Origin of the sequence: Rhodococcus gannanensis, from assembly GCF_042681175.1 — a bacterium.
GTDB classification, from domain to species: Bacteria; Actinomycetota; Actinomycetes; order Mycobacteriales; family Mycobacteriaceae; genus Rhodococcus_G; species Rhodococcus_G gannanensis.
Map to the genome: position 1 here is coordinate 167,394 of NZ_JBHUFB010000001.1, position 55,583 is coordinate 222,976.

At 69.5% G+C, this 55,583-nt stretch carries 51 protein-coding genes and 1 tRNA gene (1 of these 52 only partly in view); 27 read left to right on the forward strand and 25 right to left on the reverse strand.

What is annotated here, in order from left to right; all coding sequences use genetic code 11:
* On the forward strand, positions 1 to 914 hold the 3' portion of the coding sequence (locus tag ACFSJG_RS00885) for a Dyp-type peroxidase (RefSeq protein WP_378483310.1). 268 nt of this gene lie to the left of the window's left edge; 914 of the gene's 1,182 nt are visible here — the last part of the coding sequence; its start codon lies beyond the left edge, outside the window; its stop codon occupies positions 912 to 914.
* 69 nt (positions 915 to 983) lie between these two features.
* Here the strand turns inward: ACFSJG_RS00885 and ACFSJG_RS00890 are convergent, their stop codons facing one another.
* Positions 984 to 2,624 carry an ABC-F family ATP-binding cassette domain-containing protein gene (locus ACFSJG_RS00890; RefSeq protein ID WP_378483311.1) on the reverse strand — a complete coding sequence of 547 codons (1,641 nt, stop codon included), beginning with the start codon at positions 2,622 to 2,624 and terminating at the stop codon, positions 984 to 986.
* Between the two features lie 76 nt (positions 2,625 to 2,700).
* On the opposite strand from ACFSJG_RS00890, the gene ACFSJG_RS00895 reads away from it, so the two are divergent.
* Positions 2,701 to 3,552 carry an aldo/keto reductase gene (locus tag ACFSJG_RS00895; RefSeq protein WP_378483366.1) on the forward strand — a complete coding sequence of 284 codons (852 nt, stop codon included), beginning with the start codon at positions 2,701 to 2,703 and terminating at the stop codon, positions 3,550 to 3,552.
* Between the two features lie 61 nt (positions 3,553 to 3,613).
* Here ACFSJG_RS00895 and ACFSJG_RS00900 read toward each other — a convergent pair whose 3' ends face one another.
* The 3 genes from ACFSJG_RS00900 to ACFSJG_RS00910 all read right to left on the reverse strand — a co-directional run bounded on the left by ACFSJG_RS00900 (position 3,614) and on the right by ACFSJG_RS00910 (position 9,749).
* Positions 3,614 to 4,231: a maleylpyruvate isomerase family mycothiol-dependent enzyme gene (locus ACFSJG_RS00900; RefSeq protein ID WP_378483312.1), complete on the reverse strand. Its 618-nt coding sequence runs from the start codon at positions 4,229 to 4,231 to the stop codon at positions 3,614 to 3,616.
* Between the two features lie 83 nt (positions 4,232 to 4,314).
* On the reverse strand, positions 4,315 to 6,414 hold the full coding sequence (locus tag ACFSJG_RS00905; protein ID WP_378483313.1) for an MMPL family transporter: 2,100 nt from the start codon (positions 6,412 to 6,414) through the stop codon (positions 4,315 to 4,317).
* A 35-nt stretch (positions 6,415 to 6,449) separates the two neighbouring features.
* A complete protein-coding gene (locus ACFSJG_RS00910; protein WP_378483314.1) occupies positions 6,450 to 9,749 on the reverse strand; it encodes a BTAD domain-containing putative transcriptional regulator in 3,300 nt (1,099 codons plus the stop codon).
* A 129-nt stretch (positions 9,750 to 9,878) separates the two neighbouring features.
* On the opposite strand from ACFSJG_RS00910, the gene ACFSJG_RS00915 reads away from it, so the two are divergent.
* The gene (locus ACFSJG_RS00915; RefSeq protein WP_378483315.1) at positions 9,879 to 10,547 is read left to right on the forward strand and encodes a hemerythrin domain-containing protein; all 669 of its coding nucleotides are present in this window, start codon (positions 9,879 to 9,881) and stop codon (positions 10,545 to 10,547) included.
* 20 nt (positions 10,548 to 10,567) lie between these two features.
* Here ACFSJG_RS00915 and ACFSJG_RS00920 read toward each other — a convergent pair whose 3' ends face one another.
* The gene (locus ACFSJG_RS00920; RefSeq protein ID WP_378483316.1) at positions 10,568 to 11,650 is read right to left on the reverse strand and encodes an NAD(P)-binding domain-containing protein; all 1,083 of its coding nucleotides are present in this window, start codon (positions 11,648 to 11,650) and stop codon (positions 10,568 to 10,570) included.
* 39 nt (positions 11,651 to 11,689) lie between these two features.
* On the opposite strand from ACFSJG_RS00920, the gene ACFSJG_RS00925 reads away from it, so the two are divergent.
* From ACFSJG_RS00925 to ACFSJG_RS00960, 8 genes are all read left to right on the forward strand, one after another.
* Positions 11,690 to 12,421: an enoyl-CoA hydratase gene (locus ACFSJG_RS00925; RefSeq protein ID WP_378483317.1), complete on the forward strand. Its 732-nt coding sequence runs from the start codon at positions 11,690 to 11,692 to the stop codon at positions 12,419 to 12,421.
* Position 12,422: 1 nt separating this feature from the next.
* Complete coding sequence (locus ACFSJG_RS00930) at positions 12,423 to 13,538, forward strand: MBL fold metallo-hydrolase (protein WP_378483318.1); 1,116 nt, start codon at positions 12,423 to 12,425, stop codon at positions 13,536 to 13,538.
* A 118-nt stretch (positions 13,539 to 13,656) separates the two neighbouring features.
* Positions 13,657 to 14,946 (forward strand): hypothetical protein, encoded by a 1,290-nt coding sequence (locus ACFSJG_RS00935; protein WP_378483319.1) that lies wholly within the window; start codon positions 13,657 to 13,659, stop codon positions 14,944 to 14,946.
* Positions 14,943 to 15,821: a hypothetical protein gene (locus ACFSJG_RS00940; protein ID WP_378483320.1), complete on the forward strand. Its 879-nt coding sequence runs from the start codon at positions 14,943 to 14,945 to the stop codon at positions 15,819 to 15,821. Before ACFSJG_RS00935 ends, ACFSJG_RS00940 begins: the two co-directional genes overlap by 4 nt.
* Before the next feature lie 84 nt (positions 15,822 to 15,905).
* Complete coding sequence (locus ACFSJG_RS00945; protein WP_378483321.1) at positions 15,906 to 18,392, forward strand: cation-translocating P-type ATPase; 2,487 nt, start codon at positions 15,906 to 15,908, stop codon at positions 18,390 to 18,392.
* Between the two features lie 91 nt (positions 18,393 to 18,483).
* Complete coding sequence (locus ACFSJG_RS00950) at positions 18,484 to 18,696, forward strand: antitoxin (RefSeq protein WP_378483322.1); 213 nt, start codon at positions 18,484 to 18,486, stop codon at positions 18,694 to 18,696.
* 28 nt (positions 18,697 to 18,724) lie between these two features.
* Complete coding sequence (locus ACFSJG_RS00955; protein ID WP_378483323.1) at positions 18,725 to 19,114, forward strand: thiol-disulfide oxidoreductase DCC family protein; 390 nt, start codon at positions 18,725 to 18,727, stop codon at positions 19,112 to 19,114.
* Between the two features lies 1 nt (position 19,115).
* Positions 19,116 to 20,744 (forward strand): Na+/H+ antiporter, encoded by a 1,629-nt coding sequence (locus tag ACFSJG_RS00960; RefSeq protein WP_378483324.1) that lies wholly within the window; start codon positions 19,116 to 19,118, stop codon positions 20,742 to 20,744.
* A gap of 35 nt (positions 20,745 to 20,779) precedes the next feature.
* Here ACFSJG_RS00960 and ACFSJG_RS00965 read toward each other — a convergent pair whose 3' ends face one another.
* On the reverse strand, positions 20,780 to 23,212 hold the full coding sequence (locus tag ACFSJG_RS00965; protein ID WP_378483325.1) for an ATP-dependent Clp protease ATP-binding subunit: 2,433 nt from the start codon (positions 23,210 to 23,212) through the stop codon (positions 20,780 to 20,782).
* Positions 23,213 to 23,513: 301 nt separating this feature from the next.
* On the opposite strand from ACFSJG_RS00965, the gene ACFSJG_RS00970 reads away from it, so the two are divergent.
* The 8 genes from ACFSJG_RS00970 to ACFSJG_RS01005 all read left to right on the forward strand — a co-directional run bounded on the left by ACFSJG_RS00970 (position 23,514) and on the right by ACFSJG_RS01005 (position 30,836).
* Positions 23,514 to 23,906 (forward strand): MmcQ/YjbR family DNA-binding protein, encoded by a 393-nt coding sequence (locus ACFSJG_RS00970; protein ID WP_378483326.1) that lies wholly within the window; start codon positions 23,514 to 23,516, stop codon positions 23,904 to 23,906.
* The gene (locus ACFSJG_RS00975; RefSeq protein WP_378483327.1) at positions 23,903 to 25,090 is read left to right on the forward strand and encodes a sensor histidine kinase; all 1,188 of its coding nucleotides are present in this window, start codon (positions 23,903 to 23,905) and stop codon (positions 25,088 to 25,090) included. The genes ACFSJG_RS00970 and ACFSJG_RS00975 overlap by 4 nt, the downstream gene beginning before the upstream one ends.
* Before the next feature lie 29 nt (positions 25,091 to 25,119).
* The gene (locus ACFSJG_RS00980) at positions 25,120 to 25,938 is read left to right on the forward strand and encodes a LytR/AlgR family response regulator transcription factor (RefSeq protein ID WP_378483328.1); all 819 of its coding nucleotides are present in this window, start codon (positions 25,120 to 25,122) and stop codon (positions 25,936 to 25,938) included.
* Positions 25,935 to 26,303 (forward strand): hypothetical protein, encoded by a 369-nt coding sequence (locus ACFSJG_RS00985; RefSeq protein ID WP_378483329.1) that lies wholly within the window; start codon positions 25,935 to 25,937, stop codon positions 26,301 to 26,303. The genes ACFSJG_RS00980 and ACFSJG_RS00985 overlap by 4 nt, the downstream gene beginning before the upstream one ends.
* 35 nt (positions 26,304 to 26,338) lie before the next feature.
* The gene (locus tag ACFSJG_RS00990; RefSeq protein WP_378483330.1) at positions 26,339 to 28,084 is read left to right on the forward strand and encodes a sodium/solute symporter; all 1,746 of its coding nucleotides are present in this window, start codon (positions 26,339 to 26,341) and stop codon (positions 28,082 to 28,084) included.
* 216 nt (positions 28,085 to 28,300) lie between these two features.
* On the forward strand, positions 28,301 to 28,663 hold the full coding sequence (locus ACFSJG_RS00995) for a DUF485 domain-containing protein (protein ID WP_378483331.1): 363 nt from the start codon (positions 28,301 to 28,303) through the stop codon (positions 28,661 to 28,663).
* Positions 28,660 to 30,297 carry a solute symporter family protein gene (locus ACFSJG_RS01000; protein WP_378483332.1) on the forward strand — a complete coding sequence of 546 codons (1,638 nt, stop codon included), beginning with the start codon at positions 28,660 to 28,662 and terminating at the stop codon, positions 30,295 to 30,297. Before ACFSJG_RS00995 ends, ACFSJG_RS01000 begins: the two co-directional genes overlap by 4 nt.
* A 107-nt stretch (positions 30,298 to 30,404) precedes the next feature.
* Positions 30,405 to 30,836, forward strand: a complete 432-nt coding sequence (locus tag ACFSJG_RS01005) for a type II toxin-antitoxin system Rv0910 family toxin (RefSeq protein WP_378483333.1) — start codon at positions 30,405 to 30,407, stop codon at positions 30,834 to 30,836.
* On the opposite strand, the gene ACFSJG_RS01010 is transcribed toward ACFSJG_RS01005, so the two are convergent.
* Together ACFSJG_RS01010 and ACFSJG_RS01015 are read right to left on the reverse strand one after the other, a co-directional pair.
* A complete protein-coding gene (locus tag ACFSJG_RS01010; RefSeq protein ID WP_378483334.1) occupies positions 30,827 to 31,699 on the reverse strand; it encodes a universal stress protein in 873 nt (290 codons plus the stop codon). The two genes, ACFSJG_RS01005 and ACFSJG_RS01010, sit on opposite strands and share 10 nt — an antisense overlap.
* Positions 31,700 to 31,870: 171 nt before the next feature.
* Positions 31,871 to 32,731, reverse strand: coding sequence for an ABC transporter substrate-binding protein (locus ACFSJG_RS01015; protein WP_378483367.1), 861 nt, complete (start codon positions 32,729 to 32,731; stop codon positions 31,871 to 31,873).
* A gap of 205 nt (positions 32,732 to 32,936) precedes the next feature.
* Here ACFSJG_RS01015 and ACFSJG_RS01020 point away from each other — a divergent pair, with 205 nt between their 5' ends.
* Positions 32,937 to 33,812, forward strand: coding sequence for a hypothetical protein (locus tag ACFSJG_RS01020; RefSeq protein WP_378483335.1), 876 nt, complete (start codon positions 32,937 to 32,939; stop codon positions 33,810 to 33,812).
* Between the two features lie 24 nt (positions 33,813 to 33,836).
* On the opposite strand, the gene ACFSJG_RS01025 is transcribed toward ACFSJG_RS01020, so the two are convergent.
* Positions 33,837 to 33,909: transfer RNA gene (locus tag ACFSJG_RS01025), tRNA-Arg, on the reverse strand.
* A gap of 258 nt (positions 33,910 to 34,167) precedes the next feature.
* On the opposite strand from ACFSJG_RS01025, the gene ACFSJG_RS01030 reads away from it, so the two are divergent.
* Positions 34,168 to 35,085, forward strand: a complete 918-nt coding sequence (locus tag ACFSJG_RS01030; protein WP_378483336.1) for an oxygenase MpaB family protein — start codon at positions 34,168 to 34,170, stop codon at positions 35,083 to 35,085.
* A complete protein-coding gene (locus ACFSJG_RS01035; RefSeq protein WP_378483337.1) occupies positions 35,085 to 35,873 on the forward strand; it encodes an oxygenase MpaB family protein in 789 nt (262 codons plus the stop codon). Before ACFSJG_RS01030 ends, ACFSJG_RS01035 begins: the two co-directional genes overlap by 1 nt.
* 20 nt (positions 35,874 to 35,893) lie before the next feature.
* Here the strand turns inward: ACFSJG_RS01035 and ehuA are convergent, their stop codons facing one another.
* From ehuA to ehuB, 4 genes are read right to left on the reverse strand one after another with little or no spacing between them, the layout of a single operon-like run.
* Complete coding sequence (ehuA, locus tag ACFSJG_RS01040; RefSeq protein ID WP_378483338.1) at positions 35,894 to 36,682, reverse strand: ectoine/hydroxyectoine ABC transporter ATP-binding protein EhuA; 789 nt, start codon at positions 36,680 to 36,682, stop codon at positions 35,894 to 35,896.
* A 25-nt stretch (positions 36,683 to 36,707) separates the two neighbouring features.
* A complete protein-coding gene (gene ehuD / locus ACFSJG_RS01045) occupies positions 36,708 to 37,349 on the reverse strand; it encodes an ectoine/hydroxyectoine ABC transporter permease subunit EhuD (protein WP_378483339.1) in 642 nt (213 codons plus the stop codon).
* Entirely contained in the window at positions 37,346 to 38,092 is a 747-nt protein-coding gene (gene ehuC / locus ACFSJG_RS01050) for an ectoine/hydroxyectoine ABC transporter permease subunit EhuC (protein WP_378483340.1), read from the reverse strand. Before ehuC ends, ehuD begins: the two co-directional genes overlap by 4 nt.
* A gap of 4 nt (positions 38,093 to 38,096) precedes the next feature.
* On the reverse strand, positions 38,097 to 39,014 hold the full coding sequence (ehuB, locus tag ACFSJG_RS01055) for an ectoine/hydroxyectoine ABC transporter substrate-binding protein EhuB (protein ID WP_378483341.1): 918 nt from the start codon (positions 39,012 to 39,014) through the stop codon (positions 38,097 to 38,099).
* A 273-nt stretch (positions 39,015 to 39,287) separates the two neighbouring features.
* Here ehuB and ACFSJG_RS01060 point away from each other — a divergent pair, with 273 nt between their 5' ends.
* A complete protein-coding gene (locus ACFSJG_RS01060; protein WP_378483342.1) occupies positions 39,288 to 40,049 on the forward strand; it encodes a GntR family transcriptional regulator in 762 nt (253 codons plus the stop codon).
* Between the two features lie 78 nt (positions 40,050 to 40,127).
* Here the strand turns inward: ACFSJG_RS01060 and ACFSJG_RS01065 are convergent, their stop codons facing one another.
* The 4 genes from ACFSJG_RS01065 to ACFSJG_RS01080 form a co-directional block, all read right to left on the reverse strand.
* Positions 40,128 to 41,432: a YhgE/Pip domain-containing protein gene (locus tag ACFSJG_RS01065; protein WP_378483343.1), complete on the reverse strand. Its 1,305-nt coding sequence runs from the start codon at positions 41,430 to 41,432 to the stop codon at positions 40,128 to 40,130.
* The gene (locus ACFSJG_RS01070; protein WP_378483344.1) at positions 41,429 to 42,235 is read right to left on the reverse strand and encodes a VOC family protein; all 807 of its coding nucleotides are present in this window, start codon (positions 42,233 to 42,235) and stop codon (positions 41,429 to 41,431) included. Before ACFSJG_RS01070 ends, ACFSJG_RS01065 begins: the two co-directional genes overlap by 4 nt.
* A 119-nt stretch (positions 42,236 to 42,354) precedes the next feature.
* Positions 42,355 to 44,706: an MMPL family transporter gene (locus ACFSJG_RS01075; RefSeq protein ID WP_378483345.1), complete on the reverse strand. Its 2,352-nt coding sequence runs from the start codon at positions 44,704 to 44,706 to the stop codon at positions 42,355 to 42,357.
* A gap of 27 nt (positions 44,707 to 44,733) precedes the next feature.
* Positions 44,734 to 45,372, reverse strand: a complete 639-nt coding sequence (locus ACFSJG_RS01080; protein ID WP_378483346.1) for a TetR/AcrR family transcriptional regulator — start codon at positions 45,370 to 45,372, stop codon at positions 44,734 to 44,736.
* A 170-nt stretch (positions 45,373 to 45,542) separates the two neighbouring features.
* Here ACFSJG_RS01080 and ACFSJG_RS01085 point away from each other — a divergent pair, with 170 nt between their 5' ends.
* Complete coding sequence (locus ACFSJG_RS01085) at positions 45,543 to 46,628, forward strand: LLM class F420-dependent oxidoreductase (protein WP_378483347.1); 1,086 nt, start codon at positions 45,543 to 45,545, stop codon at positions 46,626 to 46,628.
* Positions 46,629 to 46,721: 93 nt separating this feature from the next.
* Here ACFSJG_RS01085 and ACFSJG_RS01090 read toward each other — a convergent pair whose 3' ends face one another.
* On the reverse strand, positions 46,722 to 46,955 hold the full coding sequence (locus ACFSJG_RS01090; protein WP_378483348.1) for a LapA family protein: 234 nt from the start codon (positions 46,953 to 46,955) through the stop codon (positions 46,722 to 46,724).
* A gap of 204 nt (positions 46,956 to 47,159) precedes the next feature.
* On the opposite strand from ACFSJG_RS01090, the gene ACFSJG_RS01095 reads away from it, so the two are divergent.
* Positions 47,160 to 48,059, forward strand: coding sequence for a universal stress protein (locus tag ACFSJG_RS01095; protein WP_378483349.1), 900 nt, complete (start codon positions 47,160 to 47,162; stop codon positions 48,057 to 48,059).
* A 65-nt stretch (positions 48,060 to 48,124) separates the two neighbouring features.
* On the opposite strand, the gene ACFSJG_RS01100 is transcribed toward ACFSJG_RS01095, so the two are convergent.
* Positions 48,125 to 48,400, reverse strand: a complete 276-nt coding sequence (locus ACFSJG_RS01100; RefSeq protein WP_378483350.1) for a hypothetical protein — start codon at positions 48,398 to 48,400, stop codon at positions 48,125 to 48,127.
* Complete coding sequence (locus ACFSJG_RS01105; RefSeq protein ID WP_378483351.1) at positions 48,397 to 49,347, reverse strand: acyl-ACP desaturase; 951 nt, start codon at positions 49,345 to 49,347, stop codon at positions 48,397 to 48,399. The genes ACFSJG_RS01100 and ACFSJG_RS01105 overlap by 4 nt, the downstream gene beginning before the upstream one ends.
* A 119-nt stretch (positions 49,348 to 49,466) precedes the next feature.
* Between ACFSJG_RS01105 and ACFSJG_RS01110 the strand changes: the two genes are divergently transcribed.
* Positions 49,467 to 50,117: a response regulator gene (locus ACFSJG_RS01110; RefSeq protein WP_378483352.1), complete on the forward strand. Its 651-nt coding sequence runs from the start codon at positions 49,467 to 49,469 to the stop codon at positions 50,115 to 50,117.
* 7 nt (positions 50,118 to 50,124) lie between these two features.
* Here the strand turns inward: ACFSJG_RS01110 and ACFSJG_RS01115 are convergent, their stop codons facing one another.
* Complete coding sequence (locus tag ACFSJG_RS01115) at positions 50,125 to 50,712, reverse strand: TetR/AcrR family transcriptional regulator (RefSeq protein WP_378483353.1); 588 nt, start codon at positions 50,710 to 50,712, stop codon at positions 50,125 to 50,127.
* Between the two features lie 105 nt (positions 50,713 to 50,817).
* Here ACFSJG_RS01115 and ACFSJG_RS01120 point away from each other — a divergent pair, with 105 nt between their 5' ends.
* Positions 50,818 to 51,855 (forward strand): beta-ketoacyl-ACP synthase III, encoded by a 1,038-nt coding sequence (locus ACFSJG_RS01120; RefSeq protein ID WP_378483354.1) that lies wholly within the window; start codon positions 50,818 to 50,820, stop codon positions 51,853 to 51,855.
* A gap of 18 nt (positions 51,856 to 51,873) precedes the next feature.
* Here ACFSJG_RS01120 and ACFSJG_RS01125 read toward each other — a convergent pair whose 3' ends face one another.
* From ACFSJG_RS01125 to ACFSJG_RS01140, 4 genes are all read right to left on the reverse strand, one after another.
* A complete protein-coding gene (locus tag ACFSJG_RS01125; protein ID WP_378483355.1) occupies positions 51,874 to 53,448 on the reverse strand; it encodes a GAF domain-containing sensor histidine kinase in 1,575 nt (524 codons plus the stop codon).
* Between the two features lie 9 nt (positions 53,449 to 53,457).
* Positions 53,458 to 54,354, reverse strand: coding sequence for an ectoine hydroxylase (gene thpD, locus ACFSJG_RS01130; RefSeq protein ID WP_378483356.1), 897 nt, complete (start codon positions 54,352 to 54,354; stop codon positions 53,458 to 53,460).
* Positions 54,347 to 54,784, reverse strand: coding sequence for an ectoine synthase (locus ACFSJG_RS01135; RefSeq protein ID WP_378483357.1), 438 nt, complete (start codon positions 54,782 to 54,784; stop codon positions 54,347 to 54,349). The genes thpD and ACFSJG_RS01135 overlap by 8 nt, the downstream gene beginning before the upstream one ends.
* Positions 54,781 to 55,583 (reverse strand): aminotransferase class III-fold pyridoxal phosphate-dependent enzyme (locus ACFSJG_RS01140; RefSeq protein WP_378483358.1); only part of this gene is annotated, 803 nt, incomplete at its 5' end. The genes ACFSJG_RS01135 and ACFSJG_RS01140, both read right to left, overlap by 4 nt.

A 55,583-nucleotide genomic window follows, 5' to 3' on the forward strand; every position in this document is an offset into this window, starting at 1 on the left:
TCACCGCCGGACGCGGCGCCCTCGCCGACACCGAGCCCGAACTGGCAGTGGTCCCGTCGAGGCTCACCGTCACGATCGGGTTCGGCCCCGGAGTGTTCGCCGCGGCGGAACGGGAGCATCGGCGTCCGGCGTGGCTGGCACCGTTGCCGCCCTTCGGTGTCGACCGCCTCGAAGCACGGTGGAGCGACGGTGACGTGATGCTCCAGGTCGGATCCGACGATCCGGTCGCGGTGGCGCACGCGCTCCGGGTGCTGCTCAAGGGCGCCCGCGGCACCGCGACGGTGCGCTGGTCGCAGGCCGGGTTCCGGCGGGCGCGGGGGAGCGAACCCGAGGGCACCACGATGCGGAACCTGATGGGCCAGGTCGACGGCACCGTGAACCCGGCACCCGGCTCCGCCGACTTCGACTCGCTCGTGTGGGTCGACGACGGCTCCTGGCTCGACGGCGGCACCTCGATCGTGATCCGGCGGATCCGGCTGCACCTGGACGAGTGGGACGAGTTGGACCGGCCCGGGCGTGAGATCGTGATGGGCCGCAGGCTGTCCGACGGTGCGCCGCTCACCGGGGAATCGGAGCACGACGAACCCGACTTCGGTGCCGTCGGGCCGGGCGGCATCACGGTCATCGCGCCGAACTCGCACATCGCCCTCGCCCGATCGCTGGACCAGCGAGAACGGTTCCACCGTCGCTCGTACAACTACGACGACGCGCCGAGCGGGGATGCGGTGTCCGACTCGGGCCTGGTGTTCGTCAGCTACCAGGCCGACCCGGTGCGCCAGTTCGTGCCGGTCCAGCAGCGCCTGTCGGACGCCGACCTCTTCAACACGTGGTCGACGCCGGTCGGGTCGGCGGTGTTCGCGATCCCCGCGGGGTGCAGAGAGGGTGAGTACCTGGGTCAGGCCCTGTTCCAGTAGGCGCGAGGCGCCTGTGCGCCTTTTTGGTAGCTCCCACTACCAAAAAGGCGCACAGGTGCCGGAGGCGCGTCACAGCTCGAGCAGTTGCCCGTCCTCGACCCGCCACCGGCGGGTGCTGCGCACCGTGTCCAGCATCCGCCGGTCGTGGGTGACCAGCAGCAGCGTGCCGGTGTACGACTCCATCGCCTGTTCCAACTGCTCGATCGCGGGCAGGTCGAGGTGGTTGGTCGGCTCGTCGAGGACCAGCAGGTTCACCCCACGCGCCTGGAGGAGTGCAAGTGCGGCGCGCGTGCGTTCCCCGGGGGAGAGCGAGTTCGCCGGGCGCAGCACGTGGTGACCCTTGAGGCCGAACTTCGCGAGCAGGGTGCGGACGTCCGCGTCCGGCCAGTCCGGCACCTGCGCACCGAACGCGACGGCGAGAGGCTCGTCGCCCTCGAACAGTCCGCGGGCCTGATCGACCTCGCCGACAGCGACACCGGAGCCGAGTGACGCGGTGCCCTCGTCGGGTGTCAGGCGGCCGAGCAACAAGGCCAGCAGCGTCGACTTTCCGGCTCCGTTGGGCCCCGTGACGAGAATGCGGTCACCCCAGTCGATCTGGGTGTGGATCGGGCCGAGCCGGAAGGTTTCACGCTGAACAACGGCACCGGTGAGCGTCGCGACGACGGACCCGCTGCGCGGTGCGTCGGCGATCTCCATCCGCAGCTCCCACTCCTTGCGGGGCTCCTCGACCACCTCGAGCCGCTCGATACGGCGTTGTGTCTGACGGGCTTTCGCGGCCTGCTTCTCCGTCGACTCGGCGCGCGCCTTCCGTCCCATCTTGTCCGAGTCGGCGCCCTTTGCCTTGCGCCGGTTGTTGCGTACACCGTGTTCGAGCCAGTTGCGTTGCATCTGCGCGCGCGCCTCGAGGCCGGACAGGGTGCCGGCGTACTCCTCGTACCGTTCCCTGGCGTGCCTGCGCGCCACTGCACGTTCCGCCAGGTACGACTCGTAGCTGCCGTCGTAGACATCGATCTGCTGCTGCGCCAGGTCCAGTTCGACGATGCCGGTCACGGTGCGCGCCAGGAACTCCCGGTCGTGGCTGACGACCACGATGCCGGTGCGCGTCTCGGCGACGAACCGCTCCAGGCGCGCCAGGCCGTCGAGATCGAGGTCGTTGGTCGGCTCGTCCAGCAGTAGCACGTCGTACCGCGAAAGCAGCAGCGCCGCCAGCCCCACCCGGGCGGCCTGCCCGCCGGAGAGTGCCGTCATCTCGGCGTCGAGCCCCGAGGTCAGACCGAGGTCGTCGAGAACCTGCCCGGCGCGCTCGTGCAGATCGGCGCCGCCGAGCGCGAGCCACCGCTCCAGCGCGTGCGAGTAGCGGTCGTCGCCACCCGGCTCCTCGAGCGCGGCGGCCGCCTCGTTCATCTCGGACTCCGCGGCCGTGACGCCGGTGCGCCGGCCGAGGTACTCCTCGACGGTCTCGCCGGGGATCCGCTCGGGTTCCTGCACGAGGTGCCCGACCGTCGCATCGGGGGGACTCAGCGAGACGGTGCCCTCCACGTCGGCGGTGGTGTCGCCGGAAAGGATGGACAGCAGCGTCGACTTGCCCGCTCCGTTGGCGCCGACCAGGCCGATCACATCGCCGGGCGCGACAACGAGGTCGAGTCCGGTGAACAGGGTGCGTTCGCCGCGAGCGGCGGAGACGTCGTCGGCGTGGAGGGTGGCGCTCATGAGGCGATTCTCTCAGTTCGGGCACGGAGCGCCCGCGGCGGGAACAACGGCCGCCTCGATGTGGTTGCAGCGGTTCATGACATCTGTGAACCCGGTCCCGAACGTGACGCTCAGCGACGGCAACACCATTCCCCAGGTGGGGTTCGGGGTCTGGCAGGTTCCCGACGACGAGTCCTTCACCGCGGTCACCAGCGCCCTCAGCATCGGTTACCGCAGCATCGACACCGCCGCCATCTACGGCAACGAGGTCGGCACCGGTCGCGCCATCGCGTCTTCGGGCGTCCCGCGTGACGAGCTCTTCGTCACCACCAAGCTGTGGAACAGCGCCTCCACCCCGTGGACCCGCGACGCCGTCTTCTTCGAGTTCGAGGCGTCACTCGATCGTCTCGATCTCGACTACCTCGACCTCTACCTCATCCACTGGCCCCGCCCGATGCGCGAGGATTACCGCACCATGTGGCGGGCGTTCACCGAGCTGAAGGCAGACGGCCGCGTCCGCTCCATCGGTGTCTCCAACTTCCAGGCCGAGCAGCTGCGCACGATCATCGACGACACCGGCGTCGCCCCGGTGATCAACCAGGTCGAGTTGCACCCGGACTTCGCGCAGTCCGAGCTGAAGGCCGTGCACGCCGAACTCGGCATCGCCACCGAGGCCTGGTCGCCGCTGGGCCAGGGCCAGGGCCTGCTCGACGACCCGGTCCTCGCCCGCATCGCCGAGAAGCACCAGCGTTCCACCGCTCAGGTGGTGCTGCGCTGGCACGTCCAGTCGGGGCACATCGCGATCCCGAAGTCGGTGACCCCGCACCGGATCCGGCAGAACCTCGATGTCTTCGGATTCGAGCTCGACGCCGACGATCTCGCTGCGATTGCCGGCCTGGACGCCGCCAACCGGCTCGGCGGCGACCCCGCCACCTTCGACTGGAACTGATCGAACGGGTGGTTGTCGCGGCGTTCGCCGGGTGCGTGTTCCGACAACCACCCGTTTGCGGTCACGGGTGGAGGTGCGGTGCGCCCGGCCCACTCAGATCGCGCACAGCCTTGCCGCGCCCCGAAACGGCCAGCAGGAGTTCCAGTGCCGGGCCCCTCGCCTCGGGGCCGTCGCCGATCGTCACGTCCACGTCCGTTGCCCGCAGTCGGATGCCAGCGATGAGTTGCTTCGCACCGCCGAACGCCTCGGACGTTCGGGCCTGATACCGCAACCCACGGACGACGGCCTCGGGCAGGTAGGTGTGCTCGATTCCGAGTGGCCGACGGATGTCCTCGCCGTGGACGACCTCCTCGACGAGCCGACTGTCGAGGGGAGCCGGGGGAGTCGCCGTCAGGGGCGCTACCTCACGCAGTCGCTGCAGTGTCTGCGCAGGTGTTGCGCCGCGTTCCCGCGCGACACCCTGCTCGCTCTGGCGGTGGAAGTCGAATCTCGCCCGGACCATGTCGCGCACGAGCCCCAGCCTGGTCGTCCTCGCGTTGGCGACGAGATGCGCGGCGACGTCGTGCACCGTCCAGCCCTCGCACAGCGACGGCGTGTCCCACTGCTCGTCCGTGATTCGGGCGAGGTCGGCGACGAGGGCGACTCTTTCCGTGTGCACAATCTGCCAAACGGGGTCCATGTCGACAGTGTGCCAAGGCGGTCCGTGATTCACACGGCGGGGCAGGTGCCGCCGGACTGTCGACGTCACCTGCGCCGAACGGGTCAGGCCCGCACAGTGTTCGGTTCGCGGGTGCCACCCTCCACGTCGAGGTGCGGCAGCGTGCGGTCCAGCCACGCCGGGGCCCACCAGTTACGACGGCCGAGCAGAGCCATCGTGGCGGGCACCAGCACCATCCGGACGATCGTCACGTCCAGGAACACGGCGACGGCGAGCCCCACGCCGAGCATTTTCACGGTGATGTTCGCGTCCAGGGCAAACCCGGTGAACACCGCGATCATGATGGCGGCGGCGCAGGTGATGACGCGTCCGGTCGCCGCGAGGCCCTGCACCACCGAGCCGTGTGGGTCGCCTGTGCGCAGCCAGTGCTCCCGCACTCGGGACAGCAGGAACACCTCGTAGTCCATCGACAGGCCGAACAGGATCGTGAACATCAGGATCGGCACCCAGCTCGACACCGGCACGGGTCCCGGAAGGCCGAGTAGGTCTGCGCCCCAACCCCACTGGAAGACGGAAACCATCACGCCGTAGGTCGCGGCCACGGACAGCAGGTTCATCGCCGCCGCCTTCACTGCCACCACCGGGGCCCGGAACACCACGGTGAGCAACAGCACCGAGAGCGTGACGACGACGGCGACCACCAGCCACAGGCGGTCGGCGAGACGTTCGGAGATGTCGACGAAGGTGGCCGTCCATCCGGTCACGTGGGTGCCCTCGGGCAGCGCCGCCCGGAGCCGCTGCACCGTCTCGGTGGTGGCCTCGTCGTCGGGTGCGGACGTGGGTTCGGCCTGGATCGCCGCCGCCGTCCCCGCGCGGTTCACCAGCGGCGTGCCGACCAGTGCGACACCGGGATCGGTGCGCACCGCCGCGGCGACCGACTCGGGATCGGTGCCCGCGGCCAGGTCGACCACGACGAGCAGTGGGCCGTTCGCGCCCGGACCGAACTCGTCTGCGATCAGGTCGTGTGCCACCCGAGTCGTGTCCGACGTCGGCTGGCTGCCTGCGTCCTGCGGCCACGTCCGCATCTGCAGCACCGGCGCTGCGAGCAGCAGCAGGACCAGCAGCGCGCCGACCGCCCAGGGCAACGGCCGGCCGCCGACCCGCGCCGCCCAGCGCGCCGTGACGGTGCCGGTGCCGGTGTCGTTCCGGCGCTGCGGCTTTCGTCGTCCGAGGATCCGCCGACCCGCGAGCCCGCACAGGGCCGGGACGAGGGTGACCGACGCCAGCATCACCGCGCCGACCGTCAGGAACGTCGCATAGCCGAACGACGAGTACACCGGCAGCCCGGCGAGCCGCAGCCCGAACAGGGACACCAGCACCGTCGAGCCGGCGAACACCACCGACACCCCGGCGGTGCCGTTCGCGTACCCGGCCGCCTCGACCGGGGTCAGTCCGTCGCGCAGTCCGTCGGCGTAGCGGGTCACCAGCAACAGTGCGTAGTCGATGCCGACGCCGATGCCGACCATGCTGGCGATGGTCGGGGCGGTGGTGCTGACGTCGGTGAAGGCGGCCAACGCCGTGATCAGCGCCCCGCCGACACCGACGCCGGTCAGCGCGACGAGCAGCGGTAGGCCAGCCGCGACGACCGAGCCGAACGCGAACACCAGGATCAGCAACGCCACCCCGATGCCGATCGCCTCCGCAGCGCCACCGGGCGCGGACGTGTTCTCGTGGACCTGGCCGCCGAACTCGACCTGCAGGCCCGCCGCGCGGGCACCTTCGGCCGCGGCTTCCAGGGGGTCGGTGCCCTCGGTGCCGGTGAAGTCGGTGACGGGCACGGTGTAGCGCACGTCGAGGATCGCGGTGTCGCCGTCTGCGGACAGCCGCGGCGGCGCGACGACGCCGACGTCCGGCATCGCGGACAGGTTCGCGCCGAGTTCGGACAGTTCGGCGGAGGGAACGGCACCGTCGGGGGAGTGCACGACGACGCGGGCGTCGGCGCCGGACATTTCGGGGAACCGGTCGGTGAGCAGATGGCTGCCCGTCGTCGAGGCGAGGCCAGGGATGTCGTAGTCGTCGTGGGCCTCGCCGCCCGCGACGACCGCGAATGTCACGGCGGCCGCGAGGACCGCCGCCCAGAGGGACAGGACGCGCCAGGGGTGCGCGGCGCCGGCCGAACCGACGCGGGACAGGAAGGTGTTCATGGCACCGACGGTCGCGCGGTGCACTTGGAGAACACTTACAGCCGACTGCGGGCCGCCTCGATCCACTGCGGGCACCCGCAGCGTTCCGCCAGTTCGAGGGCCGTTTTGGCGTGCGCGGCCGCGTCGTCGGGTCGGCCGCGCAGCAGGGCGAGATCGCCGAGCACGGTGTCGACCGGGCCCATCGTGAACGCCCCGGTGTCGGCGCCGCCGAGTTGTCCGGCGTACTGCGCCAGCTGCGGGTAGAGGCCCTCTGCCTCGTCCCGTGACCCCAGGGCGGCGACCGCGATGCCCCGCTGCGTGAGGAGGAAGCTGTGGAAGAAATCGGATCTGACCGGCCGCAGCCCGACCCGATACGGCTGTACCTCGGCGGCCTTCCCGTTGGCAACGAGCGCGAGCGTGAGTGGGTCGACCAGCACGTCCCGCGCCTCCGTGTCGAGCGCCCGGATCAGATCCTCGTACTCACCGACCCGGCCCCGCGTGACCGCCAGCGAGAACAGGGCGAGCAGGAAGATTCCGTCCGCGTCCAGCTCACCGTGTTCCAGGAACTCCCGGTGTGCCCGGCGGTAGTGGTCCTCGGCGGCGTCGAGATCTCCCGCCGCGTGCGCCTCCATGCCGTGCGTCATCGAGTTCGACGCCTGGGCTTGCTTCCATCCGTACCGCTTCGCGAGCGTCTCGTTGTGCTGGAGGTGTCGTCGGCCCGTGGCGAAATCGCCACGCGCGAACGCCATCTGGAGTGCCGAGTAGTTCGCGATCAACGCGAACACCGCACGGTCCTCGTCGGCGCCGAGGGTGAGCATCTCGTCCGCGATGCCCGCACGGGCCGCGGCAGGAAGCGCCCCGTGTCGCAGCGCGAGGCGCGAGTTCAGTGCCAGGCCGAGGAGGTGCGGATCGCCGAGGCGCCGGGCCAGCGACTCGGCCTCCACACCTGCGGCCTCGGTGCGCGCGTCGTCCTCGCCGTAGACCTCGTCGACGAGGATCACCAGCAGCCGGCAGCGCTGGTCGTCGGTGAGGCCCGGCAGGGTCAGGGTTCGTTCGATCGCCGCGACGACCGGTGCGTCGATCACGCCGTACGGCCGGTTGATCCACGGCGTCGGAATGTCCCACGCCGTCAGCGATCGCACCACCAGGTCGTCACGGCCGGCGGTCTCGGCCACCGACAGTGCACGGATGCGTGTCTCCCGGGCGGGCCCCGCGGCACCGCTCACCAAGTGGCTTCGGCTGAGCCGGGCCAGGATGTCGACCCGTTCGTCGACATCGCCGCCGCCGGGCAGGCGGTCCATTGCTGTCAGCGCCTGCTCGTAGTGCACCGCCGCCGCATCGTGCGCGAACCGGGACTCCGCCTGCCGCGCCGCGTCGAGGGCGTGGTCGGCGGCGCGCCGGGCGGTCGACGACGACAGCGCGGCCCCGAAGTGGTGGGCAAGTGCCGCCGAGTCCTGGGGGCGCACCCGCTCGATCGCCTCCGCGACGCGGCGATGCCAGCGGGAACGCCGAGCCTGGGACAGGTCACCGAGCAGCGTGTCGCGCACGAGTGCATGCGTGAAGCGCACCGTGCTCGCATCCGGTTCGACGAGCAGTCCGGCGACCACTCCGGCGTCAACGGCGTCGAGCGTCTCGTCCTCGTCGAGTTCCGCGGACCGCACCAGCACCTCCACGTCGGCCTGCCTACCGATCACCGCGAGCAGTCGCAGTACCGACACCGTCACCTCGGGCAGGCGGGCGAAGCGGCGCCGCAGCACGTCGCGGACCCCCGCGGGCACCTCGGACGTCGCGACGAGTTCGCCCTCGCTGCCGAGTAGCCGCGCACTTTCCCGCAGGTAGAAAGGGTTTCCTCCGGTACGTTCGGTCAGTACTGCGACGGTCGCGCCGTCCGGATCGGCTCCGGTCACCTCGCGGACCAGAGCCGCGGCGTCGTCGCCCGTCAGTCCGCCCAGTCGGACACGTTCCGGAGCGAGCGGGGCCAGGGCCGCCAGAGCCGCGTCGAGGTCGGCGGTCGTCTCGTCCGGCCGGTACGCCACGACCAGCAGCAGCGGCACCTCTTCCGCGACCCGGGTCAGGAGGGCCAGCGTTTCGACGTCGGCGCGGTGCACGTCGTCGAGGAAGACGGCCAGTGGCCGGTCCCGGGCGGCGCCTGCGAGCCAGTCGGTGACGGCCCGGTGCAGCAGGAACCGACCGTATGCCGACGACGACGCCTCGGGTGATGCGATGAGGCGGTCGTCGAGCAGGGGTGCCAGGGCTACCGACCGGTCGCCGGGTTCGACTTCGGCGGCGAGTGCGCGCAACACCTCCACCCAGGCCCACGCCGCGGGGGCGCCCTCCGCCTCGGGGCAGCGGCCCACCAGCACCCGATGGGTGTCGAGTTCGACCCGAAGTCGATGCAGCAGTGCGCTTTTCCCGCCTCCAGCTTCCGCGGTCACGAGCACCACCCGGGACCTGTCCGAGAGTGTGGCCGCGGCGCACCGCACGGTGTCGAGCTCCGCGCGACGCCCGACGAACCACCGTTTCCCCTGCTGTTCGGGCGCCGGTGTCGACGGTGAGGTGGGTACGGGCCGCGACGCCGGGCGAGGTGGCGGGATCCGCTGAGCCAGCAGGTCCGACTCCAGTTCCTGCAACGCGGGCCCGGGGTCCAGTCCCAGTTCGTCCAACAGCACGCTGCGGGCGCGACGCAACGCGGCGAGGGCGTCGGCCTGCCTGCCACCGGCGTGCAGCGCCAGCGCGAGCAGCCGCCACGGCTCCTCCCGCAGCGGATGCGTCCGGGTCAGGGCGTCCGCTTCGGCAGTCGCCGATGCGGCATCTCCGGTGTCGAGCAGCGCCGCGGCGAGCCGTTCGCGGGCAACCAGGCGCAGCTCCTCGAGCCGCGCCACCTCGGGGGCGGCCCAGTCGTGGGCCGCGAACTCGGCGAGCGCATCACCCCGCCACAGGTCGAGGGCGTCCTCGAGGATGCGGCGCCGCTCGTGGGCGTCCTCGTGATCGGAGTCCCGGAGCAGCGACTCGAACCGCCACGCGTCGACGTCCCCGTCGCCCAGCACCACGCAATACCCCGGAGCCCGACTGACCAGGATCGTCGCCGGCGCCCGGGGCGGCCGATCGGGTTCGAGGATGCGGCGCAGATTCGACACGTACGCCTGCAGCGCGCCGAGGGCACGGGGAGGTGGTTCGCCCTGCCAGAGGTCCTCTACGAGGCGGTCCACGGACACCACGGCGCCCCTGGCGACCAGCAGCAGTGTCAGCAGGGCGCGCTGGCGGGGTCCGCCCAATTCGAGCTGGCGGGGCCCGCCCAGCTCGAGCTCCCCGTCGCCGGTCTCCGCGTGCATCGAGCCCAGGACCCGTACGTACACCGCACAAGAGTAGGTCGTCGCAGGTCAGCGCGCGGCCCAAGTGCGTTCCAAGAGTTGTCCAAGTGGCGGGGCAGACCCTCGGTTCGACAACCGATCCGGTCCCGGATCACCCCGAGCGAGGAGAACGTCATGAGCACCGCAGTCGCCGAACGCCCCGACACCACCGAGATGCGCCTGATCCACGACATGTTCCGGCGCGGGTTCGGTTCCGTGCCCGACCTGGTGCGCGGTGTTCCCGCCGGGGACACCGCCCGGGCCGCTCGCGTCGTCCGGTTCCAGACCGAGCTGACCACAGGGTTGCACCATCACCACACCACCGAGGACGAGATGATGTGGCCGCTGCTGCTCGACCGCGTTCCCACCGATCACGCCCTGGTCCTGCGGATGGAGGAGCAGCACGAGCGGATCGCGGAGCTGATCGAACGGGCGGAGACGCGGGCGGCGGAGTTCGAGCGGACGGCCGCCGTGCCCGACGGTGAGGCGCTCGCGACGACCGTGACCGCCCTCGGTGTCGCGCTCGACGAGCATCTCGCGGAGGAGGAGGGCAGGATCCTTCCGCTCGTCGAGGAATCGCTCACCGTCGCCGAATGGGAGGCGATGGGGGAGCGCGCCCGCGAGGGCGTGCCTCGGGACCGGCAGTTCATCCTGCTCGGGTACGTGATGGACGGCATGCCGGAGGACGAGCGGGCCGAACTGCTCGCCGCCATGCCGCTGATCGGCAGGCTGATGTGGCGGTTCGTCGGTCGCCGGGCGTTCGTCAGGGAGTACCGGGACATCTTCGGCGCCGACCCGTCGTGACCGTGTCCCCCGGTCCGTGGTCAGGGGACGGGCATCGCGGCGAGGTGCGCGAGCAGCTCCGACGCCGCGGCTCGTCCGCCGCGATTGGCGCCGATGGTGCTGGCGGACGGTCCGTACCCGAGCAGGTGCACGCGGGGGTCGGCCGCGACCTGTGTCGCGAGCCGCCCGGTCATGGTGATGCCGCCGCCGGGGCCGCGGAGCCGTAGCGGTGCCAGGTGGTCGAGGGAACTGCGAAAACCGGTGCACCACAGGATGACATCGACGTGTTGCGTGCGACCGTCGGCCCACCGCACCCCGTCCGGGACGATCTCTGTGAACATCGGCAACCGGTCCAGGACGCCGCGCTCGCGGGCCGCCCGCAGTGCCGGGGTCAGCGGCAGGCCCGTCACCGACACCACCGATCCGGGCGGCAGTCCGCGCCGCACGCGGTCCTCGACGAGCGCGACGGCGGCGCGGCCCTCCTCAGGTGTGAACGGGGTGTCCCGGAACTCCGGCGGCCGTCGGGTGACCCACGTGGTGGTCGTGACCCGGGAGATCTCGTCGAGCAGCTGGACCGCCGAGATGCCGCCGCCGACCACCAGGACGTGCCTGCCGGCGAACTCCTCCGCGGTGCGGTAGTCGCGGGTGTGCAGCATCTCGCCGCGGAAGGACTCGGCGCCCGGATAGCGGGGGACGAACGGGCGCTCCCAGGTGCCGGTCGCGTTGACGATGCCGCGGGCCGTGACGCCGCCCCTGTCGGTCTCGATGCTCAGCGGACCGGAGCCTGCGCCGTGATCGCACACGACCCGGACGTGCACCGGACGTCGAACCGGCAGGTCGAAGCGTTTCTCGTATTCGGCGTAGTAGCGCGGGACGACCTCCGACGCGGGCACCTCGTCGGGCGGAGACCCGTCCAGGACGTCGGTCATCGGCATCCCGGGCAGGTCGTGGACGCGGTTGACCGTCGTCAGGGTCAGGGTCGGCCATCGGAACTGCCACGCGCCGCCGGGCCCGGGGGCATGGTCGAGCATGACGAAGTCGGCACCGGCCCGGTGCAGGTGATAGCCGGCGGACAACCCGGCCTGGCCGCAGCCGATCACGGCGACGTCGACAATTTGCTGCACAGTGGCAACCCCTCCGGTCGAAACGGTACGGTCACCATCATGATCGGGACCAGCCGTGACGGCGATGTGGTGACCATCGAGTTGCAGCGCGAGGATCGACGGAACGCGCTGAACACCGAACTGTGCGTCCTGTTGCGCGACGCCGTCGACGAGGCGGTCGCGGACGGGGCCCGCGCGATCGTGCTCACCGGGCAGGGCCGGGCCTTCTGCGCGGGGGCCGATCTGTCGGGTGACGTCTACGCGGACGGATTCACCGACACCCTGTTGGAGATGGTGCACAGTATCGACGCGGCGCCCGTTCCCGTGATCGCCGCGATCAACGGCCCCGCGATCGGTGCGGGGACGCAGCTGGCGATCGCGTCGGACCTGCGTGTCGTCACCCCGGACGCCTTCTTCGCCATCCCCGCGGTGAAGCTCGGGATCTCCGTGGACTCGTGGACGGTCAAGCGCCTCGCATCGCTGGTCGGTGGCGGACCGGCCCGCACGATCCTGCTCGGCGCGGAGCAGATCTCGGCGGCCGACGCCTACACCTTCGGGCTCGCGAACAAGATCGGCGATCTCGCCACGGCGCAGGAGTGGGCCAAGCGGATCGCCGCGCTGGCACCGCTGTCGCTCCGCCACCTCAAGATGGTCTTCAACGACGACGGAACGCAGGACGAGCCGCCGCAGGACCAGCTCGACGCACTGCACGCCGCATGGTCCAGCGAGGACATGCTGGAGGCGTCGCGTGCGCGGCAGGAGAAGCGCACGCCCACCTTCCGGGGTCGCTGACATGGGAACGCGGGGAGTGATTGCGGCCGCGGTGACTGTGGCCGCCGCCGCGGCCGTGGGCCGCGCTGCATGGGGTGTGCCGGGGCAGATCGGTGCCTCCGCGGCGGCGATCGCGGGAGCTGTCACCGGCTCGGACGGCTACCGGGACAAGCAGTTTCACAACACCGACCCGAGCAGCCCGGTCGTACGCGCCGAGGGCTCGAGCATGCTCTCGTCGGTCCTGACGAAGCGCCGTCTCGGCCGGCCCCGGCAGCCCATCCCGCTGGCGACGCCCCTCGCCCCCGCGAAGGCCGGTGACCTGGCCGTCACCTGGTACGGACATGCGAGCGCTCTCGTCGAGATCGACGGTGCGCGCGTGCTCACCGACCCGGTGTGGAGTCACCGTGTGTCGCCGTCGGGCGTGATCGGACCGGCACGACTGCATCCCACCCCGGTGGACATCGACGCGCTGCCGGCAGTCGACGTGGTGCTGATCTCGCACGACCACTACGACCACCTCGACAAGGCGACGATCACCGCCCTGGCACGGACGCAGAGTGCAGTGTTCGTGGTGCCCAAGGGAATCGGCGCGCACCTGCGGCACTGGCGGGTGCCCGCGGACCGGATCGTCGAGCTCGGCTGGGAGGAGTCGACCACCGTCGCCGGGCTCGAGATCACCTGTACCGAGGCGCGGCACTTCTCCGGTCGCGGACTGCGCCGAAACACGACGCTGTGGTCGTCGTGGTCGGTACGCGGACCGAACCACCGCTTCTACTTCGGCGGCGACACGGGGTACACGCCACGCTTCGTGGAGATCGGGGAGCGGCATGGTCCGTTCGATCTGACGCTGCTGCCGGTCGGCGCCTACGACGAGCACTGGCCGGACATCCACATGAACCCCGAGGAAGCGGTGCGCATGCACACCGACCTCGGCAGGGGGGACGCGACCGCCGGCGTGCTGGTGCCGATCCACTGGGCAACCTTCAACCTCGCCTTCCATCCGTGGGCCGAGCCGATCGTCCGGCTCCTCGCCGCATCCGATCCCGCCGGTACCCGGGTTCGGGTCCCGATGCCGGGGCAGCGCATCGACGCGTTGCGCCCGGGCGTCCAGGAACAGTGGTGGCTTCGCCCGGCTTAGTGGCCGTATTTCCGGACATCGGGCCCGACCGCCCAGTGCAGCGCTGGGTGACGACAAGTCCAGCTCGAACCATCCTCGGACGTGCTACACATACCGCAAACGGCTGGAGGGGGCGGTTGTGTCGGGTCCGTATCGGATTGTCGTCTGGGGGCCAGGCGACATGGGTGGCAGGGCGCTGCAGACGGCGCTGCGATCGCCCGACTTCGAGGTCGTCGGGGTGAAGGTCTTCAGCCCGCACAAGCACGGCCGGGACATCGGCGAACTGGTCGGCCTGCCGCCGGTCGGGGTGCTGGCGACCACCTCGAAGGAGGAGATTCTCGCGCTCGACGCGGACTGCGTGGTGCACACGCCGACCACGCCGGCCCTGATCCAGGGCGCCGACGCGGACGTCCTTGACCTGTTGGAGTCCGGCAAGAACGTCGTGTCGGCGGCGTCGTACCACAACCCGTCCATGCCGACCTGGCTGTCGACTTCCCGCTCCCCGTTGGAGGTGCTGCGCACCGTGAGCGCCATGAAGGTCACCGGCCAGGCGTTCGGGGCGGAGCTGTCGCGGGGGCTCGCGGCCCTGCGGGTCGGCATGAAAGTGGTCGATTCGGCGCCGCTTCGACCCCTCCGCCCGCGTCTGGAGCGCCTCGCGGAACCACTGGTGGACAAGGCGATTCCGCGCCGACCGACGGGCGACCGGCTGCAACAGGCATGTCTGAAGGGCGGCGTGTCGCTGCACGGCACCGGATTGCACCCGGGCCTGATGGTGGAACAACTGCTGCTTCGGCTGGCGGGACTGCTCGACAGTGTCGAGACGGTGCGGTTCCTCGAAGTCGGTGACCTGTCCTCGGCGCCCGACGGCATGTGGGGCGGGCTGGAAAGCCTCGGCTTCGGCATGCCGCTGGCGGCGGTGGACTCCAACCACGCCATCGCGCTGATGCAGCACTTCTACTTCGACGCGGTGATCTCGAACGTCGCCCACGCACTGCGCGGGGTGGGACCGGAACGGGTGCGGGTGGAACGGCACGTCTACCCGGTTCCCGCCCGCGTGCGGATCGAGGCGGGGGGCACCGTGATCGAACCGGGCGCCGTGGGCGCGATCCACATGGCCTACCACGGCTATGTGGACGACGAGCTCTTCATGACGAACGAGGAGTGCTGGCATGTCGGGGCGGGGAACGCCCACCTCGGCCCGGACCATCCGCGGAGCCTGGCGGGCGGTCACATCATCGCCCTGGACGGCGATCCCGCGCGCGTGGAGTTGCGCAACGAGATGGACGACGAGTCGTTCAGTGCCGACTGGACCGCTGTCACGGACATCTCGGTCAAGGCCATGCTCGACGTTGTCCCGGCGCTGTGCGCGGCACCGCCCGGGGTGGCGACACCCGACCTGAGCCCGCGGCACCGACTGGAGCACGTATGACCTCCCTGCCCGTCTCGGTCGCCGTGCTCGGCACCGGTGTGCCCGCCGACCGTATCGCCGCCGCCGTCGACGGCCGCGCCGACCTCACCCTGACGGCACACCGTCCCCTGACCGAGGCTCCACCGTCCGGGACGACGCTGGTGGTCGTCGTGCCCTCCCTCGCCGACGACGTGAAAGCGCTGGTGCCGCAACTGCTCCGGGACGCGTTCGACGTGATCTCCACCGCGCCGCCGGAGTCCGAGACCGAGATCAGCGAGGCCTGCGTCGCCGCAGGCCGAACCTTCCACTCCACCGGCGGCTTCCAGTCCGCGGTGGCGGCGCGCATCACCCGTTCGCTCGCCGCGGCCGTTCGCGAGGTCGACCACCTCGAACTCGTCGAGGAGATCGCGCTTCCCGCCGAGGGCCTGCACCCGTGGAGTTCGCCGAGCGAGTCGGGTGTCGGTGGTTCCGCCGACGCGGCCAGGGCTGCAGCGACGGCCGTCGCGGGCTGGTACACGGCCGGGCTGCGGGTACTCGAGGAGGGTGGGTTCGGCACCGTCACCGATGCCGAATCTGTCGTCACCGTCGAAGTCGACGCCGACGAGTGGGGCGCGGTGCACACCGTCACCGCCACCCACGTCCTGGACGACCGTGTCACCTACCGATCCGTGCGCACTGCAGGCACGGCGCCGCTGCGGTACCGGCTGACGACGACCACGGCAGTCGGTCGCAGTACCGCCACCGTCGAGTTCCAGCCCGCGGGCGGTGTGCACCCGGCCGAGCACCTCACCGCACGCGAGGTGCTCGACGCGATCCGGCCCGTACACGAGAGCGGGCCCGGCATCAGTCGTCGAGACCTCGCCATCACGTACCTGTCGCGCGACGAGCGGCTCTGACCCGCCCGGCGACCGCCCCTCGGCACGACACGGGACGGGCGGTCGCGCGGTGGGTGGGACCCGGACCGGCCTAATCTGAACAGCATGGCCAACGACGAGGTTCATCCGGTCGGGACGCTGGCGCCGGACGACGTGGACGTGCGGACCGGACTGACCGACGAGCAGGTCGCGCGGCGCCGCGCCGAAGGCAAGACGAACGACGTTCCGGGGCGCGCGAGCCGGTCGGTCAAGGAGATCGTCCGGGCGAACGTCTTCACCCGCATCAACGCGATCCTCGGTGTCCTGCTGGTCATCGTCCTCGCGACCGGATCGATCATCGACGGGATGTTCGGCTTGCTGATCATCGCGAACAGCGCGATCGGCATCATCCAGGAGACGCGGGCCAAGAGAACCCTCGACAAGCTGGCGATCGTCAGCCAGTCGCAGCCCCTCGTGCGCCGAGCAGGCGCCGCGACCGCGATGGCCCCGAGCGAGGTCGTGCTCGACGACGTCATCGAGCTCGGCGCGGGAGACCAGATCGTCGTCGACGGCGAGGTCGTGGAGGGAGAGCTGCTCGAGATCGACGAGTCGCTGCTCACCGGTGAGGCCGATCCGGTGCACAAGCAGCCCGGTGACCAGGTGCTGTCGGGCAGTTTCGTCGCCTCCGGCAGTGGTGCCTACCGGGCCACGAAGGTAGGCCGCGACGCCTACGCCGCCAAACTCGCGGCCGAGGCGTCGAAGTTCACCCTGGTGCACTCGGAACTGCGCAGCGGTGTCGACAGGATCCTCAAGGTCATCACCTACATGATGATCCCGGCGGGTGCGCTGATCATCTACAACCAGCTGTTCGTCAGCGAGCAGGATCTCGGAGGCGCGCTCAACGGGATGGTCGCGGCCCTGGTGCCGATGGTCCCCGAGGGCCTGGTGCTGATGACGTCGCTGGCGTTCGCGGTCGGCGTCATCCGGCTGGGGCGCAGGCAGTGCCTGGTGCAGGAACTGCCCGCCATCGAGGGGCTGGCCCGCGTCGACGTCGTGTGCGCCGACAAGACGGGCACCCTCACCGAGAACGGTATGCGGCTGTCCGAGCTGCGGCTGCTCACACCCGACGACCCCGCGGGCGCGCAGTCCCGGCTGGAAGCCGCACTGGGCGCGCTCGCAGGCGACGATCCGCGACCGAACGCCAGCGTGCTGGCCATCGCCGAGGCGTACGGGGACGACCCGGGGTGGTCGGCGACCGGCATCGCACCGTTCTCCTCCGCCAAGAAGTGGAGCGGAATCTCATACGGCGCCAACGGCAACTGGGTGCTCGGCGCCCCCGACGTCCTGCTCGACCCCGAGTCCGACGCGGCCCGGACCGCGGAGGAGATCGGTGCCACCGGACTGCGGGTGCTGCTCCTCGGCGAGTGCGACCTCGCGGTCGACGACGCCGCCGCACCGGGCCGGGTGACGCCCCGCGCGCTGGTCGTCCTGGAACAGCGGGTTCGTCCCGACGCCGCCGACACCCTGGCCTACTTCGCCGAACAGAAGGTCGAGGTCAAGGTCATCTCCGGCGACAACGCGGTGTCGGTGGGTGCCGTCGCGGGATCGCTCGGACTGCCAGGCGGTGACCACGCCGTCGACGCCCGGGACCTGCCCGAAAACCGGGACGCGCTCGCCGACGTTCTCGCCGCGGAGACGACGTTCGGGCGGGTGCGACCGGACCAGAAGCGAGCGATGGTCGGTGCGCTGCAGTCCCGCGGGCACACTGTCGCGATGACCGGCGACGGCGTCAACGACGTCCTTGCACTCAAGGACGCCGACATCGGTGTCTCGATGGGATCGGGCAGCCCCGCGACGCGGGCTGTTGCCCAGATCGTGTTGTTGGACAACAAGTTCGCGACCCTCCCGTACGTTGTCGGCGAGGGGCGCCGGGTGATCGGCAACATCGAGCGGGTCTCCAACCTGTTCCTCACCAAGACCGTGTACTCGGTGCTGCTGGCGCTGCTCGTCGGGCTCTCCGGCGTCGCGTCCGAGCTGTTCGACTTCGAGCCGATGCCCTACCCGTTCCTGCCCCGCCACGTCACCATCGCGGCCTGGTTCACGATCGGTATCCCGGCGTTCATCCTGTCGCTCGCGCCGAACAACGAGCGGGCGCGCACCGGGTTCGTGCCGCGGGTCATGCGGTTCGCGATCCCCTCGGGGCTGGTCATCGGGGTCGCGACCTTCGTCGCGTACACGCTGGTCTACGCCGGGCCCGAGCAGACCGAGACGCAGCAGATCCAGGCAGGCACCACCGCCCTGATCACACTGATCACCATCGCGCTGTGGGTGCTGGCGATCGTCGCCAGGCCGTACGTGTGGTGGAAGATCATCCTGCTCGCGGGGTCCGTGCTCGGGTACGTGGTGCTGTTCTCGGTGCCGTTCTTCCGGGAGTTCTTCAAACTGGATCCCTCGAACGTCGGCGCGACCACCACGGCATTCGTGTGCGGCGGTGTCGGCATCGTGCTCGTCGAGCTCGGCTGGTGGGTGTCGGGACGCCTCCACGGGGAGAAGCGGCAGCTCTTCTCGCTGCCCGAGAAGCCCGGCGAGCAGTTGTCGGAAAGCGTGTCCTGATCCACAGTCCGCTGTCAGTTGGGGTTGTGGCGGCTGTCAGGGAAAGCTGTGAGACTGGATCCAGGGGACTGACCCCGCTGAGAGGAGAGCCATGAGCTTGGTCAACACGTTGAAGGACCTGTTCGGAAAGGGACAGAAGTACGCCGCCGAGAACTCCGACAAGGTGGAGGGCGCGATCACCAAGGCGGGCGACTTCGTCGACGGGAAGACCGGCGGCAAGTACTCCCAGCACATCGACAAGGCGCAGGACGCGGCGAGGAAGGCCATCCCGAAGGACGTTCCGCCCGCCGACGGAACCAAGTAGTCCACACCCACTGCACAGGAGCCGTACCGTGCGCACTCGTTCGTCCACCGATCACCGTGTCGAGCTGCTGTTCGACAAGGACTGCGGCTTCTGTGTGTGGTGCGCGGGGTGGCTGGAGCGACTCGACCGCAACGGCCGCGTCACGGCAACGCCGCTGCAGAAGGCCGGAGCCGTGGACCATTTCGGTGTGACGATGGACGAGGCGCTGGAGCAGGCGTGGGCGATCGACGCGTCCGGGCAGCGGTTCGCCGGTGCGGGCGCGATCAACGCCGCGCTGTCCGGTGTGCTGGGAAGCCGAATCCCCTTGCACATCTACCGAATCCCCGGAATCCGGCAGGCGCAGGACGCGCTGTACCGGCTCGTCGCCCGCAACCGGCACCGGCTGCCCGGCCGGGGCGGCAGCTGCGCGATCGGGTGATGTGAGCGTCGCCGGGCTGCTGCTCGTCTTCGTCGCGGCCGTCGTGGTCGCCGGATTCGCGAAGCGGCTCGGCTTCCAGGTGCCGCTCGTGCTCGTCACGGTCGGCGCCGCGGCGTCGTTCGTGCCCGGTGTGCCGACCCTGGTGATCCCGCCCGACGTCATCCTCGGGGTCGTGTTGCCACCACTGCTGTACTCGGCAGCACTCGATTACTCGTTCAACACATTTCAACGCAACATCCGGTCGATCCTGCGGCTCGGTATCGGCATGGTGGTGGTCACCGCCGTCGCGGTCGGGGTGTTCGCGAACTGGCTGGTGCCCGAGCTCACTCTCGGCGCGGCGTTGGTGCTCGGCGCGGTGGTCGCCCCGCCCGATGCGGTGGCCGCGGTCAGCGTCGGCCGCCGGCTCGGACTGCCCGAACGGATGATGGCGATCCTCAAGGGGGAGAGCCTGGTCAATGACGCCGCCGCACTGACGCTGTTCACGCTCGCCGCCGCCGCGGTCACGGGGACACGCATCTCGATCGACTCGCCGATCCTCTATTTCGGCTACGAGATCGTCGGCGGAGTCGGCGTCGGACTCGTCCTCGCCCGGATCGTCCGGGCGGTCCGGGCCCGGATCTCGGACTCCGCACTGGAGACCGTCCTCGGCCTGATCCTGCCCTTCGTGGCGTACCTCGCGGCCGAGGAGATCCACGCCTCCGGCGTGCTCGCCGTCGTCACCGCCGGATTCGTGCTGGGACGCAACGCCGGCGACGAGTCGGTGAGCACCCGCATCCAGGAGCGATCGGTGTGGCCGACGGTCGACCTGGTGCTCGAGACCTTCGTGTTCGCCTACATCGGATTGCAGTTCAAGACGGTCATCGACACCGTCCGGGCCGACGGACTCCCCGTCCACCACGTCTTCGCCTACGGCTTCGCCGTGCTCGCGCTGGTCATCTTCATTCGGCCCGCCTGGATCTTCCTCAACGCGGGCAGGCGCCGCGCGATGTCGCGGTTCACCGCGCGCGCGGGGGAGCCGCTCACGTGGCGGCAGAACCTGGTGATCTCGTGGGCGGGCATGCGGGGCGTCGTGACGCTGGCGGCGGCCGCCGGTGTGCCGCTGGCGGTGCAGTCGGGTGAACCGTTCCCCGGACGCGGGGTCATCCAGGCGGTCGCGTTCACCGTCGCCGTCGGGACCCTGCTGATCCAGGGGTCGACACTGCCGATGCTCATCCGCTTCCTCGACGTCGCGGACCCGGACGAGGAGCTGCGCGAGTCGCAGCAGGTTGCGATCGCGCGGCAGATCTCGAAGGACGCGGCCGAAGGGGTGCTCGCGGACATGCTGCGGAAACTCCCCGAGGGAGTGCGGGATTCGGAGGTCGCGGAGCTGGTCGAACGGGTCCGTCGCTCCACCCAGGCGCGGCTGGCGGCGGAGCGCGCGGAGGACGCCGGCGAGCACGAATCGGAGGCGTCGCGGCTCGGCGCGCAGTTCAACCGGCTCCGCGGCGACGTCCTCAAGGCGCAGCGCCGGGCACTGATCGAGGCCAGGGACACGGGCGATCTGGACGACGAGGTGCTGCGCAGGATCCTCGCCGAACTCGACCTCGAAGAGGCAGCCGCCGAGGCCCGGATACGACGACAGCGGTGGTGACCCCCCGACGGGTCACCACCGCTGCTTGTGCTCCGTTACGCGACCTGCAGGTCCAGCTCGCCCTCGGCGACGTCCACCGTCACCCGGTCGCCCTCGGCGATCAGGTCGTCGATCAGCATGTCCGCGATCCGGTCGTCGACCACCCGCTGGATGGACCGGCGCAGCGGCCGGGCCCCGAACTCGGGCTGGTGCCCGTGCTCGGCGATCCAGTCGACGGCGGCGTCGCTGAACGTGATCCCGATGCCCTTGTCCGCCAGCCGCTTCCGGCTGTCGTCCAGCATCAGGTCGGTGATCCGGTGCAACTGGCGGGTGTCGAGCTTGCGGAAGACCACGATCTCGTCGATCCGGTTCAGGAACTCCGGACGCATCGACTCCCGCAGCCGGGCCATCACCTTGTCGCGCAGCGGCTTCTCCGAGGCGGAGTCGCCGGTGACGAAGCCCAGTGCACCGCCCTTGCTGGAGATCAGGTCCGAACCGAGGTTGCTGGTCATGATCACCACGGTGTTCGTGAAGTCCACCGTGCGGCCGTGACCGTCGGTCAGCCGTCCGTCGTCGAGCACCTGCAACAGCGTGTTGAACAGGTCCGGGTGCGCCTTCTCGACCTCGTCGAGCAGGATCACCGAGTACGGATTGCGCCGCACCTGCTCGGTGAGCTGACCGGCCTCGTCGTAGCCGACGTAACCGGGAGGCGCGCCGAGCAGTCGAGACACGGTGTGCCGTTCGCCGAACTCGCTCATGTCGAAGCGGATCATCTTGTTCTCGTCGCCGAACAGGTTGGCCGCCAGCGCCTTCGCGAGCTCCGTCTTGCCGACACCGGTCGGTCCGAGGAACAGGAAGCTGCCCGCGGGCCGGTTCGGGTCGCCCATGCCGGTCCGGCTGCGCCGCACCGCCCGCGCGACCGCGCGCACGGCGTCGTCCTGGCCGACGACCCGCTTGTGCAGCTCGTCCTCCAGGGTCCGCAGGCGGTCCTTCTCCTCCTGCGTCATCTGGCTGGCCGGGATGCCGGTGGCCCGAGCGACGACCTCGGCGATCATCTCCGACGTGACCGTTGGGGTCTCCGGCGAGGTGACATCGGGAGTGCCGTCGATCCGATTCTGAACGGACGTGATCCGGTCACGCAGCGCCGACGCCTTCTCGTAGTCCTCGTCGGCGACGGCCTTCTCCTTGTCCGCCTCCAGACGCGCGAGCTCCGCACGCAGCGCCTCGGTGTCGACCTTCGGTGACCGCAGCGACAGCCGCGCGCCCGCCTGGTCGATCAGGTCGATCGCCTTGTCCGGCAGGAACCGGTCACCGATGTAGCGGTGCGACAGTTCCACGGCGGCGACGATCGCGTCGTCGTCGTAGCGGACGCCGTGGTGCTCCTCGTACCGATCCTTCAGTCCGGCGAGGATGGTGATCGCGTCGTCCGTGCTGGGCTCGTCGACGATGACCGGCTGGAACCGGCGTTCCAGGGCCGGGTCCTTCTCGATGTGCTTGCGGTACTCGTCGAGCGTCGTCGCGCCGACGACGTGCAGGTCACCGCGCGCCAGCTTCGGCTTGAGGATGTTGCCTGCGTCCATCGCGCCGTCCGCACCCGCGCCTGCACCGGCGATGGTGTGGATCTCGTCGATGAACACGACGAGTTCGTCCTTCTGCGAGGTGATCTCGTCGACCAGCTTCGTCAGCCGCTCCTCGAAGTCGCCGCGGTACCGGGTGCCGGACACCAGCGAGGACATCTCCAGCTGGACGACGCGCTTGCCGACCAGCCGGTCGGGGACGTCGCCGTCGACGATGCGCTGCGCGAGGCCCTCGACGATCGCAGTCTTGCCGACGCCGGCCTCACCGATCAGCACCGGGTTGTTCTTGGTGCGGCGGGACAGGATCTCGACGGTCTGCTCGATCTCCAGGGCGCGGCCGATGACGGGGTCGATCTCGCCGGCGCGGGCGCGCTCGGTCAGGTCGACGCCGTACTGGTCCAGAGTCGGGGTGCTCGACTCGGTGGCCTCGGGTGCAGGCGCGGCCGGGCCTTCCTGGACGGTGCGCTGCAGCGACTCCGGCGTGACGCCCTGTTCTGCGAACAGGCGCCCGACGGCGTGATCGCCGTCAGCTGCCAGCGCGAGGAACAGGTGCTCGGGGTCGATGTAGGTCGAGCCGAGGGCGCGAGCGAGCTGGTGGGCTTCGAGCAGCGCGGTCTTGAGGGCAGGGCTCAGCGCGGGCACGGCGAACGCGTTCGCGGACCGGGTGCCCTGCGGCAGGCGTCCCTCCGCGGCGTCGGCGACGGAGGCGGGGTCAGCGCCTGCGCGCCGCATCAGCGACTGCACCGGCTCCTGGTCGGCCATCACACGCACGACGTGCAGGGCATCGAGGTCGGAGTCGCCACGGCCCGCGGCGAAGCGGGCGGCCGCGCTCACGAGCTCCTGGGTGGATCGGCTCATGAGTCGGCTGATGTCGATGCGACCGGGGCCCTGCGGGCCGAAGTATGCAGGCATTGACGAGCCTCCTGGGAAGTTGAGTGGTTCTGACTCAACTAACGTGTCCGTATCGCGATCAATTCCCGCGAGACTTCATTCATCCGTGATCTGCGCCACCCGTCCACCCGCCCCGACCTATTGGCTGAACGTGGCGTTCGTCCCGCTGAACCGCATGAACGTGGCTTTCAGCCGGTCGGGACGGTTGGGCCGGCGGGTGGGGCGGGTGGTGCGGGTTGGGCTGAAGGTGGCGTTCATGCGGCTGGGTCGCATGAATGTGGCCTTCAGCCGGGGCGGGGGTGTGCTGTCGTAGCGTTGGCGCATGACCCCGCCGCGCCCACTCGACCGGCTCCGCGCACTATGCCTCGCCCTGCCCGAGGCGACCGAGAGAATCAGCCACGGCGAGCCGTCGTGGTTCGTCCGCAAGGCGCCGCAGTTCGTCAGTTACGCGGACCGGCACCACGACGACCGCGTCGCGTTCTGGGCAGCGGCACCCGCGGGGGCTCAACAGGACTGGATCGACCGCGATCCGGACCGGTTCTTCCACCCGCCGTACGTCGGCGGTCGCGGCTGGATCGGGGTGTACCTCGACGTCGGACCCGACGGCACGCCGAGCGAAGACGACTGGCGCGACATCGAGGACATCGTCGAGGACGCGTATCGGACCGTCGCGCCCGCGACGCTCGTCGCCCGGCTCGACGGCGAGACCCGATGAGCGTCACCGCCGTTGTCGTTCTCGCTGTGCTGGTCGTGGTGATCGCGGTCGGCGCGCTCGCGCTCCGGTCCCGTACTCGCGGCACGCTCACCACCCCCACCGAACGGGCCGTGCACGACACGCTGCACACCGCCTCCCTCGCCGCGCGGTCGCTGCGCCGCGGACTCGACGCCGACTCCGCAGCCGAAGCCGCACCCCACCTGCGAACGTTGACCGCGGCCGACTCGCTGGCTCTCGCGGACGGCACCGGAGCCGTGCTGGCGTGGGACGGCCCGAACGAGGATCTCGCGTCCCAGTTCGAGGCGGCCGCACGGACCGCCGCCGAATCCGGGCGCCGCAACCTGATCGCGAACCCGCACCCGAACGTCCGGGCGCTGGTGGTGCAGCCGCTCGTGCTCGACGACGTCGCCGTCGTCGGGGTGATGGGTGTCGCGACGTCGGTCGAACCGGGGGCGGGCATGCTCGGTGCGATCAGCGAGGTCGCTCGCTACGCGTGCAGCCAGATCGAACTCGCCGAACTCGACGCCTCCCGCGCCCGGCTGGACCGCGCCGAGGTCCGGGCGCTCCGAGCGCAGATCAGCCCGCATTTCATCTACAACGCCCTCAACACGGTCGCGTCGTTCGTCCGCACCGACCCCGACCGCGCCCGTGAACTGATCCTGGAATTCGCCGACTTCACCCGGTACTCGTTCCGCGCGTCCGGGGAGTACACGGTGCTTTCCGAGGAGCTTCGCAACATCGACCGCTATCTGACGCTCGAACGGGCGCGGTTCGGCCCTGCGTTGGAGGTGCGACTGCAGGTCGCTCCCGAGGTGCTCGGTGTGGTGCTGCCGTTCCTGGCGTTGCAGCCGCTGGTGGAGAACGCCGTCCGGCACGGGCTCGCCGGGCAGTCCCGTGGCACCGTCACCATCGTCGCAGCCGACGAGGGACCCGACTGCGTGATCAGTGTCGAGGACGACGGCATCGGCATGGATCCCGATCTGCTGCGCTCCGGTTCGCTGGACGCGGAGGTGGCGGGCGGTACCGGGACGAAGGAATCCGCGCACGTGGGTCTGGCGAACGTCGACGACCGGTTGCGGGCCGCCTTCGGCGACGACTACGGGCTGGTCGTCGAGACGGCGCCGGGGGCGGGGACGAAGGTGAGCATGCGGGTGCCGAAGTTCCGGCAGGGGATCAGGGCGTGACCGGGCACGCGTGGCACGATGGTTCCGTTGTGACCGAGAACGTTGACGGGGCGCCCGCAGCCCGATTGACAGTGTTGGCCGTGGACGACGAGCGTCCGGCGCTCGACGAACTGGCCTACCTGCTGCGCGCGCAGCCTGACGTCGACGAGATCCTCACCGCCTCCGATGCGACCACCGCACTGCGTGTGATCAAGGAGCGACTCGACCGGTCCGTCGCGATCGACGCGGTCTTCCTGGACATCAACATGCCGGGCCTCGACGGCCTGGAGCTAGCCGGTGTCCTCGCCGCGTTCGCCGCACCGCCTGCGGTGGTGTTCGTGACCGCACACGACGACCGCGCCGTCGCCGCGTTCGACCTCGGGGCCGTCGACTACCTGCTCAAGCCTCTGCGCGAGGAGCGGCTCGCGGAGGCGGTGCGCCGCATCGTGGCCGCCCGCCCAGGGAAGGCCGCCCCGGGCGGCGACACCGAGCAGGCGCCGACGGACGAGGTCATCCCCGTCGAGCTTGGCGGTGTCACCACTCTCGTGCACCGCTCGGATGTCGCGTGGGTCGAGGCCGACGGCGACTACGCCCGACTGCACACGGCCACCGGCTCGCACCTCGTCCGCATCCCGATCTCCGCGCTGGAGAACCGCTGGGAGGAAGCCGGATTCCTGCGCGTGCACCGCTCGTTCCTCGTGGCGCTGCCACTGGTCACCGGTATCCGCAGCGTCGGCACGGGCACTGTCGTGTGCCTGCGCGTGGTTCCCGACCAACCGGTGGTGGAGCTGCCGGTCAGCCGTCGGCACACCCGTGAGTTGAAGGATCGCCTCGTGCGGGCGCCGCGCCAGAACTGGACGAGTCGATGACGGAGTCGGCACGTCCCGACCGGGAACGGGTGGTTCTCGCACACCGGCGGGGAGCTCGCCGCGTCCGGACCCGCGTCGAGGTGCAGGAGCAGACCGAGGTCGGCGAGGTGATGGTGCGGGCGCTGGTCCGCGCGCAGCTCGGGCTGGCGGTGCGGGTCGCGGGTGTGGTCGCGCTGGTCGCCTGCGCGATCCCGCTGCTGTTCGCGGCCTTCCCCTCGCTCGGCGACGTCGCCGTGTGGGGAGTGCGGCTGCCGTGGCTGGTTCTCGGGCTCGCCGCCTGCCCCACGTTGCTGCTCGCCGGGTGGCTGTACATCCGGCTCGCCGAACGCACCGAACAGGAATTCGTCGACCTGTCGGAGGAGTGAGCGGTGAGGTTCCGCGCGCACGTGGGAGGTGACCGATGACGGGTCAGCCGATCTCGGCGTTGACCGTGCTCGCGGTGACCGCGGCGATCGTCGCCACCATCGCGATCGGAGCGTACGGGGTTCGGTTGGCGCGCACCACCTCCGACTTCCTCGTCGCCTCCCGCAGCGTCGGGTCGCGCTGGAATGCCGCCGCCATCTCCGGTGAGTATCTCTCCGCCGCATCGTTTCTCGGTGTCGCCGGGTTGATCGCCAAGTACGGGGCTGACGCCCTGTGGTATCCCGTCGGCTTCACCGCCGGATATCTCGGGCTGCTGCTGTTCGTCGCCGCCCCGCTGCGCCGGTCCGGCGCGTACACCGTGCCCGACTTCGCCGAGTTCCGGCTCGGCAGCCGAGCACTCCGGCGTCTCGCGATGGTCGTGGTCGCGGTCATCTGCGTGCTGTACATGGTGCCTCAGTTCCAGGGGGCGGGCCTGGCTCTGCGGATCCTGCTCGGCTGGCCGGCATGGGTGGGCGCGGTGGTCGTCGCACTGATCGTCATCGCGAACGTCGTCGGCGGCGGTATGCGGTCCATCACCTTCGTGCAGGCGTTCCAGTACTGGCTCAAGCTGACCGCGGTCGCGGTGCCTGCACTCGTCCTCACCATCGCGTTCCTCGGGGACCGGCACGAACTCGGTACGGCTGCGCCGCCCACCGTCGCCGACCGCACCACCGTCGACGTCACCACCGACGTCGTCGTGCAGGTGTCGCAGCCGCTGGCCGTCGTCGTCACGGGAACCCTCGACGGCGTCGCGGTCGACGGTCCGGTCGCCCTCGGGGTCGGGGAACACGAGCTCGGGGCGGGCACCGCGCTGGTGCTCGAGGCGGGCGCGCCGGTCCCGGTGGTCGCGGGCGCACCCCCGGACGGCGCCGGCTGGTTGCACCCCGGCTGGGGGTTCGGCGAGGCCCACCCGCTGTACCAGGTGTACTCGCTGATCGTCGGGATCTTCCTCGGCACTATGGGTCTGCCGCACGTGCTGGTGCGCTTCTACACCAACCCCGACGGGCACGCCGCCCGCCGGACCGCACTCGTGGTGATCGCACTCGTCGGCGGGTTCTATCTGTTCCCGGCGCTCCTCGGTGTGTTCGCGCGGTTGTGGGTACCGCAGCTGCTCATCACCGGCACCTCCGACGCCGCGGTGCTGCTGCTGCCCGGGTCCGTCGTCGACGGTGCCTGGGGGCAGGTGCTCGCCGCGCTCGTCGCGGCAGGCGCGATCGCCGCGTTCCTGGCGACGTCGTCCGGTCTGCTGGTCAGCGTCGCCGGCGTCCTCGCCACCGACGTGCTGCGCGGCCGGGTCCGTGACTTCCGGGTGGCGGCCGTCGTCGCGGGCGGTATCGCGGTGCTTCTCGCCGTCGCGGTCGCGTCCATCGATCTCTCCCGGACGGTCGGCATGGTGTTCGCCGTCGCGGCGTCGACGCTGTGCCCACTGTTGGTGCTCGGCATCTGGTGGCGCGGGCTCACCCCAGCAGGCGCGGCGAGTGGTCTGGTCGTCGGGGCGGTGACGTCCGGTTCGGCGGCGATGCTCACGGCGTTCGGCGGCATCGACGGCGACCTGTGGCACGGCTGGCCGCAGGTCGTCGTCGGGTACCCGGCGGCGGTCACGGTCCCGCTGGCGTTCGCGGTCATGGTCGTGGTCAGCCGCGCGACCAGCGCCGACGTCCCCGCAGACGTCGCCCGCACCTTCACACGCATGCACGCCCCCGAACGCCTCGGCGTGGGCCGGGACCGCGAGCGCGACCTCTAGGCGCGGCGTCGCCGCCTGTGCGCGCTCTTGGTAGTGGGAGCTACCAAAAAGGCGCACAGGCCCCGACCGCTCGTCGCGCTCGATCGACCGTCCGGCGCGCGATTCGGCACCTCGGCGTGTGACTGCCGTCACCCCCTGACGCTGTGACGGGTGTCTCACTAACGTCTGTGACCTGCCGGTGCTCACAGCCGGCCTCATCCGACCGAGGAGTCCGAAGTGACCACAGCAGACCTGACTCCGGGGGCGGCGCCGTCACGGCGCACCCCGGACGAGCAGGCCTTCATCGAGATGCAGGCGAGCCCTGAATTTCAGGATCTGCGACGCAGGCTGCGCCGCTTCGTCTTCCCGATGACGGCGATCTTCCTCGCCTGGTATGCGCTCTACGTGCTGCTGGCGACGTACGCGTCCGACTTCATGGCGACGAAGGTGTTCGGCAACGTCAACCTCGGCATCATCCTCGGTCTCGGCCAGTTCCTGTCGACGTTCGTCATCACCGGCCTGTACGTGAAGTTCGCGAACCGTGAGCTCGACCCCCGCGCCGCGGCCATCCGCGAGGAACTGGAAGGACCGGAGCAGTGACCACGACTCTCGCCCAGGCCAGCTCGGGTGTCGGCAACCCCGTCCTGAACATCGCCATCTTCGTTGCGTTCGTCGTGGTCACGATGGGCATCGTCATCCGCGCCAGCCGCACCACCAAGAAGGCCTCCGACTTCTACACCGGTGGCGGCCAGTTCTCCGGACCGCAGAACGGCTTCGCCATCGCAGGCGACTACCTGTCGGCCGCGTCCTTCCTCGGCATCGCCGGCGCCATCGCCGTGTACGGCTACGACGGCTTCCTGTACTCGATCGGCTTCCTCGTCGCCTGGTTGGTGGCGCTGCTGCTGGTCGCCGAGATGCTGCGCAACACCGGCCGTTTCACGATGGCCGACGTGCTCAGCTTCCGGCTCAAGCAGCGGCCGGTCCGCATGGCCGCCGCGTTGTCGACGCTCGTCGTCTCGCTGTTCTACCTGCTCGCCCAGATGGCCGGTGCCGGTGGACTCGTCGCGCTGCTGCTCGACATCCACGACAAGGCCGGGCAGGCGATCGTCGTCGCCGTCGTCGGCGTGCTGATGATCGTGTACGTCCTCATCGGCGGCATGAAGGGCACCACCTACGTGCAGATGGTCAAGGCCGTCCTGCTTATCGCCGGTGCGGGCGTCATGTTCTTCCTGGTGCTGTTCGCGGTGCGCGGCAACTTCTCCCAGCTGCTCTCCGACGCGCAGAACATGGTCACCAACTCGACCAACGAGGCGGTCGCCGGCCGTGACGTCCTCGCTCCCGGCGCCAAGTACGGCCTGACGTCGATGACGCAGCTCGACTTCATCTCGCTCGGCATCGCGCTGGTGCTCGGCACCGCCGGCCTGCCGCATGTGTTGATGCGCTTCTACACGGTTCCCACCGCGAAGGAGGCTCGCCGCTCGGTGACCTGGGCGATCGGCCTGATCGGCGCGTTCTACCTGTTCACCCTCGTCCTCGGCTACGGCGCCGCCCGCATGGTCGGCCCCGACAAGATCCTCGCCGCCCCCGGCAAGGAGAACGCCGCGGCCCCGCTGCTCGCCTTCGAACTCGGCGGCACCCTGTTCCTGTCGATCATCTCCGCGGTCGCGTTCGCCACGATCCTCGCGGTCGTCGCCGGCCTCGCGATCACCGCGTCGGCGTCGTTCGCCCACGACATCTACGCGAGCGTCATCAAGCGCGGCAACGCGACGGAGGAGCAGCAGGTCAAGGTCTCCCGCATCACCGTCGTCGTGATCGGTATCGCCGCGATCGTGCTCGGCATCCTCGCGATGGGGCAGAACATCGCATTCCTGGTGGCGCTGGCCTTCGCGGTCGCCGCGTCCGCGAACCTGCCGACGCTGCTGTACTCACTGTTCTGGAAGAAGTTCAACACCACCGGCGCCCTGTGGAGTATCTACGGCGGTCTCATCAGCTGCCTCGTGCTGATCGTGTTCTCCCCGGCCGTCTCCGGTGCGACGTCGTCGATGTTCCCGAACAGCGACTTCTCCTGGTTCCCGCTGTCCAACCCGGGCATCGTGTCCATCCCGCTGGCCTTCGTGCTCGGCATCGTCGGCACCTACGTCGGCCGCCGCAAGCTGGAGGACCCGGCGAAGCAGGCCGAGATGGAGGTCCGCTCCCTCACCGGTGTCGGTGTGGAGAAGGCCGTCGCCCACTAGGCCACCCCGCCACCCCCACCGGGACCTCGGTCCCACGACGCGTCCCGCACCTGGTTCCCTCGCCAGGTGCGGGACGCGTCGTCGCGCGCGGTCGTTACGATGCGCGCATGGCAAAGCTGAAGGTCTCGGTCGCGGTTCCCCTGGCCCCGGAGGTCGCGTGGGAAAAGGCAAGCGATCTGGCGGAATTCGACAAGTGGCTCTCGATCCACGAAGCCTGGCGCGGTGAGCTTCCCGCGGAACTGGCGGCGGGCACCACCGCGGAATCCGTGGTGACGGTCAAGGGGCTGCGCAACCGGGTCCGCTGGACCATCACCGACTACGCACCGCCGCAGACGCTGGCGCTCAAGGGCGACGGCAAGGGCGGGGTGAAGGTCGGGCTCGTGCTGTCGGTGACGCCGAAGGGCGCGGGCGCCGAGGTCGCGTTGAACATCGAGCTCGGCGGCGCGCCCCTCTTCGGACCCATCGGCGCAGGCGTCGCCCGCGCCCTCAAGGGTGACATCGAGTCGTCGCTGCAGCGGTTCGTCGAGATCTACGGCTGACGGACGACCATCAGCGGTCGCTCGGTGCGGTGCAGCAGCGCCCGGCTCGTCGATCCGAGCAGCATGCCGCGGAACCCTCCGCGGCCGTGACTGCCGACGACGACGAGCTGGGCGTTCGTGGACCGGGCCAGCAGCTGGTCGACGGCATTGTCCTGCACCACGACTCGGGTCACCTCGACGTCGGGGAACCGCTCCTGCATCCCGGCGAGACTCTCGGCGAGTGCCGCCTCCTCGCTCTCGGCGACCGCCGACCAGGGCAGTGCCTCGACGGCGACCGGCAGGGTGTCGAAGTCGATGTCGCTCCAGGCGTGGACCGCGACGAGGGGAGCACGTCGCAGGGACGCCTCGACGAACGCGGCCTCGACCGCGGGCACGCTGTTGGTCGACCCGTCGACGCCGACGACGACCGGCGCATCGACAGCGGGGAGTTCGGGAGACGGCACGACCACCACCGGGCAGTGGGCGTGGGTGACGACGGCGGAGGTCACCGAGCCGAGGAGGGCGCTGCGGATCGCGCCGCGCCCCCGAGTGCCGAGGACGATCATCCGAGACCGCTCTGACAGGTCGAGCAACAGTGGAACGGGCGGGCTCTTGTGCAGGGCCGTCTCGACGACGACGCCCGGTGCGGACTTCTCGGCGAGGTCATTCGCCGCGGTCAGGACCCGGCGGGACTCGGCGTCGAGGTCGTCGAAGAACGTCTGCGACGTCACGAGCATGCCGCCGGGGATCACGGGTGGCGCCTGCGCGGCGACCAGGCGAAGTGGGGCGCCGTGCCCGGCCGCGGTTCGGGCGGCCCACACCACGGCCGCGTTCGAGGTGTCCGATCCGTCGACGCCCACCACGACGGGGGGATTGGTGGTCACTGGTCCTCCTCGGCGGCACGTTCGGGTGGTCGGTCCACCGTCGGTCCGCACCTCCAGCATGGACCACCCCGGCCGAGATCGGGAGGGTCGAAGGTCCCACGGGGAGTGTGATCCAGGGAAACCGGCTCTCCGCTAACGCGATTGACACTGCCGCGCGGCGGACCTGCTGCCCTATTCGAGGATCGGGGTGTTGATCGAGTCGATCAGCCAGGTCTGCGCGAGGTTGTCGAGCGTTCCGTCCTGGTAGAGGGCGTCCACCGCAGCCGTGGTGCACGAGGTGAGTGGACTGTTCTTCTCCAGCACCAGTCCGAAGAACTCGGTGACCGTGTTCGGTCGCGGGAACTGGCCGACGAGAACGCTTTTCGGAAGGTCCGACTCGGTGATCTGGAGCCCGGTCGGGATGTCGACCACGAGCGCGTCGATCCGCCCCTCGGCGAGTGCGACCTTGGCGTCGTCGTTCGTCTCGAAGGCGACGGCGTCCTGTCGGGGGCGAATGGTTCCTTCTATCGCCGCGAGGCTGGTCGATTCGATCTGGGCGCCGAGTCGGAACCCGGTCAGGTCGTTGAGGTTGCGTGAGGCCGCGGCAGGGGAACCCTCCATTGCGACGATCGCCTGCGTGACCGCGTAGTACGGCGACGAGAAGTCGACGGCTTCGCGGCGGTCCCCGACGATCGTCACCTGGTTGATGTCGAAGTCGAAGTCCTTCGGTCCCGGCGCGATCGCCTCGGCCCACGGCACCCGCACGAACGTGATCTGGTCCTGGGTGTAGCCGAGGCGCTCGGCGACGGTCCGCGCGACCGATCCTTCGAAACCCTTTCCGTTGGAAGGGTCGTCGTCGACGAACCACGGCGCGTACGCGGGTGAGTCGGTCGCGATGGTGAGTGTTCCCGGCGAGTGTGTGAGCCCGCTGTCGGGGCCGCAGTTGCCGACCGATGCCGTCGACGGGAGCTTCGTGTACGCGCTGGGGGTCGCGGACGGCGTGGTCGCGGTGTCCGACGCGGCGTCCGGAGTGGAGCACCCGGACAGCACCATCGCTGCGCTCAGAGTGAGCGGCAGGAGGATGACGGGGGCCGTTCCGGAACGGGGCACCCGGACATAGTGCCCGTGGCCCGGCGTACTGGCAACAGGGGCGTCGGGCGCGTACTTCGCGAATCGGGCGGCGGACCGCCCCGTGTCGGACGCCCGTCTCACGGCCCGCGGCGAGGATACTTGCGGCAGGGGGCTGGGAGGTGGGGCCATGAGCGACGGCGCCGAGGGCCGGGGCGACGCGGTCCTCACCACGTACCGGTACCTGAGGCTGGCCACCGTGGTCCTGGTGGTGACCCTCGCCGCCGCGGTGCTGCTTGCGACGGCGAGGTCGGGCTGCTGGCGGAACTCGATCAGTGCGTTCTACCACTCGTCGGTGGGGGACGTCTTCGTCGCTGTCCTGTGTGCGCTCGGGGTCGGGTTGATCGTCTACAAGGGCAGTTCGGACACCGAGGACGTGCTGCTGAACCTGGCCGGCTTCCTGGCGTTCGTCGTCGCGGTGGTCCCGACGGCGCCGCCACCTCCGGGTGAATGCGGGTGGACGTTGCGCGCGGCGACCGGCACGGCCGACTCGGTCCGCGACAGCATGTGGGCGATCCTGATCGCGGGGGCCGTCGCCGAGATCGCGGCCCTCGTGATCTCCCGCCGGACGGGTGCGGACCGGTCGCTGCGGCCGGTGGCCCAATGGGTGCGGATCGCCGGCTGGGTGATCGTGGTGGCCGGAGCGCTCGTCTTCGTCTTCGCGCCGGACCTGTTCGCCCGGCACGCGCACACGGTCGCGGCGACGCTGGTGTTCGCCGGGATCATCGGGGTGGCCGTGGCGAGCGGGGTCTCGGCGACGTACACGCGGGACGGGGCTCGCTATGCCCGGCTGTATCGGGTCATCGCGACCGTGATGCTCGCGACGTTGATCGCGGTGGTCGTCGTGCACCTGGCGTTCCCCGAATGGGGTCATCTCGTGATCGTCACCGAGGCGCTCCTGGTCGCGGAGTTCGCGGCGTTCTGGATCGTGCAGACCGTCGAGTTGTGGAACGTCGTCGACCGCACCGACCTGTACGAGGGTGGAGACGCGCCGCAGATGCTGTAGCGCAGATGACCTGCGGAAACTCTGTGCCCTCGGCAGGATTCGAACCTGCGACACCGGCTTTAGGAGAGCCGTGCTCTATCCCCTGAGCTACGAGGGCGTCGGGTTCCGGACAGGAGTGTCCGTCCCCGCTGCACTAGGCAGTGTAGCGGGGGCCGTCGAACGGAGGCTGTCGCGGCCTCGGCGGAATGGCGAATGAAACAGTCTTGACGTAGTTGTATCAAGTGGTATGTTAACGATAATTCCGCGGGTGGCGGAGGTGTGGGCGCGGGGGGTGCCCTCACCGGGAAGTCCGCGACAAGTGTTGGTGTGCCGGTTGATTCGTGCACCGGGGGATTCCATCGGAGGAGGGGGCGGTATGCCTCGCAATTACGTCGATCTCGACGAGAACCGGCTCGACGGGCGTCCGCGACTGACGACGGACCGCACGCGCATCACCATCACCTCCACCCGCAAGAGGTGGATCCGTAAGAACCCCGACCTCACCGATGCGCTCGACTTCTGGTCGTTCGCCGGTGCCGCCGCGAACGTCGCGATGCAGATCGGCTGGCCGGAGGTCGCCTATGGGGTGATGGAGAGCAAGGTCGAATCCGGCGCGCTCATGCACCACCCCTGGAAGCGTGCCCGCACCACCACCCAGTACCTCGCCGTCGCGATCCTCGGCACCGACGCCGAGCGTCACGCCTACCGGGAGGCCGTCAACGGCGCGCACCGCCACGTCCGGTCCGACGAGAACAGCCCTGTCGCCTACAACGCCTTCAACCGTGAACTGCAGATGTGGGTCGCGGCGTGCCTGTACATCGGGTTCGAGGACTCGCACCAACTGCTGCACGGCATCCTTCCGCCCGACGAGCTCGAGCACTTCTACCGGAAGGCGTCGACGCTGGGCACCACGCTGCAGGTGACCGAGGAGATGTGGCCGGCGACCCGCGCCGACTTCGAGGTGTACTGGAACACGGCGTGCGAACGGGTCGAGTTCGACGACCGCACAAAGCGATTCGTCAACGATCTCGTCGACCTGCGGATGATCGCCTGGCCGCTGCGCTTCCAGTTCCACAACCTGCTCCGGTTCCTGACGATCGGCTTCCTGCCCCCGTTGTTCCGGGAGAAGCTCGACCTCGAGTGGACCGAGGACGACCGTCGGCGGTTCGAGCACCTGTTCATCTTCGTCGCGTTCGTCAACCGGTTCCTGCCGAAGTTCGTCCGGCACGGCGGCAGCTACGTGCTCATGCGGGACCTGCGCCGTCGGATCAACAAGGGCACCAAGCTGATCTGATGCCGCCGCTCGACGACGGACTCGGGCCGGGGACGCTGCTGTGGGAGTTCCTCGGTGACCGCCGATTCCTGCTGACGTTGCCTCGTGCCGTGTCCCTGCAGATGTTGCACCCGGCCATCTCCGGCGCGATCCGGGAACACTCGACCACCCCGAAGCGGGTGTGGGAACACGAGCGGCACACCATCCCGATGCTGACCGGCATCGCGTATGCCGACCGCGACCTCTCCACGCTGATCCGGTATGGCCACGAGCGGGTGAAGGGCACGGACGACCGGGGTCGGCGGTACCACGCGCTGAACCCGGAGCTCTTCCACGTCCAGCACGCCACCTACGTGGACACCCTGTTCACGATGGTCGAGACGTTCATCCGGCCGTTGACCCCCGCCGAGCGGGAGCGGCTCTACGAGGAGTGCTCGATCTGGTACCGCCGCTACGGCATCTCCGCCCGGGCGATGCCCGACACCTGGGTCGAGTTCCAGGACTACTTCGCCGACGCGTGTGCGACGCTGCGACTCGGCCGCGACGGCGAGTTCTTCCGCGAGCAACTGCTCCGGCCGGACGCCTGGGTGGTCCGTTGGGTGCCGACGGGCGTCGTCCGCGAACTGATGCACCCGCGGGCGAGGGAACTGTTCGGAGTCGAGGGTTCCGATCGCGCCGCGCTCGCCGCCTACGTCCGGTGGCGGAGGGTGGTCGCCGCTCGTGGGCCGGAGCACCGCTACGTCGACGTGGCCAGGCGAGCCCTGTTCCCCAGGAATCCGGATTCGCGGACCACCGCGTCGTCTCGGTGACGTCGTGACGCGTCAGGAGCTCAGCGGTCGAGAACGGCCTTGAGGAAGGCTTGAGTCCGCTCGTGCGTCGGTGCGGTGAACATCGTCTCCGGGTCGGCCTCCTCCACGATGCGCCCCTGGTCGAACATCAGGACCCGGTTCGACACCTCGCGTGCGAACCGCATCTCGTGCGTGACCAGGAGCATGGTGATGTCGGTGGTGTCGGCGATCTGGCGCAGCACACCGAGCACGTCGGCGACGATCTCCGGGTCCAGAGCCGAGGTCACCTCGTCGAGGAGCAGGATCTCGGGGTCCATCGCGAGGGCGCGGGCGATGGCGACGCGCTGCTGCTGACCGCCGGACAACTGATTCGGCTTCGCGTCCCGCTTCTCCGCCATGCCGACCTGGTCGAGCAGTTCCTCGGCGCGTCGCACTGCCTCGGCCCTGCTCTTGCCGAGCACGTGGATCGGCCCTTCGGTGATGTTCTCCAGCACCGTCATGTTCGGAAACAGGTTGAACTGCTGGAACACCATCCCGACGCGGCGCCGGATCTGGCTGCGCCGCTTCTCCGGGATCCGTACCCACTTGTCGCCTCGGTACTCGTGCGTGTACGGATCCCCGTCGACGAGGATGAGGCCGCCGTCGGCCTCCTCGAGCGTCATCAACAGTCTCAGGATGGTGGTCTTCCCGGAACCGGACGGGCCGATCAGGGTGACGCGATCACCCTGCTCGACGGTGAAACCGAGACCGTCGAGGACGACGTTGTCGCCGAAACGCTTGACCACGTCGCGGAACTCGATCGCGGGTGTGGTGGTCGGTTCCGCGGTCATGGTCGGACTCCCGGTGGTGGACGGATCAGGCAAGGCGGCGCTCCATTCGGCGGACCAGCAGGGACGTCGGGTAGCTCACCAGCAGGAAGAGCAGCCCGGCGATGGTCAACGGTTCGATGTACGAGAAGTGGTTGCCGCCGTACGTCTGGCCGGCAGTGAACATCTCGACTACGGAGATGACGAACAGGTAGGGCGTCTCCTTGAACATGGAGATCGCGTAGTTCCCGAGACCCGGCAGCGTCTTTCGGATCGCCTGAGGCAGTACGACCGCACGCCAGGTGCGGGTGCGGGGGAGGTCGAGGGCGGTCGCCGCCTCCCACTGTCCGCGGGGGACCGCGTCGATGCCGGCGCGGTACACCTCGGACATGTACGTCGCGTAGTGGACGCCGAGAACGCTGCAGCCGACGACGAGCGCGGGCACGCTCGGCAGCGCCAGGTACACGAACAGCAGCTGCGTGAGCAGGGGGGTGGATCGGATGAACTCGACGACGAACCCCACCGGCACGGTGATCCACCGGATCGTGGACCGCCGCACGAGTGCGATGGCGAGCCCGAGTGTCGAGGCGATGACCATGCCGATCACGGTGGCGAGGACGGTGATCTTCAGTCCGTCGAGCATCTCGGGGAGGACGTCCCACGCGGTGTCCCAGTTCCAGGCGCTGTTCACGACACCACCTCCTTCACACGTACGTCGGCGTCCTCACGAGGCTTGAGGCGCAACGTCTCCCGCAGCGACGGGCGTGGCACCCCCTGTCCGAGACGGTGTTTCGCGCGGGTCTCGAGCCAGTTCATCAGCAGCGTCAGCACGTAGGCGATCGCGAAGTAGACGAGGAGGCCGATGCCGAAACTGAGGTAGGTGTCCTGCGTCGCCTGCCGTAGCTGCTCGGTCCAGAACTGCACGTCGTGCAGGAAGACGGTCGACGCCAGCGCCGACCCCTTGAGCAGCTGGATCAGCAGGTTGGTCAGCATCGGGATCATCAGCGCCCAGGCCTGCGGAAAGATGACGCGGCGAATCCGGTGGAGGCGGCCGAAGTTGAGGGCCGTCGTGGCCTCCCACTGCCCCGTCGGGACGGCGTTGATCGAGCCGCGTACCACCTCGGCGCCGTACGCGCCGTAGTTGAGGCCGAGTGCGACGATGCCCACCACCATCGACTCGAGCTTGAAGCCGAACTCGGGCAGCACGTAGAACAACCAGAAGAACTGCACCACCAGGGAAGTGCCGCGGAAGAACTCGACGATCACCCGCGACGGCCCGCGCACCCACAACGTCTCCGTGCGCGAGCCGAACCCGAGCAGGAGTGCCACGATCAGGGCGACGACCGCGCCGCCGATCGTCATCTCCAGCGTGACGAGGACACTGTCGCCGAGGCTGGGGAGCCGGGCGATCAGGGTGTCTATGTCATCTGACATGTGCTCAACCCTGGCCGAGCTCCGGGCCGAGCTCGGCGGCGATCTTCTCCAGGTCGCCCTCGCACAGCATCTCGGTTGTGAGGCCCTCGACCGGGCGTTCGGCTTCGGTGAACCCGAACGGGCCCAGGATTTCCGCGTACCTCGCGGGGTCGGACACGATCTCCCGCAGCTTCCCGTTGTACGCGTCGAGCAGGTCGGTGTCCTGCTTCCGGAACACGGTGGCACCGGCGCCGACCTGTGGCACGCCGTTGATCACGGCGACGAACGAGTCGGTCGCCTCGACCGGGGCGTCGGACCGGTCGGCCAGGGCGCGCACGGAGATTCCGGTGAGGGCGAACGCATCGGCGCGGCCGGCGACCACGGCGTCCAGTCCGTCCTGCGGGCTACCGACCTGGACCGTCTCGACACCTGTCTGTTCGGCGTACCCGGCTTCGATGGCGCCGTTCATCACGGCCAGCTTCACCTTGCCGTCGACGGCGGACTGCCAGTCCCCGAGCCGGTCGGGGTTTCCGGTGGGCACCAGAAACGCTGTGGTGTACATGATTTCGGGATCGCTGAACGAGGCGTTCGCACAGCGGTCGGGCAGGATGGACATGCCCGCGCTGATCGAGTCGAACCGGTCGGCGGTGAGGCCGGGGATCAGGTTGTTCCACTCGGTGAGGACACCGTCGACCTGGTCGATGCCGAGCTCCCCGTAGATCTCGCGGTTCAACGCGACTGCCGCGCCGGTGAGTTCGCCGCTGTTGTCGGTGAAGCTGTACGGCTCCTCCCCGGCGAATCCCACGGTGATGGAGCCGGCGTCCTGGAGCTGGGCGAGCTGGTCTCCGCCACCGGAGTCGACGCTGGTGCAGGCGGTGATCGCGGTCAAGGCGAGGGCGGAGCCGGCGGCGAGTGCCACGCGGCGGCCGGTGCTGGTGGGCACGGATGTCTCCCTTCCGTGGCTCGGAGCCGGTGTCCGTCTCCCGAGCCTGGGTACGTGAACGAACGGTCACGCTAGCGCCGAACGGAACGTCTGACAATCTGATTGTCGGCGTGTCGGATTGTTTACAATCTGATGACGACGCACTGACCTGCATCGATTCGTCGTCGCCGGACGACGTCGATCCGGCTGTCGCGCGGCCGTTGTTCGGAGCTCGCACCCGGCACGGAATGATGGTGTCGGCCGGAATGCACGGCCAACGTGGAAGGAGAGCACATGGCCCCGTCGCCTCACGGCACTGCGCCGTCCCTGTCGCCGGTGACCCGTCCGTCGACCGTGGACCTCATCACCGTCGAACTGCGCAATGCCGTCTACTCGGGTGCACTGCCCGTGGGGTCACCGATCCGCGAAGTCGAGATGTCCGGACAACTCGGCGTCAGCCGCGGTCCGTTCCGCGAAGCCGCCCAGCGACTCGTACAGGAAGGGCTGTTGCGAGCCGTCCCCGGCCGCGGACTCAGCGTCGTCCGCATCGGGCGCGACCGAGTCCGCGAACTCTACGAGGCACGCATCTCCGTCGAAACCGCCGCCGCCCCACTCGCGGTCGCACGCGCGACCGCCGAGCAGTCCGCCGCCGTCCGCGTCGCCTACGACGAACTCACCGCCGCCGAACGCAGTGCCGACGCCCGACGTATCGGTGACGCCGACCTGAACCTCCACTGGACGCTCGTCGCGGCGGGCGGCAACCCGTGGCTGGTGCGGTGGATGACGACGTTGATCGTCGAGGTCCGCATGGCCAGCTTCACGCTCAGCGAGGACTACGCCGTCCGGAAGGACTCCGCGGACTCCCACTCCGACATCGTCGACCGTTTCGAAGCGCGCGACGCCTCGGGACTCGTCGACGCGATCCGCGCCAACCTGGAGGCGGCCGTCGCGCGACTGCTGACACCCGAGGCCGTGGAGGTGGAGACCTTCGACGAGCCGCGGCCGGGTCCGGCTCCCCGGCTGGACCCGATTGCGCAGGACCACTCCGAGGGGTGAGCACCGCGGGGCGTCCGAGCCGAACGTCGTCGGTTCGGCTTCCGGCCCGAGTCACGCTGCCCTCGTGTCCGCCGCGCCTCAGGAGTCGCGGGCGTCCGCCGTGCCGCGGTGAAATCCCTTGTGGTCGTAGAGGTAGGTGACGACCCCGCCGAGGAGCAGGCCGATCACCAGCCCGACTCCCGTCATCGCGACGGAGTGGGTGAGACCCGCCGCGCCGCCCTGCCCGAAGTACAACAGGCTGCGAATACCGATGTACACCTGGTGCATCGGCTCGAACGTGGCGAGCCAGCCGAAGAACGGCGGTGTCGCCTCGATCGGGATCGTGCCGCCGGCGGACGGGAGCCCGAGGACGACGAACACGATCAGATTGACGATCATGCCGATGCTGCCGAACACGGCCAGTACCGACAGCGCCGTGATTCCGACGGCGGCGATGGCGAAGACGCCGTACATCCACAGGCCGAGCGCATTCGGCAACGGCATGTCCAGCAGATGTGAGATGCCCACGTACAGCCCCGACACCAGCAGGGCGAGGATCACCATGATTCCCCACTTGACCGCGAGGGTCTGGAGCCGCGAGATCTCCACCTTCGGGTTGTGCACGTAGCGGGGACCGAACTCGGTGGGCGCGAAGCCGAGCATTCCGTCGACGAGGGTGTTGACCACCATCGCCCCGGTGAAGCCGGCGAGGATCACCAGCAGCGCGTAGTAGAAGGCGGACAGTCCGTTTCCCGTGCCGTCGGGCAGCGGCTTGTGCGCGACGGTCAGCACGTCGATCGGAGTGTCCAGGGTCAGCCGGGCGGCACCCGCGACGGGTGTCTCCCCGACCGCGGCGGCGACCTGTCCGGACAGCTGGGTGCCGACCTTCTCGTTCACCTCCGCCAGCGCGGGTTCGGCGACGGCTTCGACCAGAGCCGCCGCGAACGTGCCCGCACGAGGGTTGGTGTAGACGGTGATGACCGGCTTCTCCACGTCACCGGGGACGACGCTCGACTCGCCGAGGATCGTCAGCCGCTTGGTGAAGTCGGACGGGATCACGATCGCCCCGTAGACCTCGGCAGAGTCGAGCATCCGCTGGGCGCTGCCGATGCCGACCTGTCTCAGGTCGATCTTGTCGGCCGGGACGCCCTCGACGAGACCGTCGACGATCTGGTCGCCGACGTTCTGGCGGGTGTCCGAGCCGGGTGGCACGTCGCCCTCGTCCTGGTTCACCACGGCGATCGGGAAGTCCCGCAGGTTGCCCTTCGGGTCCAGGATCCCGCCGAGGTACAGCGCGGCGAGCAGCGACATCAGCAGTGACACCGCGGTGATCGGTGCCAGCCAGAACATCGGGGTGCGGAGTTTGGCGGTCCGTGTGTCCGCGGTCTGGGGAGGCGTGTTCACGTGTGCCTTTCGGGTCGTGGACTCGTGTCGGATCGGGGTGCCTGGAGACCGAGGTCGTCGAGTTCTCTCAGCACACCGGCGACGGCGTCGAGTTCGTCGTCGGTCAGACCGTCGTGCAGCGACAGCGCCACCACTGCGCCGAGGGCGCGTTCGGCGGCGGGCGCATCACCCAGTCGTGCGCTCAGCTCCGCGAGGTATCCCCACGCCGCCGCGCGTTCGGGGACGGGCGCGTCGGGGTGACGGGCCAGTGCCCCGGCCAGAAGTCGATGGGCTTGCGACTCGACGCCGTGCGAGTCCGCCATGACGACGGCGTTCTCCATGGCGCGGGCCAGCGGACCACCGCCCCCCGACACCCAGTCGACGCGGTCGTCGACCGCCCTGGGCGCCTCGTCGGCGGTCGCGGGACGGCGGCTGACGCGGATCCAGTTGCCGTCGGGGTCGACGACGCTGAACCCGCTCAGCCCGGCATTGTTGGCGCGACGGCGAGGCCGGGTGATGCGCGGAAGGCCGCTGAGCGGAATCCGCCCGTACTTCGCGGCGAGTCCCTGTGCGAACAGGCGGTGCAGAGGCTCCGTGTCGTCGACGACGACACCACACGTGCCGTGGTTGGCGTCCGGGTCGAGTGCGTCGAGGCCGTAGTAGTGGAGTGCGATGCCGCCGCGGCCGAGTGCGAGATACGGGTTCGGTCGTGCCTGTCGGTAGGTGACGGCAAGTCCGAGGGCGGTCCAGAACTCCGCCGTCCGATCGATGTCGGCGCACGGCAGCATCGCGACCATCCGGGCGTCGACTGCGGGGGTGTCCACCACGGCGACGCTACCGCGTCCGCGACGCGGAACCGGGGTGACGAGCCAGGCCCCGGAACGACCTCACCCCCGGCCTGTCGGAGTGATCCGACTCGACCGGGGGCGAGGGGTGTGACGCGCTATCCGGCGCTGACGGGTTCGTCCACCTTGCCCGCGGGGGTCAGCTCCTGGCGGAGCTTCTCACCCTCGACGTCGACGTTCGGCAGGATCTTGTCGAGCCACTTCGGCAGCCACCACGCCTTGTCGCCGAGCAGCGACATCAGCGCCGGGATGATCACCATCCGGACGATGAAGGCGTCGAAGAACACGGCGGCCGCGAGTGCGAAGCCGATCGACTTGATGAAGGCGTTGTCCTCGAGCATGAAGGCGCCGAACACCGAGATCATGATCAGCGCTGCCGCGCCGACGACGCGGGCACCGTGGCTGAAGCCGATCGTCATGGCCTTCTTGGCGGTCGCCCCGTGCACGTACTCCTCGCGCATCCGGGTCACCAGGAACACCTGGTAGTCCATCGCGAGACCGAACACCACGCCGATCAGGAAGATGGGCATGAAGCTGACCAGTGGCTGCGGGTTGGCGATCAGGCCGCCCCAGCCCTCCTGGAAGATCGCGACCGTCGCGCCGAAGGTGGCGGCGACGCTGAGCAGGAACCCGAGCGCCGCGGTCAGCGGAACCAGGATCGAGCGGAACACGAGCATCAGAAGGATGAACGCGAGGCCGACGACGATGACCAGGTACGGGATCAGTGCGCTCAGCAGGCGATCGGAGATGTCGGTCTCGAGCGCCGTCTGCCCGGTGACGCCGAAGCTGACGCCGATCTCCTCGTTCAGGCCGGTCTCGCTGTCCCGGATCGACTGCATCAGGTCGACGGTCTTCTCGTCGGTCGGCCCACTGCCCGGCGTGACGAGGATCTGCGCGGTGTCTCCGGCCGGGTTCATGCCGACGATCTGCGCGTTGGCGACATCGTCCTGCTCGCTGATCGAACGGACGACGGTGCCGAAAGCCTCCTGCGCGGGGACGGTTGCGTTCTGCGCGTCGACGACGACGATCAGTGGCGCGTTGCGGCCGGGGCCGAATGCATCGGACACCAGGTCGTACGCCTGACGGCTGCTGGTTGCCGGGTCGCCGCTCGCCTCGCTGGGCAGGGCTAGCTTCAGTCCGGCGGCGGGGGCGGCGAACAGGCCGAGGATCACGATGCCTGCGACCAGCGGGATCAGCGGCTTGCGGGCCACCCAGCCGGCATAGCGCGACGCAGGGCCGGGCTTGGCGTCCTCCGCCTCGGGATCCGGCGCCTTGACGAACGGGATGCGCCCGGCGAACGCCTTCTTCCCGAGCAGCCCCAGGAAGGCGGGCAGGAAGGTCAGCGCGACGAGCACCGCGATCAGCACCGCGAAGCCGGCGGCCATACCCATGTCACTGAGGAACTTGATGCCGACGACCCGCAGCGCGACGAGCGCGATGATGACGGTCAGGCCGGCGAACACCACGGCGGATCCGGCGGTGCCGACGGCTCGGCCCGCGGCTTCTTCCCTGTTGCCGGTCACGCTGACCTCGTGCCGGAAGCGCGACACGATGAACAGCGAGTAGTCGATTGCGACCGCCAGGCCGATCATCACGGCGAGGGTCGGGGTCATCGAGCCGAGTTCGGTGAACCCGGTCGCGACGGTGATGCCGAGGCTGCCGATGCCGACGCCGATGATCGCGGACAGCAGCGGAAGTCCCGCCGCCACGAGCGAACCGAAGGTCAGCACGAGCACGATCGCGGCCACGGCCATGCCCATCAGCTCGGCGGTGCCGCCAGGCGCTTCCTGCAACTGCGCGGCGCTGCCGCTGATCTCGACGGTCAGTCCGGCGTCCCGGGCGGGTTGCGCCGCGGCCTCGATCTGGTCGACCAGCTCGGCATCCACGTTGGTGAAGTCACCGGTGAACGGCACCTCGACGTAGCCGACGGTCTTGTCGGGGCTCAACGGTGAGAGTGCCGCCGCATCGGCTGTGGCCTGATCCACCGGCTTGCCGGTCTCCTCGGCCTGCGCCGCCGCCATCTGGGTCATCTGCCCGTCGGCGACAACCGGGTTCACCAGTGCACCGGCACCCTCCTCGGGTGACGCGGCAGTGGCCGGGTCGACCTTCGCGGCGGGTTCGACGAGATCGATTCCGCGGATCTCCGCCAGCGTGGCATCCATTGCCGCCTGGTTCTCCGGGGTGTCGAGGGTCTCGCCCTCCGGTGCGGCGAACACGTACCGCGCCGAGATGGAGCTGAACGGGTCCTTCCCGCCCGTCGGGAACCGCTCGGCCATCAGGTCCTGCGCCTTCTGCGCGGGAGTCCCCGGGATGGAGAACGAGTCGTTGGTGGGGCCGGACAGTGTCGCCGCGCCGACGCCCATGAGGACGAGCAGCGCGAGCCACAGCGAGAGAACGGTGCCCTTGCGCCGGTAGGCGAACTTGCCGATCCGGTACAGATAGGTGGCCATGGGTGAACCCTTCGGGTATCGGGTGGGTCAGGTGCTCGGGTTGTCGGTGCGGTGGGCGGGTCGATCGGGTTCCGGGAGGCCGGCGCGGATCATCCGGAAGGCCTCGTGGACCAACGTCGCCGGGCTGTCGTGACCGGTGTCGGTGTGCATCCACATCTCGATGGCGGTTTTGCAGGCGGCGCCCGCCGCCATCTGCAGCAGGTTCGGATACAGATCGGTGTCGACGTTCGTTCCGGTGCGTTCCGCGATCGCCTCCCCGAGGATTCGGGACACCCGCCCATGGATCTCGAGTTGGCGGGCGAGCAGCGCGGGACTCTGCTCGATGAGGGAGGCCTCGGCCACGAACACCTCGAGGTCGCGGACCGGGTCGTGGACGATCGACAGCACGACCGCCTCCAGCGCGTCCCAGATCGGTTCGTCGGCAGGACGCTCGACGAGACGTCCGGCCCACGCCCTCACGTCCGCCTCGATCCGGTAGAGGACGGCGTCCTCCTTGGATGCGAAGTAGTTGTGGAAGGTGCGGGTGGATACGCCCGCCTCGGAGGCGATCGCCTCGGCGGTGACCGCGTCGAGTCCGGCGGGTTTGGCGAGCCGGATCGCCGCGTCGCTGAGCGCGAGGCGGGTGGCGGCCTTCTTCTGGTCGCGAAGGCCCGGTTGCACGGTCATGGTTCAACCGTACGGAACTTGCACTCGTCTGCAAACTTGCAGGGGTGCGCAAATATTGTTCCGTGTGCCACACCTATACCCCGAGCGTGATACGAGTCACCTCCGATTCGGTGCCTGCGGTCACCGATCGTGCTCGGCACGGTCCTACGGATCCGTCACCGCGATGCGTAATGTCCTACGAAGCTGTCCCCCTCTTCGAATGGAGTGTCCGAGTGCGCATCGGAACGCAGATCACCTACAGCGGCGGGTTCGCCGAGACCGTTGCCGAGGTAGCCGACCTCGAGCGCGCCGGGCTCGACATCGTCTTCATGGCGGAGGCTTACTCCTTCGACGCCGTGAGCCAGCTCGGCTACCTCGCGGCGAAGACGACCACCCTCAAGCTCGCGTCGGGAATCTTCCAGATCTACACCCGCACGCCGTCCCTGATGGCGATGACCGCGGCCGGTCTGGACTTCGTCTCGGACGGCCGGTTCGTACTCGGACTGGGGGCGTCCGGACCGCAGGTCATCGAGGGCTTCCACGGCGTCAGGTACGACGCGCCGATCGGCCGTACCCGCGAGCTCGTCGACATCTGCCGTCAGGTGTGGCGTCGCGAGAAGGTCCAGTACGACGGGAAGTACTACCAGATCCCGCTCCCCGCGGAGAAGGGCACCGGCCTCGGCAAGCCGCTGAAGATCATCAATCACCCTGTGCGCGAGAAGATCCCGATCGTCATCGCGGCGCTCGGCCCGAAGAACGTCGAGCTGACCGCCGAGATCGCCGAGGGCTGGCAGCCGATCTTCTTCCATCCCGAGCGTGCGAACGACGTGTGGGGCGATGCGATCGCCAAGGGCAAGGCCAAGCGCGACCCGTCCCTGGGTGAACTCGAGATCTACGCCGGCCCTGCGCTCGCCATCGGCGACGACGTCGACCACATGCTCGAATGGATCAAGCCGCACCTCGCGCTGTACATCGGCGGCATGGGTGCCCGCGGCAAGAACTTCTACAACGATCTCGCCTGCCGCTACGGCTACGAGGCCGAGGCGAAGACCATCCAGGACCTGTACCTGGACGGGAAGAAGCAGGAGGCCGCCGCGGCCGTCCCCGACGAACTCGTGCGTGCCATCTCGCTCATCGGCCCGGAGGGATACGTGCGGGAGCGCGTCGCCGCTTTCAAGGAGGCGGGCGCCACGACGCTCACCGTCAATGCGATCGCCCCCGACTCCGCCGGTCGCGTCGCGCAGATCGAGAAGCTGCGCGCCATCATCGACGCCTGAGCCCGCGCCGGGTGCGAAGCGTGCGGTATTGCCCTCGGGTGATGTGCCGACGCGCGCACCCGGCCGTCGGTCGTGACGGCGCCGCCGTTCGGATCAGCTCGGCTTGCGCCGGCCGAGCAGCCAGCCTGCGATCCACCCGATGGCGAACACGACCAGCAGGACCAGCCAGAGTGCGGCGTCGATCGTGAGCCAGGCCAGCGAGATGCTGATCGTGGACGTGTTCTGGAAGATGAAGATCACGGCCAGCACCACCAGCACCAGTGCCAGCCAGCGCCCCGGTGTCATCCGGGAGAGCACGGCGTTCTTGTGGGTCGTCGAATCGGCCATGACACGCTCCTTGCTGGACGCGCGCAACCGGATCGGGTTGCACTGTCAACAGTAGGAGCCACCAGGGCGAACCGCCAGATGACACTCCTGGCGGCCCAGACGTGACGAACCCGATGTCGACACGGGGACCTTCGACCCACGCGGACCGCGCCGGAAGCGGACACAATGGGCAGGACAGCGTTGTCGGTCGAGTAGAGGAGCAGCATGAGTGCAAGCAAGCCCGTCGTGGTGGGAGTGGACGGATCAGATGCGGCGTCGACCGCAGTGGTGTGGGCCGCCCGGACGGCTGCGGCCCGCAAGCTCCCACTGCTGCTGGTCTCCGTGGTCCACGTGCCCGCGTACTACTACAGCGAGCCCTACCTGGTCCGCGGCTACGGCGACGACCTCAAGAACGCCGGCCGCGCACACCTGGACAGTGCGGCCGTCCTCGCGCGGGAGGCGACGGACGACTCCGGCCTCGAGATCGACACGAAGCTGCACGAGGGGCGCATCGCGGAGGTACTGCTGCAGTACGCGCCCGGCGCATCCATGATCGCGCTCGGCAGCCGCGGCCTCGGTGAGTTCAGCGGCGCGCTGCTCGGATCGGTGGCCCGTGCGGTGGCGTCCCACTCGACGGCGCCGGTCGCGGTCGTCCGCGGTCGCACCCTCGACGGCCACGCCCCGACCGAGGGTCCGGTCGTCGTCGGCATCGACGGATCGGAGATCAGTGCGGCGGCAACGGAAGTCGCGTTCCTGGAGGCATCGGCCCGCAACGCCCAGCTCATCGCGGTGAACGTGTGGAGTGACGTCTCGGTGCAGCCGTCGCTCGGCGCAACCGAGGACGACCCGCACTGGAGCGCGATCCAGGCGGCGGAGGAGGCGGTGCTCTCCGAGCAGCTCGCCGGCCTGATCGAGCAGTACCCCGACGTTCCGGTGCAGCGTGTCGTCCGACGCGACCGTCCGGTGCGGGTGCTGAGCGAATTCTCCGAGCAGGCACAGCTTCTCGTCGTCGGCAGCCGCGGCCGCGGCGGGTTCCGGGGCATGCTCCTCGGCTCCACCAGTGCTGCGCTGATGAGCTCGGCGGACTGCCCGGTGCTGATCGTCCGCCCGGGAGACGCGTCCTAGCGGTCACGTCCCCCGACGTTCGCGGGGCCGGTGCCTGACGGCACCGGCCCCGCGTCGTGTCTCCCTCACCCGAACTCGTCGAGTCCGCCCCGGCGCAGCTGCGCCCACACGTCGGCGGGATGCACCCCGCGGCGGACCGCGTCGTTCTCGATCAGCACTCCGAGCAGCACCGAGTTCAGGAAGGCGAGCGCATCGGGATCGTGCCTCGCGGACTTCGCCTCCGCCCACGCGGTCACGTTGCCGCGCTTGGCCGCTGCCGCCATCGTCAGTGCCGTGTCGAACAGTGCGCCCGTGTCCGTGGTCGGCGGCATCCGGTCCGTGTCGTTCTCGATCATGGTCATCGGACCGTCACCTTCCCTCGTTCCGCGGCTCGGGCCAGCGCCCGGTCCCGTGCCTCCTCGAACCGTTCCGCGTCGGCTCGCAGCCCGTTCAGCAGCTCGTCGAGTTCCTCGCGCAACGTCTCCGCCTCCCCGTTGAAATCGTTGCGCTCGAAGACCTTCCAGGTTCGCAGCACCGGAAGCACCACGTCGTCGAGGTGCTGGCGCAGGTCGTAGATGCCACCTTTGGCGATCAGCACGGCGTTGCGGCGGAACTGCGGCATGGTCGCGCCGGGCATCTGGAAGTTGGCGAGGATCTTCACGACGGCACGCATGGCCTGGGCCGGTGCGAGGTCGAGGGCGGCGCCGGTGATGTTGCGGTAGAACATCATGTGCAGGTTCTCGTCGGCTGCGACGCGGGCGAGCATGCGGTCCGCGATCGGGTCGCCGCACGCCCGGCCGGTGTTCCGGTGGGAGACCCGGGTGGCGAGTTCCTGGAAGGTCACGTAGGTGACCGCGTCCAGCAGGCCCTCCTGCAGGTCGGGGTTGAACCCGGCGGTCATGTGGGTCATCCGGGCGTTCTCCAGGGCCACCGGATCGACCCCGCGTGTGACGACGAGGTAGTCCCGCATCACCACGGAGTGCTTGTTCTCCTCCGCAGTCCACCGGCCGACCCAGGTGCCCCAGGCGCCGTCGCGGGAGAAGTTCTCGGCGATCACCCGGTGATAGGACGGCAGGTTGTCCTCGGTCAGCAGGTTCGTGACCATCGCGGCCTTCGCGACGTCGCTGAGCTGCGACTGCGTCGGATCCCAGTCGACGCCGCCGAGAGCGGCGAAGTTCCGGCCGTCGTCCCACGGCACGTAGTCGTGCGGGTGCCAGTCCTTGGCCATCGACAGGTGCCGGTGCACGTTCTCCTCGGCGACGGGTTCGAGTTCCCGGAGGAGCTCGAGTTGGGTCAGTTCACGCGTCACAGTCGATCCCCGTTCGCCGAGCGGTGTGGCGTGCCACCGAGGGATGGCACAGCCACAGCCTCACGGACGGGGGGACCCGGTCGATAGGGCCGAAGGTCCCGATGTGCTGGGATCGGTACATGCCGACACGCCTGTTCCTCGTCGACGACCACGAGATCGTCCGCCGTGGCCTGGTGGACCTGCTGGGCGCCGCACCCGACCTCACGGTCGTGGGGGAGGCGTCGAGCGTGGCCGAGGCCCTGGCATCCGTGCCTGCGGAGGGTGTGGACGTCGCGGTCCTCGACGTCCGGCTCCCGGACGGCTCGGGAGTCGAACTGTGCCGCGAGCTGCGGTCCCGAACCCCGGGTCTGCGCTGCCTGATGCTGACCTCGTACTCGGACGACGAGGCCCTGTTCGACGCGGTGATGGCCGGGGCATCCGGCTACCTGCTCAAACAGATCCTCGGCATCGACCTGATCGAGGCGGTCCGCACCGTGGCCGCGGGGGGTTCACTGCTCGACGACCGGGAGACGGCCGCCCTGCTGACGCGGATTCGGGCGCAGCGCAACCAGGCCGGACTCGTCGAGGAACTGACCGATCAGGAGCGGGCGGTGTTCGAGCTGATCGGTGAGGGCCTGACGAACCGGGAGATCGGTGCGCGGATGCACCTCGCGGAGAAGACGGTCAAGAACTACGTCTCGCGCCTGCTGGCAAAGCTGGGGATGCAGCGCCGCACGCAGGCGGCGGTGCTGGCGACCGAGCTGAAGGGCAAGCCGGACGCGAAGCGCTGAGGGAGGGTCAGCCCGCCGCGGGCAGGTGGTGGCGCAGCAGGACCCCGAGCTGGGTACGGGCGTCGTCGAACGGCTCGCTCGATTCGAGCGCTCGGGACTGCAGGATCGCGCCCTCGACCACGGAGAGCAGCAGGCTCGCCGTCGACCGGGCGGCGCCGGGCTCGGCGCCGGCTGCGGCGAGCCCGGAGGCGAGCCTGTCCGTCCACTCGGTGAATGCCTGGCCCGCCGCGGCCTGGACGGCTGTGTCCGGTTCGTCGAGTGCCGCCGCCATCATGAACGAGCCGAGTCGGTAGTCGCTCGACTCGAGGGGCTCACGCCAGAACGCGAACAGGTCGTCGAGCCACGTCTCGACGGAGGTGGCGGCGGGCAGCGCGTCGGCCATGGTCGCGAGATGTGAGTGCACGAGCCTCGACACGATTCGCGTCGCCGTCTCGACGAGCTGACCCTTTCCCGCGGGAAAGTGCTGGTAGAGCGAGTTTCGTGAGGCGTTGCTGCGCTTGAGCAACTCGGTCAGCCCGGCCGCGTTGACCCCCAGCTCCTGCACCATCGTGATGGTGGTGGAGAGCAGTCGGGCGCGTGGTCGTGCCGTGGTCATCCGAAATGCTCCTGCTGTTAGTCACGGAAATCTTGTGTGGACCGATCGGTTCATGTTAGACACACATCAACACGTGAACCGATCGGTTCACCTGGAGAGGATGACATGCCCGCGCAGATCGCCACAGCAAGTCCAGTGACCAACACCGCCCTCCTCGGGCTCGGGGTGTACCGCCCGAAGCGTGTCGTCCCCAACTCCGAGATCGTCGATCGCATCGACTCCTCCGACGAGTGGATCAGGACCCGATCCGGCATCACCGCCCGCCGCTGGTCCGGCGACGACGAGACGATCGTCTCGATGAGCGTCGCTGCCGCGAAGGACGCGCTCGCTGCGGCCGGCCTCGCCGCCGACCAGATCGACGCCGTCGTGCTCGCCACCTCGTCCCAGATGGTGCTCGGTCCGTCCGCGGGCGCGGTCGTGGCCACCGAGCTCGGCATGCACGACACCGCCGCCTACGACGTCTCGGCGGGCTGCGCCGGGTTCTGCTACGCGCTCGGCAACGCCGCGAGCCTCGTCCGTGCGGGCCAGGCCCGGCACGTCCTGGTGATCGGCGTGGAGCGGCTCTCCGACCTCCTCGACCAGTCCGATCGCACCTGCGCGTTCATCTTCGCCGACGGCGCGGGTGCCGTCGTGGTGGGACCGTCCGACGTCGAGGGCATCGGGCCGGTCGCGTGGGGTTCCGACGGCAGTCAGACCGCCGCGATCAAGCAGGACAAGGACTTCATGACGTTCTTCAACGAGGTCGCCGCGTCCGCGGACGGCGCGCCTGTTCCGGAACGTCCGTACATCCGGATGAACGGGCCCGCCGTGTTCCGCTGGGCCGTGACCTTCCTCGAGAAGGCGTGCCGGGCGGCCCTCGAGAAGGCCGGCGTCGCCGCCGAGGACCTCGACGCCTTCGTTCCGCACCAGGCGAACAGCCGGATCACCGACGCCCTCATCCGCACCCTCGACCTGCCCGAGCGTGTGGTCGTCGCGCGGGACATCGTCGAATCGGGCAACACCAGCGCCGCGTCGATCCCGATGGCGATGGAGGAGATCATCCGGTCGGGCGCCTCCAAGCCCGGCGACACCGCGCTGCTGCTCGGCTTCGGTGCTGGACTGGCCTACGCCGGTCAGGTAGTCACGCTGCCGCCGATCGCCTGACCCGGAGGGCGGGTTGGCTCAGCCAAGCGGCACCCGCCAGGTGAGCGTGGTGCCCGAGCCGGGTGTCGAGTCGACGTCGAACCGGCCTCCGCACGCCTCCGCCCGCTTGCCGAGGTTGGCGAGCCCGCTGCGGGCCTCGGTGCCGGACATGCCGACGCCGTCGTCGGCAACGGACACGGTGAAGTCCTCGCCCGCGGCGACCGTCACGGTGATCGACGTCGCGCCCGAGTGGCGTCGCGCATTGGAAAGTCCTTCGCGCAGAACGGCTTCCGCGTGCGCTGCGATGGAATCAGAGGCGAGGGTGTCGATCGGTCCGGAGAACTGAACCGACGGCGTGACGTCCGCCGTGAGCTCGCCGATCACGTCCAGCAGTCGCCGGCGCAGTCCTGCAGGCGCGGTGGACTGCGCGGACTGCAGATCGAAGATCGTGGTGCGGATCTCGCGAACCGTGCGGTCGAGCTGCTCGACCGCTCGGGTCAACACCTCCGAGGTGCGTCCCTGTGCGGCGCCTAGCACCGACTGCACACTCATCCCGGTGGCGAACAATCGTTGGATGACGTTGTCGTGCAGGTCGCGGGCGATGCGGTCGCGATCGGCGAAGACGTCCAGCTGTCGCTGCTGGTGCTGCTGGTGAGCGAACTCGAGCGCCACCGCGGCCAGGTCCGCCATCGACGCCAGCCGTTGCAGCTCGTCCGGGTCCCACTCCTGATCGTCGGAGTGGGACGCGACGACGAGTGCGCCCTGGACGTGCTGCGGTCCCGCCACCGGCAGCGTCGCGGTCCGCGCGGCGCCGGCGCTGAGTTCGGCGAAGTCGACGTCCTGACCCACGGCGACGTCGGGATCGGTGGTGGCGGAGACGACGCTCGTGCCACCCAGCGTGTCGACGATGGTGACGGTGTCGGCGGAGCCGAGTTCCCGGGTGCGGCGCACCAGCAGGTCCAGCGTCTCCGGCACCGATCCGCCGACCAGGAGTCGTGAGGTGATCGACGACATCGCCGTCAGCCATCGCTCGCGCACGAGGGACTGCTCGAACAGGCGGGCGTTGTCGATCGCGAGAGCCGCGGACTCGGCGAGCACCGTGAGGATCGTCTGGTCCTCGTCGGTGAACTCGGGGCCGTCCCGCTTCTCGGTGAGGTAGATGCTGCCGAACGCCTGCCCGCGCACGATGATCGGCATACCGAGGAAGCTGTGCATCGGCGGATGGTCGGGTGGGAACCCGACCGACGCGGCGTGCGTGGCCAGCTCGCGGATACGGACGGGCCGCGGATCGTTGATCAGCAGGCCGAGCAGCCCACGCCCCTCCGGGAGGTGACCCATCGACGCCCTCGTCGCAGCGTCGATGCCCTCGTACACGAACTCGGACAGGCCACCGCCGGGCGCGCGCACCCCGAGCGCGCCGTAGCGGGCGCCGAGCAGTTCTGTCGCGGCCCGGACGATCCGCTGCAGGATGGTGTCGAGGTCCAGACCTGCTCCGACGACCAGGACGGCCTCGAGGAGGTCGCGCAGGGTGTCGGGCGAGGTGACCGTCTCGCCGAGGCGGCGGTGCACCGTGTCGAGCAGCTCGTTCAGGCCGGAAGCGGGATCGTCGACCATGCCCGCAGCCTACTGCGGGAACGGCTGCCTACGGGGTTCGGGTAGTTCGCGGGCCGCGAGGTGCAGTGGGCGCGGAGCGGCGGCGGCGAACGGATCCTGCAGTCGGTTCTCCACGCTGTTGAAGACGACGAAGATGTTGGCGCGGTCGAACGGGGTGATGTTGCCGCCGGAGGCGTGCAGCACGTTGGAGTCGAACATCGTCATCGAGCCGGCCGGGCCGGTGACGACGTCGATACCGTTCGTGCCGACGACTTCGGTCACCGCCGATTCGGACGGCGCGCCGATCCGCGGTGTCGTCGTCACCAGCGACTCCAGGTGGTGATCGGGCGGGGTCGCGCCGCGGCACTGGATGAACACGCGCTGGCTCCCCGGCACGATCATCAGCGGACCGTTGTAGGTCTCGTTGGCCGTCAACGCGATCGATGCGCTGACCGCACGTGGTGCGGGCATGCCGTCTTCCGCATGCCAGGTTTCGAAGTCCGAATGCCAGTAGAAGGCGCCGCCGACGAAGCCCGGCTTGTGGTTCAGCCGGCTCTGGTGGATGTACACCTCGCTGCCGAGGATGCGCCGGGCGAGGTGCGCGGCCCCGGACTCCTCGACGGCCTCGGCGACGATCGCACTGAGGTTCATGATGTCGAAGACGGACCGCACGGCCTCGCCGGACTCCTCCCGGATGATCCGCTCGTCACCGCGCAGATCAGGGTCGTGCTCGATACGCGTGATCTCGGCCAGGCAACGCGCCGCGGTGTCGGGCGAGATCGCGCCGGTGCGGTGCAGGTAGCCCCGCGACTCGAAACCGAGAATTTCCGGATCGGCATCGGACGTCCAGACCACGGGGTCGGTGCGGTCGATCAGCGCGGGTGTGTCGAGGACGCGGGTCGGGTAGCGGTCGATCAGATCATGCATCGGCACCGACGCCTTCGAGCTCCGAAACTCCTTCCTCGGGGAGGACGACCAGCGGGTACACGCCGTTCTCGTCGTGTACCTCGCGCCCGGTGACGGGCGGGTTGAACACGCAGAGCATGCGCATCTGGGTGACGGGTTCGACGCGGTGCCGCTCGTGCCCGTCGAGCAGGTACATGGTGCCCGGCCGCAGCTGGTGCACCTCGCCCTTCTCGAGGTCGGTGAGGATTCCGTCGCCCTCGATCAGCCAGACCGCCTCGACGTGGTTGGCGTAGTGGAATTCGTTGACCGAGCCGGCCGCGAGAGTGGTCTCGTGGAAGGAGAACCCGACGCGGTCGTCGGCGAGGACGATGCGCTTGGAGCGCCAGTTTCCGTCGGCACTGGTGACGTCGCGGTCGGTGTCGGTGATCTCGTCGGTGGTGCGGACGATCATGCCCGGTACTCCCTTTCTCGGCTCACTGCCGCCACGGCTCCGGTGAGAATGCTCAGTCCGAGAGTCAGGTCGTCAGGTGAGATTGTCAATGGGGGGAGAAGTTTCACGACCTCGTCGGAGGGGCCGGAGGTCTCGGTGAGCAGTCCGGACTCGAACGCCGCGGTACACACCTGACCCGCCAGGTCGGGCTGGTCGAACACCAGACCGCGCACCAGCCCGCGGCCGCGCGTGCTCACCCCCTCGAACCGGTCTGCCAGGGCGGTCAGCGCGGTGTGCACCTGTTCGCCCTTCTCGGCGACCGACCGGCTCAGCCGGTCGTCGGCCCAGTACTGCTCGAGTGCGGCGGTGGCGGTGACGAAGGCGGGGTTGTTGCCGCGGAAGGTGCCGTTGTGTTCGCCGGGTGTCCAGACGTCGAGTTCGGGTTTGAAGAGGGTGAGGGCCATGGGGAGGCCGTAGCCGCCGATGGATTTGGAGAGGGTGACGATGTCGGGGGTGATGCCGGCGATTTCGAAGGAGAAGAAGGGGCCGGTGCGGCCGCAGCCCATTTGGACGTCGTCGACGATGAGGAGGATGTCGCGGGAGGAGCAGAGGTCGGCGAGGGCGCGGAGCCATTCGGGGCGGGCGACGTTGACGCCGCCTTCGCCCTGGACGGTTTCGACGATGACGGCGGCGGGGCGGTTGAGGCCGCTGCCTGCGTCGTCGAGGACGCGTTCGAACCAGTGGAAGTCGGGCATTTCGCCGTCGAAGTAGTTGTCGAACGGCATGGGTGTGGAGTGGACGAGGGGGATGCCTGCTCCGG

Bases quoted from the DNA above. Each gene is read 5' to 3' on its own strand.
- ACFSJG_RS00975 (WP_378483327.1), top strand. From the start codon at position 23,903: ATGAGCGTCACCGCCGTTGTCGTTCTCGCTGTGCTGGTCGTGGTGATC.
- ACFSJG_RS00900 (WP_378483312.1), bottom strand. From the start codon at position 4,231: ATGGACCCCGTTTGGCAGATTGTGCACACGGAAAGAGTCGCCCTCGTC.
- ACFSJG_RS01005 (WP_378483333.1), top strand. From the start codon at position 30,405: ATGGCAAAGCTGAAGGTCTCGGTCGCGGTTCCCCTGGCCCCGGAGGTC.
- ACFSJG_RS01020 (WP_378483335.1), top strand. From the start codon at position 32,937: ATGAGCGACGGCGCCGAGGGCCGGGGCGACGCGGTCCTCACCACGTAC.
- ACFSJG_RS01115 (WP_378483353.1), bottom strand. From the start codon at position 50,712: ATGACCACGGCACGACCACGCGCCCGACTGCTCTCCACCACCATCACG.
- ACFSJG_RS00895 (WP_378483366.1), top strand. From the start codon at position 2,701: ATGACATCTGTGAACCCGGTCCCGAACGTGACGCTCAGCGACGGCAAC.
- ACFSJG_RS00985 (WP_378483329.1), top strand. From the start codon at position 25,935: ATGACGGAGTCGGCACGTCCCGACCGGGAACGGGTGGTTCTCGCACAC.
- ACFSJG_RS01095 (WP_378483349.1), top strand. From the start codon at position 47,160: ATGAGTGCAAGCAAGCCCGTCGTGGTGGGAGTGGACGGATCAGATGCG.
- ACFSJG_RS01035 (WP_378483337.1), top strand. From the start codon at position 35,085: ATGCCGCCGCTCGACGACGGACTCGGGCCGGGGACGCTGCTGTGGGAG.
- ACFSJG_RS01120 (WP_378483354.1), top strand. From the start codon at position 50,818: ATGCCCGCGCAGATCGCCACAGCAAGTCCAGTGACCAACACCGCCCTC.
- ehuC (WP_378483340.1), bottom strand. From the start codon at position 38,092: ATGTCAGATGACATAGACACCCTGATCGCCCGGCTCCCCAGCCTCGGC.
- ACFSJG_RS01080 (WP_378483346.1), bottom strand. From the start codon at position 45,372: ATGACCGTGCAACCGGGCCTTCGCGACCAGAAGAAGGCCGCCACCCGC.
- ACFSJG_RS01085 (WP_378483347.1), top strand. From the start codon at position 45,543: ATGTCCTACGAAGCTGTCCCCCTCTTCGAATGGAGTGTCCGAGTGCGC.
- ACFSJG_RS01125 (WP_378483355.1), bottom strand. From the start codon at position 53,448: ATGGTCGACGATCCCGCTTCCGGCCTGAACGAGCTGCTCGACACGGTG.
- ACFSJG_RS00930 (WP_378483318.1), top strand. From the start codon at position 12,423: ATGGGAACGCGGGGAGTGATTGCGGCCGCGGTGACTGTGGCCGCCGCC.
- ACFSJG_RS00945 (WP_378483321.1), top strand. From the start codon at position 15,906: ATGGCCAACGACGAGGTTCATCCGGTCGGGACGCTGGCGCCGGACGAC.
- ACFSJG_RS00990 (WP_378483330.1), top strand. From the start codon at position 26,339: ATGACGGGTCAGCCGATCTCGGCGTTGACCGTGCTCGCGGTGACCGCG.
- thpD (WP_378483356.1), bottom strand. From the start codon at position 54,354: ATGCATGATCTGATCGACCGCTACCCGACCCGCGTCCTCGACACACCC.
- ACFSJG_RS00965 (WP_378483325.1), bottom strand. From the start codon at position 23,212: ATGCCTGCATACTTCGGCCCGCAGGGCCCCGGTCGCATCGACATCAGC.
- ehuA (WP_378483338.1), bottom strand. From the start codon at position 36,682: ATGACCGCGGAACCGACCACCACACCCGCGATCGAGTTCCGCGACGTG.
- ACFSJG_RS01090 (WP_378483348.1), bottom strand. From the start codon at position 46,955: ATGGCCGATTCGACGACCCACAAGAACGCCGTGCTCTCCCGGATGACA.
- ACFSJG_RS00970 (WP_378483326.1), top strand. From the start codon at position 23,514: ATGACCCCGCCGCGCCCACTCGACCGGCTCCGCGCACTATGCCTCGCC.
- ACFSJG_RS01100 (WP_378483350.1), bottom strand. From the start codon at position 48,400: ATGACCATGATCGAGAACGACACGGACCGGATGCCGCCGACCACGGAC.
- ACFSJG_RS00925 (WP_378483317.1), top strand. From the start codon at position 11,690: ATGATCGGGACCAGCCGTGACGGCGATGTGGTGACCATCGAGTTGCAG.
- ACFSJG_RS00905 (WP_378483313.1), bottom strand. From the start codon at position 6,414: ATGAACACCTTCCTGTCCCGCGTCGGTTCGGCCGGCGCCGCGCACCCC.
- ACFSJG_RS01015 (WP_378483367.1), bottom strand. From the start codon at position 32,731: ATGGTGCTGTCCGGGTGCTCCACTCCGGACGCCGCGTCGGACACCGCG.
- ACFSJG_RS01110 (WP_378483352.1), top strand. From the start codon at position 49,467: ATGCCGACACGCCTGTTCCTCGTCGACGACCACGAGATCGTCCGCCGT.
- ACFSJG_RS01075 (WP_378483345.1), bottom strand. From the start codon at position 44,706: ATGGCCACCTATCTGTACCGGATCGGCAAGTTCGCCTACCGGCGCAAG.
- ACFSJG_RS00940 (WP_378483320.1), top strand. From the start codon at position 14,943: ATGACCTCCCTGCCCGTCTCGGTCGCCGTGCTCGGCACCGGTGTGCCC.
- ACFSJG_RS00915 (WP_378483315.1), top strand. From the start codon at position 9,879: ATGAGCACCGCAGTCGCCGAACGCCCCGACACCACCGAGATGCGCCTG.
- ACFSJG_RS00950 (WP_378483322.1), top strand. From the start codon at position 18,484: ATGAGCTTGGTCAACACGTTGAAGGACCTGTTCGGAAAGGGACAGAAG.
- ACFSJG_RS00890 (WP_378483311.1), bottom strand. From the start codon at position 2,624: ATGAGCGCCACCCTCCACGCCGACGACGTCTCCGCCGCTCGCGGCGAA.
- ACFSJG_RS01030 (WP_378483336.1), top strand. From the start codon at position 34,168: ATGCCTCGCAATTACGTCGATCTCGACGAGAACCGGCTCGACGGGCGT.
- ACFSJG_RS01060 (WP_378483342.1), top strand. From the start codon at position 39,288: ATGGCCCCGTCGCCTCACGGCACTGCGCCGTCCCTGTCGCCGGTGACC.
- ACFSJG_RS01135 (WP_378483357.1), bottom strand. From the start codon at position 54,784: ATGATCGTCCGCACCACCGACGAGATCACCGACACCGACCGCGACGTC.